This is a genomic window from Micromonospora sp. AKA38, assembly GCF_027925725.1.
Taxonomy (GTDB): domain Bacteria; phylum Actinomycetota; class Actinomycetes; order Mycobacteriales; family Micromonosporaceae; genus Micromonospora.
The window spans coordinates 1-56,957 of record NZ_BNEI01000007.1; the positions used below are offsets into that span (position 1 = coordinate 1).

Consider the following 56,957-nt stretch of genomic DNA (forward strand, 5'->3'; position numbering starts at 1 on the left):
AGCCGCGCACCAGCCACCAGGCCGGGCGCAGCGAGCGCAGGAAGTCCGCCACCCGGGTGTGCCCGAGCAGCGGGCCGAGTTGACGGTCGAGCAGGCGTAACTGGGTGGTGGCCCGGTCCCGCGCGGCGGCCAGCCGACGCAGGCGGGCCGGTCGGCCGCCCGGCTCCGCGCCGGCTGCGGTCCGCAGTTCCAGCGCGTACGCCTCCGGTGCGCCGAGCCGGTCGACGAGCGTGCCGTCACCCTCGGCTGCCACCTCGGCGAGGTGCTCCGGAAGGTCCTCGGTCAACTCGTCGCGGAGCGTCGGCGGCAGGTCGGCGAGCGCGGCCCGCACCCGGTCGACGTAGTCCGTGATCTCCTGCCCAGTGACGGTCATGCCGCCATCCCCCGATCGTCGAGCAGTGCGTCCATGGTGGTGGCGAACGAGCGCCAGGTCTTGCCGGAGCGGGTGAGCTGGTCCCGCCCGGCGGCGTTCAGCGCGTAGTACTTGCGGTGCGGCCCGGATTCGCTGGGCACCACGTAGGTGGTCAACAGGCCGCCCGCGAAGAGCCGGCGCAACGTGCCGTAGACCGAGGCGTCGCCGACCTCGGTGAGGCCGGCCTCGCGCAGCCGGCGGAGGATGTCGTAGCCGTAGCCGTCTTCGTCCTTGAGCACGGCGAGCACGGCCAGGTCGAGGACACCCTTGAGAAGCTGCGTCGTATCCACGCTCCGCACAGTAGTGCGCAATGCACAGTACCGTCAACGACGACGCACTCCCCCGCTTCGTTGATCAAGGAGTTTGCGTCGGGACTCGCCGCGAACGCCGACGCGAACTCCTTGATCAACCAAGCGGAGGGCGGGCGGCCCACCCGACGAAGCGGTCGAACAGCTCCTGGGGATCCGGGTTGAGTTTCAGCAGGTCGGCGGCGGCCTCGAAGAGGCAGCTCGCCAGGTGGACCGAGAGGGCGACCCGGTCACGCCGGTAGTCCGTCAACAGCAACAGGCGGGCCGGCTGGCACGGCCAGGGGCCGGCGCACACCCGGCAGAGCCAGCGCGGCCGCATCGGCACGTGCGGCCGCATCGCCCGACGACCGCGATCGGGTACGGGATAGCCATTCGACGCACTCATCCCCCGATCGCGTCGCTTCATCATTGACGCTGTCAATAGCCTCCGCAGTTGTCGCCGTATGCGGACCACGCCGCTGCCATCGTCAACACGTGGAGCTGGTGGGCGTGTCGGAGATCCGGGCGATGCTCGGCAACGTGTCACGCCAGCGTGCGTCCGTGATCGCCAATCAACGCAACTTCCCCGAGCCGATCGCCGTGCTGGCGATGGGCAAGGTGTGGCGGAAGTCGGACGTCGAGAAGTGGGTGCGAGAGCACCGCCCGGACCTGCCGACCGACTGATCCGTCGACCAAGGAGTTGCGCGCTAGGCGAGGCTCCAGGCGATGCCGTCGAGGATGTCGTGCTCCGAGGCGACCACCGAGGACATGCCGGCCCGCTCCATGATCACGCGCAGCACCAGCGCGCCGGCGCCGATCACGTCCGCCCGGCCCGGGTGCATCACCGGCTCGGCCAGCCGCTGCTCCCGGGTGGCCCCGAGCAGGTAGGCGGTCACCTCGGCGACCCGCGCGTACGGGACCCGGGCGTGGTGGATGCGACTCGGGTCGTACTCCCGGAGCCCTTCGGCCAGGGCGACCACGGTGGTGACCGAACCGGCGAGCCCGACCAGCGTGACGGCCTCCCGGCCGGGGACGGCGGCCAGCGCCCGGTCCACCGCCGCCGCGATGTCCGCCTCGGCGGCGGCGATCTCGGCCGGCGAGGGCGGATCGCCGTGCAGGTGCCGCTCGGTCATCCGGACGCAGCCGATGTCCACCGAGATCGCCCCGCGCACGCCGTCGGCGCGGGTGCCGACCACGAACTCGGTCGAGCCACCGCCGATGTCGACCACCAGGTACGGCGGTTCGGCGTCGGCGGGCAGCCCGCGCACCGCGCCGGTGAACGACAGCCGGGCCTCCTCGTCGCCGGTCACCACCTCCGGCGGTACGCCGAGCGTCCGCTCGACCATCGCGCGGAAGTCGTCGGCGTTGGAGGCGTCGCGCGACGCCGAGGTGGCGCACATGCGCACCCGCTCGACGCCGGTCTTCTCGATCTCCGCCGCGTAGTCGGCGAGCGCCACCCGGGTCCGCTCGATCGCCTCGGGCGCCAGTGTGCCCGTCCGGTCGACGCCCTGCCCCAGCCGCACGATCTCCATCCGCCGGCTGACGTCGGTCAGCGGCGCCGCCGCCCCGGCGGAGGGATCCGGCAGGTCCGCGATCAGCAGTCGGATCGAGTTGGTCCCGCAGTCGATGGCCCCCACGCGCACGCTCACGGCGCCCACCCTACGGCAGCCCGACGCGACTCAGAGGCGCAGCAGCATGCGGGTGTTGCCCAGGGTGTTGGGTTTGACCCGTTCCAGGTCGAGGAACTCGGCCACACCCTCGTCGTAGGAGCGCAGGAGCTGCTCGTAGACCAACTGCGGCACCGGGGCGCCGTCGATCTCGTGGAAGCCGAAGCCGCCGAAGAAGCCGGTCTCGAACGTGAGCACGAAGATCCGGGCGATGCCCAGCTCGCGGGCCGCGTCGATCAGCTCACCGACGATCCGGTGGCCGATCCGGTGCCCCCGGCAGGACGGGTCGACCGCGACCGTGCGGATCTCGGCCAGGTCCTCCCACATGACGTGCAGCGCGCCGCAGCCGACCACCGTGCCGTCCGGCGTCACCGCCACCCGGAACTCCTGCACGTCCTCGTAGAGCGTCACGGTGGCCTTGCTGAGCAGCCGCCGGTCGTCGGTGTACGTGTCCACCAGCCGGCGGATGCCGCGCACGTCGGCGGTGCGGGCCCGGCGGACCGTGACCTGGTCGACGGTGGTCATCTCACTCCCCGGCGGGCACGTCCACGCAGGGGCCGGCGGCCCACCACTTGTCCACCAGCGCCAGCGTCTCGTCGCCGAACGGGTTCACCCCGGGGCCGGCGGCCAACGCGTGGCCGAGATGCACGTGCAGGCACTTCACCCGCCCGGGCATCCCGCCGGCCGAGATGCCGGCGATCTCCGGCACCTCGCCGATCGCGTCGCGGCGGGCCAGGTAGTCCTCGTGCGCGGCCCGGTAACGGGCGGCCAGCTCCGGGTCCTCGGCGAGCCGGTCGGCCATCTCCTTCATCAGCCCGGCCGACTCCAGCCGGCTGCACGCGGCGGTGGCCCGCGGGCAGGTCAGGTAGAACAGCGTCGGGAACGGCGTGCCGTCAGCCAGCCGGGGCGTCGTCTCCACCACGTCGGGCAGGCCGCACGGGCACCGGTGGGCCACCGCCCGGGTGCCGCGCGGTGTGCGTCCGAGCTGCGCGGCGACCGCGGCCAGGTCGGCCTCGGTGGCCGGTCGGCGTTCCGGCGGGGGTACGGAGTCCGCCGCCGGCTCCTGCGGTGGTACGACGCTCACGGGTTGTGCCTCTCGAAGAAACAGCTCACTTGTCGGGGCGCTCGGCGTTCGCCGCCTGCACGCTCGACCACAGCGTGTCGTACCAGGGGTCGGGCGGTCTCGGCGCCCCCGGCTTCGCGCCCTTGCCGGCGTCCTTGGCGGCCCCGTCCGGGTCGGAGAGCACCACCAGCAGCGTCTCCCCCGGCTTGCCCATGAAGAACCGTTCCCGGGCCTGCGTCTTGACGTACTCCGGGTCCTTCCACTTGGCCGCCTCGGCGGTGAGCCGGTCGATCTCCGCCCGCTGCCCCGCCTGGGACGCCTCCATCCGCTCGATGTCGGTCTGCTGGTCCAGGTAGACCCGGACCGGGTAGGTGTACGCCAGGGCGAGCGCGATCAGCACCGCGAACAGCACGGTGGCGCGCCCGGTGAAGCGCCGGGGTTGGGGTGCGGTGAGCCGCTTGACCGTGCCGCCGGCCGCGGTACGCCGGGCCGCGCCCGGACGGTTCGCGGAGCGTACGCCCTCGGTGACGCGGGACGCGCCGGGTGACCGGCCGGCGGCGCGCGCCTCCGCGCGGACGCCGTCGCGGGCCGTGGACCGGGTTCGGCCCCCGCCCGCCCGGCCGGCCTGACCCGGCCGACGGGCGGGCCGCTGGCCACCCGGTGTGCGGCGCTGCTGCATCGTCACACCCCTCCCCCGGAGCGTCGACCTCAGGCCGAACGGTAACGCGGGAACGCGCCGGCGCCGGCGTACCGCGCCGCGTCGGCCAGCTCCTCCTCGATCCGCAGGAGCTGGTTGTACTTGGCGACCCGGTCGGAGCGGGCCGGCGCGCCGGTCTTGATCTGACCGCAGCCGGTGGCGACCGCCAGGTCGGCGATGGTGGTGTCCTCGGTCTCGCCGGAGCGGTGGCTCATCATGCACCGGAAGCCGGCCCGGTGGGCCAGGTCCACGGCGTCCAGCGTCTCGGTGAGCGAGCCGATCTGGTTGACCTTGACCAGCACCGCGTTGGCGGCCCGCTCGGCGATGCCCCGGGCGATGCGCTGCGGGTTGGTCACGAACAGGTCGTCACCGACGATCTGGATCCGGTCGCCCAGCGCGGCGGTGAGCGTGGCCCAGCCGCTCCAGTCGTCCTCGGCGAGCGGGTCCTCGATGGAGACGATCGGGTAGTCGCCGGCGAGCTTGGTGTAGTAGTTGCTCATCTCCTCGGCGCTCTTGGTGCTGCCCTCGAACGTGTAGGAGCCGTTGTCGAAGAACTCGGTGGCGGCCACGTCGAGCGCGAAGACGATGTCGGTGCCGAGCCGGTAGCCGGCCTTCTCCACCGCCTCGGCGATCAGGTCCAGCGCGGCGGCGTTGGTGGGCAGGTTCGGGGCGAAGCCGCCCTCGTCGCCGAGGCCGGTCGACAGGCCCTTCTTCTTCAGCACCGACTTCAGCGCGTGGTAGACCTCGGCGCCGGAGCGGACCGCGTCCCGGAACGTCGGCGCGCCGATCGGCGCGATCATGAACTCCTGGACGTCGACGTTCGAGTCGGCGTGCGCGCCACCGTTGAGGATGTTCATCATCGGCACCGGGAGCAGGTGCGCGTTGGGGCCGCCCAGGTAGCGGAAGAGGCTCAGCTCGGCGCTGCCGGCGGCGGCCTTCGCCACGGCCAGGGAGACGCCGAGGATGGCGTTCGCGCCCAGCTCGCCCTTGTTGTCCGAGCCGTCGATGTCGATCATCTTCTGGTCGATCAGCCGCTGCTCGCTGGCCTCGTAGCCGATGAGCTGGTCGACGATCCGGTCCTCGATGTTCGCGACCGCCTTCTCGACACCCTTGCCCAGGTAGCGGTCCTTGTCGCCGTCGCGCAGCTCGACCGCCTCGAAGGCGCCGGTGGAGGCGCCGGACGGCACCGCGGCGCGGGCGATCGTGCCGTCGTCGAGCCCGACCTCGACCTCGACCGTCGGGTTGCCCCGCGAGTCCAGGATCTCCCGGGCGACAATTCCCTCGATGGTTGCCACTGAGTCGCTCCTCGTTTGTGTGTTCCGGTCCGGTGTGGGCCGCGACGGTGCGGCTGAGGCAGGTGTTGAACGCAGCGTATCGGTCCCCGCTCTCCGGTACGGCGCTCGGGGCGCACCCCGGGGCAGCGAATGAGACGGACATTCCCGGTTTACCGGTCGTCAACCGGCAACGGGTTTGCGATAGGTTGCGTCGATCGACAAGGCTGGGCATCATGCCTGCCGCTTCGACGACCCTCCGCGTGCTCGCCGCCTCGGTCATCGCGTCGCTCTCGGTCACCGGCTGTCAGGCCCTGGACGACGCGGACGTCGCGCTCGGCCGGGCCGACCTGGTCAACGACCTCGCCGCGCGGATGGACCGGGCGCTGGAGCGGACCTGGGCCGCGGAATACCAGCTCACCGGCGGCGGGACCGCCTCGATCGCGCAGACCGCGAAGCCGCTCCGCTCCACCTACGCCTGGCCCGGCGGCAAGATCACGGTGACCCAGGAGGCGGTGACCCGGTGCGCGAGCACCACCGCCCGCACCTCCTGCACCATGTCCCCGCCGGTGCTGACCGCCGGCAAGCCGTCGGTGATCGTCTACGACGAGGCGCGCAAGCAGGGGCTGGTCACCCCGCCGGCGGTGATCCGGCTGCTCACCGCCGCCGCGCTGGAGCCCCAGGCGGTCATCAAACAGACCGACACCACGCTGGCCGGGCACCACGCCACCTGCATCGACGTCACCGACGCCGGGGAACGCTTCACCGCCTGCGTCACCACCGAGGGGGTGCTCGGCAGCTTCACCGGCACACTCGACGGCAAACCGGCCGAGCTCACCATGAGCCGCTACACCGAGACGGTCGAGGCCGGCGCGTTCGCGGTGCCGGCCGGCGCCGGTGTGGTGGACCGCCGCCCGAAGGCGTCCTGACCCGGCCGCCGGGGCGGCGGTCGATCCGACGCAACCGGGTCGCCGCCCGGCCGTGACCCGGCCGGGCGGCGCGTTCCGTCACGGCACCGTCCACCGCTGGTCGGCGCTACCCAGGCAGGTCCAGATGATCACCTTGGTTCCGTCGCCCGAGTTGTTGTTCGGCACGGCGAGGCACTTGTCGGCGTTCGGGTTGCGCAGCGCACCGTTGGCGGCGGTGACCCAGGTCTGCGCCGCCCTGCCCGTGCAGGGTGCGATCTGCACGGCGGTGCCGTCCGCGGTGCCGCTGCCCCGCACCTCCAGGCACTTGCCCAGGGCGGTCAGCGCGACGCCACTCTGGGTCCAGACCTGGCCCTGGCTCGTGCCGCAGGTCATGAGCTGCATCTGGGTGTCGTCGACCGGCGCGGCGCCGGGGATGTCCAGGCACTTGCCGGCCAGCCCCTTGACCTGACCGGTGCCGCCGCCACCGACGCCACGCTGGATCCAGGACTGGTCCGCCGGGGTGCCGCAGTTGTAGAGCACCACGTCGTTCGGCGCCCACGACGGGGCGACCAGGCACTGCCCGTTGCGCCGATTCTGGAGCTGGCTCTGCAACGCTGCGGTTGTGATCCGCCACTGCTGGTCGGGGAAGTTGCCGCAGGGGTAGGAGACGATGTTGCCCCCGCCCCAGGTGGGCGCCACCAGGCACTCGCCGTTGTTGGCGTTCTTGAGCTGGAAGTAGCCGCTGTCGACCGGGATCATCGTCCACAACTGGTCGGCGTACGGGGTGTCGCAGCTCCAGTACGACGCGGCGTGGTCCGTCCGGGCGGACGGGACCGCGAGACACTTCCCGTTGTTCGCGTTGGCGATCTGCAGCGCCCGGCCGGCCTGCCAGTCCGGTGCCCCGGCGATCGACGTGCCGACCCAGCTCACCACGTCGTCGGTGCGGGTCTCGGTCGACCCCTGCCGGGTCTCGGTCTCCGCCAGGCAGCCGCTCTGCCACGACGTGCTGTGCAACCCGACCAGCTCCGGCCCGCCGGCCGTCTGCCGCAACGCCGGGCCGCCCGAGTCGCCCTTGCAGGTGCTCGTCTGCTGCGGGTTCTGCCCCAGGATCTGCGTGGTCGCCGCGCCCACCGACTGCACCGTGAACGGTGCCACGTGGAGCTTTTCCGGCACCCACTCGGTGGCGGTGCGGCCGAACCCGGCCACCTGGAGCGTCTCGCCGACGGTCGGCACGGTCGCGCCGAGCTTCACCGGGGTGACGTCGGTGACCGCCGCGGCGAGCCGGGCCAACACCAGGTTGCGCTCCGGATGCGGCACCAGTTCGGTCACCGCCCGGCTCTGCCCGGCAGTCGTGCTCAGGTCGATCCGGCCGACCGTCACCGACGTGGCCCGCGGCGGCGGCCCGGCGGTCACCGGCTGCCCGCCCTCGGCGAAGCACAAACTCGCCGTGGCCACCCAGTGCGGGTCGACAAGCACGCCGGAGCAGGCCCGCACCCCGACGTCCACCTTGGCGACGAAGCCGTACGACGCGTCCGCCGGGGTGCCCCCGCTGACCGCCGACGCCGGCATCGGCAGCAGGACTCCCGCGCCGAGCAGGCCGGCGAGCGCGACCAGCCGCGAGGACCGGCCCCGCGTCGTCACCCGATCGGCACGCGCCCTCGACCCGGTCGGATGTCTCCTGTTGACATGCCTCACCACTACCCCCGTTCCCGCGGCTGCCCGCCGCGACTGCCGGCCATCAGCGGCCACGGCCGACCCTAGAGGACGACGGCGGTGAATATGGCCCCGTAACCGGCGGGCTGAGGTGTCAGATGTCGAGCAGGGTGCGCAGGTGACGCGGCGGCGGGCAGTCGTGCGACAGCATCGCGTCGTGCCAGTCGCGCGCCGGCACGCCGTCCGGCCGGGCGGCGGCGATGTCCGCCATCTCGCTGTAGCCGACGAAGTAGGTGGAGAGCTGGGTGGAGGTCAGCAACGCCCGCCGCCACTTGCCGGCCGCCTCGCCCTCCTCCTGGAAGCCGCGCCCGGTCATCAACGCCATCGCCTCGGCCTCGGGCAGGTCGTCGCAGTGCACGAGCTGGTCGAGCAGCGCGTTGATGGTCATCCGGAGCTGCATCTTGAGCTGCTGCAACCGCACCGGCAGCCCGCCGAAGCCGAGCCCGGCCATCAGTTCCTCGGTGTAGACCGCCCAGCCCTCGATGAACACGCCGGACTCGGTGAGCGCGCGCACCCGGGTCGGGCCGGCGTACCGGCGGGCGTGCGCGAGCTGGAGGAAGTGACCGGGCATCGCCTCGTGCACGGTCAGGTTGCGGATCATGTGGTCGTTGTACTCCCGGTAGAACGACTCGACCCGCTGCGCCGGCCAGTCCGCCGGGGTGGGCGCGATGCAGTAGAACGTCGGCACGTCGGCCGTCTCCAGCGGGCCCGGCGAGTCGCAGTAGGCCACCGCGACGCCGCGCGCGAACTCCGGCATCTCCTGGATCACGCACGGGTCCTCGACGAGGCTGACCAGATCGTGGTGGCGGACGAAGTCGGTGGCCTCGTCGACCGTGCCGGAGGCGAGGTCGACGATGGTGGCGTCGTCCGGGTGCTCGGCGGCCAGCAGGTCCAGCGCGCGGCGTACCGTCTCGTCGTCGGCCGGACCGCCGACCAGCTCGACGGCCGCCGCGCGGATCTCGTCGGTGACCCGGTCGAGGTTGGCCCACGCGCGGCGCTGCACCTCGGCGGCGCCCAGCTCGGTGTCGAGCGTGTGCCACAGCCGCGCCTCCCAGCGCCGCCGGCCCAGCCGGGGGTCGCGCCCCGGCCCGGCGTCGGCCGCCAGCCCGGCCCGCAGCCACGCCACGAACTCGTCGAGCGCGGCGATCGCCGCGGTGGCGGCCGGCCCCACCCGGTCGCGCAGCGCCGGCGCCTGGGCGAGCAGCGCCGGCACCTCGTCGCGGACCAGCGCCGCCGCGCCGGTGAACTGCCCGACCGCCGTCTCGGCGTGGACCCGCGGCATGTCCCGCAGCGTCGCGCGCGCGGTCGCCAGCGCATCCGGTACGGCCCAGAGGCGCCCGGCCAGGTGGGTCAGCCGCTCCTCGACCGGGGCGTACGGCCGGGCCAGCAACGCGTGCAGCAGCGGACCCGGGTTGTGCCGCAGTGGGTCCCACTCGTGGCTGCGGATCTCGGAGTCCTCGAACAGCCCGCGGTCGACCAGGGCGCTGAGCAGCGCGTGGTCGACGCTCTCGTCGGTGTCGAGCACGTCGGGGTCGATCTCGGAGAGCGCGTCGGCCGCGTCCCGGAGCATCGCCCGGTCGGCGGCGAGCGCGTCGGCGGAGAGATCGGGCAGGCGGTCGTCGTAGCGGTGGTCCCCGACCGAGGTCGCCAACCCGGGCCGCCCCTCCAGCACGGCCTCGACGATCCGCTCCGCGAGCACCCCAAACGCTTCCATCCCCGAACCCTACCGATCACCCCCGACGCCCATCCCCCGCGATCTTGCAGTTGCGGCCCCTCCGATGCCGGATTCAGCCGATTTGTCGGGGCGGAAAGTGCAAGATCGGCGGCGGGGTCACCGGCGTTCGGCGGCGCGGACCGCGTCGGCGTACGCCAGGGTGGCGCGGCGGAGCGCGGCCTCCGGGTCGATGCCGGCCTGCCGGGCGGCGGCGACGGTGGCCAGCAGGCTCGCGCCGAGCCGCGCCTCCGCGTCCACCTGGGACTCCGCCAGCGGGGGCGGCACGGCCAGCCCCACCCGGCCGGCGCGGTCCAGGATCTTCGCGGCCAGGGCCAGCGCGGGCTGGCTCAGCGCGATGCCGTCCAGCACCGAGTCACGGGTCTTCTCGGCCCGTTTGATCCGCTCCCAGTTCGCCTCGATCTCCTCGATCGAGCCGGCCTGCTCGCCGGAGAACACGTGCGGGTTGCGCCGCACCATCTTGTCGACCAGGCCGCCGGCCACGTCGTCGACGGTCCAGCTCGCCCCCTCCGGCAGGTCCTCCGCGAGCCGGGCGTGCAGCAGCACCTGGAGCAGCACGTCGCCCAGCTCCTCGCGCAACGCGTCGGTGTCGCCGTCGCCGATCGCGTCGTACGCCTCGTAGCACTCCTCCAGCAGGAACGGGGCCAGGCTGCGGTGCGTCTGCGCCCGCTTCCACGGATCACCGCCCGGGGAGGCCAGCCGGTCCATCACCTCGACCGCGTCCAGCAGCCGGGCACCCGGCGGATCCCACGAGCCGTACATCAGCTCCAACTCGGCCAGGCCGGGCTGCCGGGCCAGCCGCAGCCCCAGCTCGCGGGCGAGCGCCTCGTCGCCGGCCGGGCCGGCCAGCCAGACCGCGCCGCCCTCGGTGGCGGCGGCGTCCAGCAGCGCCTGCGTCGCGCCCTCGGTCACCACGCGCACCTCGGCGCCGGCCGTCCGGACCGCCCGGGTCAGCTCGCTCTCCGCGCCGGTGAGGACCGGCGCGGAGCGTACGGCGTCCCAGGCGGCCGACGTCAGCAGACCGGCCGGCAGCCGGGGCGAGGTGACCAGCAGGACGATGCGCGTGGTCATGCGCCGGGCGCCGCCGACGGGTCGATCACCGGCACCGACTCACCGGTCTCCGGCTCCGGGGTGGAGACGTCGGTGACCGACGAGCCCGGCTCGCCCAGCGGCACGGCCACCGCCGGCACGTCGCCCTTGAAGCTGAGCAGCGGGAACGCCAGCGGGCGGTAGCGCGGGTTGACCGAGACGTCGTACCCGCCGATGGCGTCCGCGAGCACCTTACGGGTGGCCAGCGCGGAGCGGAGCTGCTGCCCGTCGAGCTGGCTGGCCGCGTCGGCGTCCTTCACGTCCGGCGGGATGGCGCCGGCGGCCCGGCCCGCCGCGATCACGGTGGCCAGGTCCTCGGCCGTGGGGGCGGCCGGCTCGCCGGCCGGCAGGCCGGACATGCAGGTGTAGAACTCGGCGACCTTCTTCGCGTACGTCGCGTCGGCGGGCAGCCCGGTCTGCTGCGCCACCTGCTCCGGCGTCACCTGGCCCTGCGGCTGGTAGCCCTTGTCGGCGGCGAGTTCCCGGCACACGTCCGACAGCACGAGGGTGGCGACCACCTGGTCCCGGGCCGGCAGCAACGCGTCGGCCTGACCGGCGGTGGCCGGCTGGCTGGCCAGGCCGTCCCGGACCTCGTCGAGGATCGAGGTGACCCGATCCTCGGTGACGCGGGTGTCGCCGACGTAGGCGGCGACCCCGGGCTCGGTACGGCAACCGGAGAGGGCGACGAGGCCGACCGCCACGCTGGCGACGGCGACAAGACGGCGAGCACGCATGACGGTCACTCTCTCACGCCCCGTATCCGGCTGTGACGCCGCCCACCTCACCGCGCCCCCACCCCGGCCGGCTGTGCCGCCGCCGGTTCCCCCAACACGTCCTTGAGGAGCTGCGCGCACCACTCCAACAGGGCCTGGTCGCGCAGCGGCTCGCCACCGATCCGCCTGGTGCTCGGCCGGGGCACGCTGACCTGGTCGAGCGCCTGCTTGTAGACCGAGTCGGGGTGATAGCGCTTGAGCCGCATCTGCTTCGAGTCGGGCAGCGGCAGCGGGCCGAACCGGATGTGCTTGCCCTGCATCGACACGTCGGTCAGGCCGTAGCGGCGGGCCAGCAGCCGGAAGTTCGCCACCGCGACCAGGTTCTGCACCGGGGCGGGCGGCTCGCCGTACCGGTCGGTCATCTCGGCCACCACCTCGCGCAGCCGCTCGGCGTCGCGGGCCTCGGCGAGCTTGCGGTACATCTCCAGCCGCAGCCGTTCCACGCCGACGTAGTCGTGCGGCAGGTGCGCGTCGATCGGCAGGTCGATCTTGACGTCCACCTCCTCCTCGGCGTGCTCACCCTTGAACGCGGACACCGCCTCGCCGACCATCCGTACGTACAGGTCGAAGCCGACGCCCTCGATGTGGCCGGACTGCTCGCCGCCGAGCAGGTTGCCGGCGCCCCGGATCTCCAGGTCCTTCATCGCCACGTACATGCCGGCGCCCAGTTCGGTGTGCTGCGCGATGGTGGCCAGCCGCTCGTGCGCGTTCTCGGTGAGCGGCTTCTCCGGCGGGTAGAGGAAGTACGCGTACGCGCGCTCCCTCCCCCGGCCGACCCGGCCGCGGATCTGGTGGAGCTGGGCCAGGCCGAGCAGGTCGGCGCGCTCGACGATCAACGTGTTGGCGTTCGGGATGTCGATGCCGGACTCCACGATCGTGGTGCAGACCAGGACGTCGAACTCCTTCTCCCAGAAGCCGACCATCACCTTCTCCAGCGCCTCCTCGCCCATCTGGCCGTGCGCCACCGCGACCCGGGCCTCGGGCACCAGCTCGCGGATCCGGCGGGCCGCCCTGTCGATCGACTCGACGCGGTTGTGCAGGTAGAACACCTGCCCGTCGCGGAGCAGCTCACGGTGGACGGACGCGGCCACCTGCCGGTCGTCGTACGCCCCGACGAACGTGAGCACCGGGTGCCGCTCCTCCGGCGGGGTGGCGATGGTGGACATCTCCCGGATGCCGGTGATCGCCATCTCCAGCGTCCGCGGGATCGGGGTGGCCGACATGGCGAGCACGTCGACCGAGGCGCGCAGCGTCTTCAGGTGCTCCTTGTGCTCGACGCCGAAGCGCTGCTCCTCGTCGATGATCACCAGGCCGAGTTGCTTGAACCGGGTGGCCGCCTGGAGCAGCCGGTGGGTGCCGATGACGATGTCGACGGTGCCCTCGGCGACCATCTCCAGCGTCCGCTCGGACTCCTTCGGGGTCTGGAACCGGGAGAGCTGCCGGATGTTCACCGGGAACTGGCTCATCCGCTCGGCGAACGTGTTGTAGTGCTGCTGCACCAGCAGCGTGGTGGGCACCAGCACGGCCACCTGCTTGCCGTCCTGCACCGCCTTGAACGCCGCGCGGACCGCGATCTCGGTCTTGCCGTAGCCGACGTCGCCGCAGATCAGCCGGTCCATCGGGACGGTCTGCTCCATGTCCCGCTTGACCTCCTCGATGGCGGCCATCTGGTCCGGCGTCTCCTGCCAGGGGAACGCGTCCTCCAGCTCCCGCTGCCACGGCGTGTCCGGCCCGAAGTTGTGCCCCTTGGACGCCTTCCGGGCCGCGTAGAGCTGGATGAGCTGGGCGGCGATCTCGCGGACCGCCTTGCGGGCCCGGGCCTTGGACTTCTGCCAGTCCGAGCCACCCATCTTGTGCAGCGTGGGCTGCTCGCCGCCGACGTAGCGGGAGAGCTGGTCGAGCTGGTCGGTGGGGACGAAGAGGCGGTCGCCGGGCTGGCCGCGCTTGCTCGCCGCGTACTCGATGACCAGGTATTCCCGGCTGGCGCCGTTGACGGTGCGCTGCACCAGCTCGACGTAGCGGCCGATGCCGTGCTGCTCGTGCACCACGAAGTCGCCGGCCCGCAGTTCGAGGGGGTCGATGGTGTTGCGCCGCCGACTGGGCATCTTGCGCATGTCGCGGGTGGAGGTGCCCCGGCCGCCGGTGACGTCGTTGCCGGTCAGCAGCACGAACCTGGACGCCTCGTCGACGAAGCCGGCGGTCAGGCAGCCGCAGGAGACCAGCAGCTCACCCGGGACGGGCGCGGCCGGCACCTCCTCCACCAGCCGGGCGCCGAGCCCGGCGTCGCGGAGCACCTCGACGGCCCGCTGGGCGGGGCCGTGCCCCTCGAACACCAGCGCGATCGACCAGCCCTCGCCGGCCCAGCGCTTCAGGTCGTCGACCACCCGGGCGGTCTCGCCGTGGTAGAGCGGAGCCGGCTGGGCGGCCAGGCTCACCGCGATGGCGTCGTCGGGCGTGACGTCGACCTCGGCCGGCGCGTCCTCCCAGGGCTGCCGGGCCGGCGCGGCCTCTTCGACCATAATTCGGCCTCCGCGCCGGTAGCCGGCGCTCCGGACCGAATGAGGGTCGGCCTCCACCAGACCGAACGGCGCGAGCGTCCACCAGGGCTGGCGCAGGGCGCGGGCCTGCGTGCGTACCTCGGCCAGGGTCTTGAAGGCGGCGGCGCCGAGGTCGACCGGGGCCTGGCCGCCGACGGCGGCCGCGGCCCAGCTCGCCTGGAGGAACTCCTCCGAGGTACGGACCAGGTCGTGCGCCCGGGTGCGGATGCGCTCCGGGTCGCAGAGCAGCACGTGGGTGCCGGCCGGCATGCAGTCGACGAGCAGTTCCAGCGCGTCGTCGCCGATCAGCGCCGGCGCGAGCGACTCCATCCCCTCGACCGGGATGCCCTCGGCCAGCTTGTCGAGGATCTCGGCCAGCTCGGGGTGCTCGGCGGCGAGCGCGGCGGCCCGCTGCCGGACCTCCGGGGTGAGCAGCAGCTCACGGCAGGGCGGCGCCCAGAGCTGCGCCACGCCCTCGATGGTGCGCTGGTCGGCGACCGCGAAGGTGCGGATCTCCTCCACCTCGTCGCCCCAGAACTCGACCCGGGACGGGTGCTCGTCGGTGGGCGGGAAGACGTCCAGGATGCCGCCGCGCACGGCGAACTCGCCGCGCTTGGTGACCAGGTCGACCCGGGCGTACGCCATGTCGGTGAGCCGGCGGGCGACCTCCTCCAGGTCGGCCTCCTCGCCGGCGGCGAGCTGCACCGGCTCCAGGTCGCCGAGGCCCTTGAGCTGCGGCTGGAGCAGCGACCGGACCGGCGCGACGACCACCCGCAGCGGCCCGGTACGCCCGTGCGCGTCGGCCGAGTCGGGGTGCGCCAGCCGGCGCAGCACGGCCAGCCGCCGGCCGACCGTGTCGGAGCGGGGCGAGAGCCGCTCGTGCGGCAGCGTCTCCCAGGACGGGAAGACCGCCACCTGCTCCGGCGGCAGCAGGCTGCCCAGCGCCGAGACCAGGTCGTCGGCCTCCCGGGTGGTGGCGGTGACCGCGAGCACCGGCCGCCCGGCCCCCTGCTCGTCGGCGGCCACCGCCGCGACCGCGAAGGGGCGCAGCGCGGCGGGTGCGGTGAGGTCGAGACCGTCGACCTGCGCGGCACCGGAGCGCGCCAGGTCACGCGCCCGGGCCAGCCCGGGGTCGGCCAGGGCGGCGGCGAAGAGTCCGGTGAGCATCAGTGATCACTTCCAGCGCTTGACACGACGACGACCCCGCGTCCAGCCGGACGGGGGGTGCACCCGTCGAGCCTATCCCTCTCCCGTCCCCCACACCCCCCACCCACACGTCCCGCCGCCCCCCCACGCGCCCCCTCACCCCCCACCCCGCCGCGCGCAGATTCGCGGAAAGAGGGCCTTCGGGGTGCGGACAAGCACGCTTTCCGTGGCTCTGCCGCGCTTCTTGACGGGGTGGAGGGGGCGTGGTGCGGTGGGCGGATGGGTGAGTATCGGGCGGTCTTCGACGCCGAGGTGGTCTTCGCGAACGGGGGCGGCCTGCGCACCGACGGGTTCCGGCTGGACGTGCCCGACCCCGGGATCACCGACGACGAGCTGGCCGCGTTGCTGGTCCGGCACCTGGGGCTGCTCATGGTCGGCGAGGTGCGGATCACCAACCGGACCGTGGTCGAGGAGCCGCACAAGGGTGGGCGCGGCACCACCGTCCCGGCCACCGACGGGCGGCGGCTGGTCGAGCTGAGCCACGAGATCACCGACGGCCTGGTCACGCTGCCCGGCTGGCCGGGGCCACGGATCACCGACTGGCTCACCCGGGAGACCTCCCGCCAGCGGTACGCCCCGGGCGTCGAGTTCCACGTCGGGCGCATCGACATGATCGCCAACACCGGCACGTACGTCGACACGCCGTCGCACCGCTTCGCGGACGGCCCCGACCTGGCCGGGGTGCCCCTGGACCGGCTGGCCGACCTGCCCGGTCTGGTGGTCCGTGTGCCCGCCGGGGTCCGCGCGGTGGACCGCCTGCTGCTCGCCCCGTACGAGGTGGCCGGGCGGGCGGTGCTGCTGCACACCGGCTGGGACACGCACTTCGGCACCGACCGGTACGCCACCGAGGACGCGCCGTTCCTGACCGGCGACGGCGCTTCCTGGCTGGTCGAGGCCGGCGCGACACTCGTCGGAATCGACTCGATCAACATCGACGACATGACGCCGGCGGCGGCCGGCGAGCGCCCGGCGCACAGCGCGCTGCTGGCCGCCGGCATCCCGATCGTGGAGCACCTGACCGGTCTGTCCGAGCTGCCGCCCACCGGTTTCCGGTTCACCGCCGCCCCACCGAGGGTGGCCGGCATGGGCACGTTCCCGGTCCGCGCCTTCGCCACCACCAAACCCTGACCCGGACCACGCACCTCCCGAGCACCGATGCGGCGGGTGGAACGCCATGGCTGTCAAACGAGAGCCGAGACAGCCATGGCGTTCCACCGAGCGGCCAGGCGACAGGTGGCGGCGCGAGGACTGGTCGACGGCGCACCCGGCGCCGGCGTGTTCGTGCGGGGTCAGTAGCGCACGGCGATCCGCCGCTCGACGGCGTCGACCAGGATCTCGCCGCCGTACGGGATGATCAACTGCGGGTCGGTGTGACCGAGGTCGACGTCGAAGACCACCACCGGGTCGTCGACGTAGGGGCCGATCGCCCGCAGGACCGCCGTCCGCTGCGCCTCGCCCCACGCGGCCCGCTCCGCGACGGACAGCGGCCGGCCGAAGTCCCACGCCTTGGGGCGGCCGACCACGATCGCCGGGAAGCCGGCCAGCAGGCCGCGCTCGCCCAGGTTCCGCACGATCCGGAAGACCTCCTGCGCCGACGGCATCTCCTCCGAGGTCTCCAGCAGCAGCACCGAGCCGGCCAGCTCGGCGGCGGACGGCACCCGGTCGGCCGCCGCCAGCCAGTGCAGGATCTCCAGGTTGCCGCCCCAGGTCCGCCCGCGTACCACCCGGGCCGGGCCGTGCCAGCGCCAGCCCGCGCCGGGCAGCATCGGCGGCTCCTCGGTCAGCGTCGTCGGGTCCTGCCAGTCGAGCGGCTCGTCGCCCCACTCGGCGGCCGGCGTCAGGTCGTACCAGTCGGAGGTGAACAGCGCCGCGCGCAGCGAGTCGAACGTCAGCGGGTGCGGGCGGCCGGGCCGGCCGAGGTGCACCAGCACCGAGCCGCCGTGGTAGGCCACCATCCCCAGCCGGTACAGGTGGTTGAGCACGTTCGTGTTGTCGGAGTAGCCGAGGTACGGCTTCGGGTTGGCGCGCAGCACGTCGTCGTCGAGAAAGGGGGTGACCGTGATCAGGTCGTCCCCGCCGACGGTGGCCAGCACCGCGGTGATGGTCGGGTCGGCGAACGCGGCGGTCAGGTCGCGGGCCCGGTCGCGCGGGTCGGCGCCCATCACGCGGGTGGTCGGATACTCCACCGGCACCAGGTGCAGCTCCTCGCGGAGCCGGCGCAGGCCCAGCTCGTACACGTGGGGGAAGAGACCCGGCAGGCCGGCGGAGGGTGAGACGACCGCGACCCGGTCGCCCGGCTGCGGCTTGGTGGGGTAACGCGGCGTCGTCATGATCCGAACGCTATCGGCAGGCACCAGCGAATTCCGCCCGGCGAAACCGCAAAATTGGGGCACATGCCGGCAATAGGCTGGGCGCGTGGACGACGAGCCGGAGCTGCGGACCCGGGACTGGCTGCCGCGCACCGCGGCGCTGGTGCTCGGCACCCTGGCGCTGGCCAGCGCGTTCATCGCGGCCTACGTCGGCGCGCTGCACAAGCCGGAACCACGCGACCTGCCGGTCGCCGTGGTGACCTCCGACCAGCAGGCGCAGGCCGTGATGACCGCCGTCCGCGCCCGCACGAACACCATCAAACCCGTCGGGTACGACAGCCAGGCCCGCGCCGTCGACGGCCTCAACGACCGATCGGTGTACGCGGTGCTCAGCTCCGCCCCGGGCGGCCTGACCCTGGCCACCGCCAGCGCCGGCGCGCCGGCCGCCACCGAGCTGGTCACCGACGTGTTCACCCAGGCCGCCCGGCAGGCCGGGGTGCCGTTGCAGGTCACCGACGAGGTGCCGGTGTCCGACGGCGACCCGCGCGGCCTGGTCCCGTTCTACCTGGCGGTCGGCGTGGTGCTCGGCGGCTACCTGGCCTCCACCGCGCTGGGCATCTCGCTCGGCACCAGCCCGCGCGGGCTGCGCCAGGCCGGGCTGCGGATCGCCACGCTCGCGGTGCACTCCATCCTGCTCGGCAGCATCGGGGCGGTGCTGGTCGGGCCGGTGCTGGACGTGTTCGACCACGACGTGGGCACCATCGCGGTGGTCGGCGCGCTGGCCGCGTTCGCGGCCGGGATGGTGGCGGCGGCCGTGCAGGCGTGGCTCGGCCTGCTCGGCACCGGGCTGGTGATTCTGCTGCTGGTGGTGCTCGGCAACCCGGGCTCCGGCGGCATCTACGCGCCCGAGTTCCTGCCCGCGTTCCTGCGCGGGATGCACCGCTGGAACGTGCCCGGGCTCGCCACCGACCTGTTCAAGTCGGCCGTCTACTTCGACTGGCGCGGTGGCGGCTGGGCGTTGACCGGGCTGCTGGTCTGGGTGGTCGTCGGGCTGGTCGGGCTGCTCACCGCCACGGTGTTCCGGGCCCGTCGGCGGGCCGCGCGGACCGGCCCGGGACGGCACACCGCCGTCGACCGGTGACCGGCCGGCACGTCCCAGAGTGCAGATCATCACGCCGTCCCTCTCCTCCGTCCGGGGCCCGCGCGGATACCATCCAGGGGAGTCGGACAGCGCTGTCCTTCGTCCTCGCGTAAGGAGCGCACCCGTGACCGACCAGCACGACCACGACGGCCCCGACGCCGCTCTCCGGGCCGACATCCGCCGCCTCGGCACGTTGCTCGGGCAGACCGTGGCCCGCCAGGAGGGCCGCCCGCTGCTCGACCTGGTCGAGGAGATCCGCGCCCAGGTCCGCTCCGACGCGCCGGCCGCCGCGCAACGCCTCGCCGGGCTCGACGTCACCACCGGCACGAAGCTGGCCCGCGCCTTCTCCACCTACTTCCACCTGGCGAACATCACCGAGCAGGTGCACCGCGCCCGCGACCTGCGCCGGCGCCGCGCCACCCACGGCGGCTGGCTGGACCAGGCGGCCAAGATGATCGCCGAGCGTGGCGTGCCGGCCGAGGAGATCGCCGCCGCGGCCCGCCGGCTCGCCGTCCGCCCGGTGTTCACCGCGCACCCCACCGAGGCGGCCCGCCGATCCATCCTGTCCAAGCTGCGTGCGGTCGCCGACGAGCTGGACGCCGAGACCGCCAACGCCATCCTCTACGGCGCCAGCGACGAGGGCCCGGCCAACCGCCGCCTCGCCGAGCTGCTCGACCTGATGTGGCAGACCGACGAGCTGCGGCTGGACCGGCCGGACCCGACCGACGAGGCCCGCAACGCCATCTACTACCTGCGCGACCTGCACGCCGAGGCCGCCCCGCAGGTCCTCGACGACCTCGCCGACACGCTGCGCACGCTCGGTGTGGAGACGTCGCCGACGGCCCGCCCGTTGACGTTCGGCACCTGGATCGGCGGCGACCGCGACGGCAACCCGTTCGTCACCCCGACGGTCACCCGCGAGGTGCTGCGCATCCAGCACGAGCACGGCATCGAGGCCACCGAGAAGGCGATGGACGAGCTGATCAGCGAGGTCAGCGTCTCCCGCCGGCTGCGCGCGGTCTCGCTCGACCTCTCCGCCAGCCTGGCGAAGGACCTGGACGCGCTGCCCGAGGTGGCGCCCCGGTTCCGCCGGGTCAACGCCGAGGAGCCCTACCGCCTCAAGGCCCGCTGCGTGAAGGCGAAGCTGGCCAACACCCGGGAGCGGCTGCGCGCCGGCACCGGCCACGTGCCGGGCCGCGACTACCGGGGCGCGACCGAGCTGATCGCCGACCTGGAGCTGCTGCGCGCCTCGCTGGCCCGCAACTCCGGCCAGCTCACCGCCGTCGGGCGGCTGGCCTCCACCATCCGTACGGTCTCCGCGTTCGGGCTGCACCTGGCCACCATGGACATCCGGGAGCACGCCGAGAAGCACCACGAGGTGCTGGCGCAGCTCTACGAGACGGTCGGCGAGGTCTCCGACTACCCGTCGCTGACCCGGCTGGAGCGCACCAAGCTGCTCGCCGACGAGCTGACCGGCCGCCGGCCGCTCTCCACCCAGGACAGCCCGCTCACCGAGTCGGCCCGCAAGACGTTCGACGTGTTCTCCGCGATCCGCGAGGCGCAGGACCGGTTCGGTCCCGAGGTCATCGAGTCGTACATCATCTCCATGACGCTGGGCGTGGACGACGTGCTCGCCGCGGTGGTGCTGGCCCGCGAGGCCGGCCTGGTCGACGTGCAGAGCGGGCGGGCCCGGATCGGCATCGTGCCGCTGCTGGAGACGCCGGCCGAGCTGAACACCGGCGGCGAGCTGCTCGACGAGCTGCTGTCGCTGCCGGCCTACCGGGCGCTGGTGGCGGCCCGGGGCGACGTGCAGGAGGTGATGCTGGGCTACTCCGACTCCAACAAGGAGGCGGGCATCACCACCAGCCAGTGGTCCATCCACCGGGCCCAGCGCGCGCTGCGCGACGTGGCCGCCCGGCACGGCGTACACCTGCGGTTGTTCCACGGTCGGGGCGGCACGGTCGGTCGGGGCGGCGGCCCCACCCACGAGGCGATCCTGGCCCAGCCGTACGGCACGCTGGACGGCGCGATCAAGGTGACCGAGCAGGGTGAGGTCATCTCCGACAAGTACACGCTGCCGGCGCTGGCCCGGGAGAACCTGGAACTGACCGTGGCGGCCGTGCTCCAGGCCACGCTGCTGCACACCGCGCCCCGGCAGCCGGCCGAGATGCTGGAGCGCTGGGACGCGGCGATGGACGTGGTGTCGGACTCGGCGTTCCGGTCGTACCGCTCCCTGGTCGAGGACCCGGACCTGCCGGCCTACTTCTGGGCCTCCACGCCGACCGAGCTGCTCGGCGCGTTGAACATCGGCTCCCGCCCGGCGAAGCGCCCGAACACCGGCGCGGGCCTGTCCGGCCTGCGGGCCATCCCGTGGGTGTTCGGCTGGACGCAGACCCGGCAGATCGTGCCGGGCTGGTTCGGCGTCGGCTCCGGGCTGGCCGCCGCGCGCACGGCCGGGCTGGCCGACGTGCTCGCCGAGATGAACAGGAACTGGCACTTCTTCCGCACGTTCCTGTCGAACGTCGAGATGATGCTGACCAAGACCGACCTGACCATCGCCCGCCGCTACGTGGAGACGCTGGTCCCGAAGAAGCTGCACCCGATCTTCGCCAAGATCGAGGAGGAGTACGAGCTGACCAAGCAGGAGGTGCTGGCGGTCACCGGCTCGCCGGCCCTGCTGGAGAACTCGCCGGTGCTCCAGCGCACGCTCGCGGTGCGGGACACCTACCTGGAGCCGCTGCACCACCTCCAGGTGGCGCTGCTGCGGCAGTACCGCGAGTCCGGCGCCGCCGGGCGTGCGGTGGCGACCGCGCCGGGCGGGCGGCGCGCCCCGAACGACGGTACGGCGCTGGAGCGGGCGCTGCTGACCACCGTCAACGGCATCGCCGCCGGCATGCGCAACACCGGCTGAGAGGTAAGGAGGGGCCCCCGCTTAACGCATTCCGCATAGGCGGGGGCCCCTCTTAACGCCAACGGTTCGGGTTACCAGTCGCCGCCGCCGAAATCGCCGCCGCCGAAGTCCCCGCCGAAATCGCCGCCGCCGAAGTCGCCCTGGCCGGCGAAGTCGCCCTGGCCGCCGAGGTCGCCGCCGCCTGGGTCGCCGTAGTCCTGGCCGTCGCCGAACCCCTCCTGGTAGCCGGCCTCGTAGCCGTAGCCCGGGTCGGCGAACGCGGGCGAGAAGAGCGCGTCCGCGATCAGCATGCCGCCGAGCACACCGGCGCCCGCGCCCAGCGCGGTCTTCCACCACGGCGTGGAATACCAGCCGGCCGGCACCGGCCGGCCCTGCATGTGACCGCCCGGGTAGTAGTAGGGCGTGTGGCTGCCCGGCTGCGGACCGGCGCGGAACGTCTGGCCCTGCACGTTGACCTCGCGCTCCTTGGTGAGCTGGCCGACCCCGCGGGCGGCGGCCAGCGGCGGCAGCTCCGGGCCCGGGTCGATGCCCATCGCCGTACGCGCCGCCCGGATGTACGCCAGCCCCTCCAGCGCGGTCTCCCGGGCCAACGCGAACTGGTGCGGCGTGCGCGCCTGTTCGAGCTGCGAGCCGGCGGCGTTGTAGCGCTCACCGGCGTCGGCCAGCGCCTGGCGCACTGCCGGCGCGTCGCCGTGCAGGTTCATCAGCTGGCCGCCGAGCCGCTCGTACCAGCGCTGCGCCTCGGCCCGCGCGTCCGCCATCTCGTTGGCCCGCCGGGACCTGCTCCCCCACCGCCAGAACACGAACGCACCTCCGAGCATCAGGACCAGGAACAGCCACAGGGCACCTTCCATGACCTCGAACGTACCCAGCTCGCGCACGTCGTACCCGTTTGGCAAGCTCTCCGGCATGAGCTTCTCGACGCTGGCCGTGGTGGTGCTCTGCCTCGCCGCCGGCGGCGCGGTGGGCTGGCTCGCGGCGCGGGCCCGGTCGGCGGCCGACGTGGCCCGGCTGGAGGCGACGCTGGCGGCCACCCGGGAGGGTGAGGGGCGGCTGGAGCAGTCGATGCGCGCGCTCAGCTACGAGGCGACCGCGCAGTCGCAGGAGGCGGTGGCGCGGGCGGTCGCGCCGCTGCACGACTCGCTGCGCCGCTACGAGCAACGCGTCGCCGAGCTGGAGCACGACCGGGTCGACGCCTACGCCGAGCTGCGCGAGCAGGTGCGCGCGATGAGCACGGTCTCCGGTGAGCTGCGCACCGAGACCAAGCAGCTCGTCGCCGCGCTGCGCGCGCCGCAGGTGCGGGGACGCTGGGGCGAGCACCAGCTCCGGCGGATCGTCGAGGCGGCCGGCATGCTGGAGCACTGCGACTTCAGCGAGCAGGTCACCGCCGCCACCGAGCACCAGGGGGTGCGTCCCGACCTGGTGGTGCGGCTGCACGGCGGGCGCACGGTGGTGGTCGACGCCAAGGCGCCGTTCGACGCCTACCTGACCGCGATGGAGGCGCGCGACGAACGCGGGCGGGACACCCAGCTCGACGCGCACGCGCGGCACCTGCGGGCACACGTGGACGGCCTGGCCGCCAAGTCCTACTGGACCGCGTTCGACCAGACGCCCGAGTTCGTGGTGCTGTTCGTGCCGGCCGACCCGTTCCTGGACGTGGCGTTGCAGCGTGATCCCTCGCTGTTGGAGCACGCGTTCGCCCGCAACGTGGTGCTGGCCACGCCGGCCACGCTGGTGGCGCTGCTGCGTACGGTCGCCTACTCCTGGCGGCAGGAGGCGTTGGCGCGCAACGCGGCCACCGTCCACTCGCTGGCCCGTGAGCTGTACGGGCGGCTGTCCACGCTGGGCGACCACGTCGGCAAGCTGGGCAGCTCGCTGAGCGGGGCGGTGACGGCGTACAACCGGGCGGTCGGTTCGCTGGAGGCCCGGGTGCTGGTCAGCGCGCGCAAGCTGGCCGAGCTGGGCGTCTCGGGCGACGAGCTGGCCGCCCCGGCGCAGGTCGAGCTGGCGCCCCGGCAGCCGCAGGCGCCGGAGTTGCTGAACGGGCCGTCCACATCGGCCGAACGGTCGGCGGGCATCGACGTCTAACACGGTCGGTATGACGATGACGGCCGATCCTTGTCACGGAGTGGTCACAAACCCATTCCCGGTAGTGACACGACTCGACACGCCACGAAGGATCTGCGTCACACGCGCCCTGTCCCCTGAAGGGCCCTGTTCTCTGGAGGAAGAGAACGTGAGTCAACCCCGCAATCGGAGCCGGCGCCCCTCCGCCGCGCTCTTCGCCTCGGTCCTCGCGGCCGGGGCCATGACCGTCGGGGGTGGCGCCGCGACCGCGAGCGCGGCCCCCGCCGCCCCCCGACCGTCGCAGCCGACCGCCGCGAAGGCCCTGGGCGCCCACGACGCCAAGCTGCTCGACGTGGCCGAGGCGAAGCACGCGCCGACCGTCACGATGATCATCGCGGCGAAGAAGGGCTCGGCCAAGAAGGTCGTCGACGGGCTGACCGGCCTCGGCGCCACCGTGAGCCAGCGGTACGACCAGGTCGGCTACGTGCTGGCCAAGGTTCCCACCGCCAAGGCGCTCAAGGCCGCCACGCTGCCCGGCGTCGCCGCCGCCGACCTCGACGAGACCATCACGCTCCCCGACCCGACGCCGGAGGCCGCGCCGAACGGCGCCAAGGCCGCCGAGCAGGGTGAGACGTTGGCCGGCCCCGGCGGGGACACCGGCGCGGTCAACCCGTACATGCCGACCAACGAGACCGGCGCGGAGGCGTTCAAGGCCGCCCACCCGGAGTGGGACGGCCGCGGCGTCACCATCGGCATCATGGACTCGGGCGTCGACCTGAACCAGCCGGCCCTCCAGCAGACCACCACCGGCGAGCGCAAGATCGTCGACTGGGTCACCGCGACCGACCCGCTCGAGGACGCGTCCTGGCGCCCGATGACCACCGAGGTCACCGGCCCGACGTTCAGCAACTCGCTGGGCACCTGGACGGCGCCGGCCGGCACCTACAAGTTCAACGTGTTCCGCGAGAACATCACCGCCGGCAGCGACGCGCGGGGCGACGTCAACCGGGACGGGGACACCACCGACGCCTGGGGCATCCTCTACAACCCGGCCAACGGTGACATCCGCGTCGACGTGAACCAGAACAACGACTTCACCGACGACACGGTGATGCGGCCGTACAAGGAGAAGTTCCAGGTCGGCCAGTTCGGCACCGACAACCCGGCCACCGACGTGCGGGAGCAGATCCCGTTCGTGGTCGAGTACCGGCGCAACGTCGACACCACCCCGGTCGGGGGCCCCGGCCTGGTCGACTACGTCAACATCGGCATCGTCGAGAGCACCCACGGCACGCACGTCGCGGGCATCACCGCCGCCAACGACATGTTGGGCAACAGCGCCTTCGACGGCGCCGCGCCGGGCGCCAAGCTGGTCTCCGCCCGCGCCTGCTCGTGGGGCGGCGGCTGCACCGCCGCGGCGCTCACCACCGGCATGGTCGACCTGGTGGTCAACCGCAGGGTCGACGTGGTGAACATGTCGATCGGTGGCCTGCCGGCGCTGAACGACGGCTCGAACGCGCGCGCCGTGCTCTACAACGACCTGATCAACACCTACGGTGTGCAGCTGTTCATCTCGGCCGGCAACTCCGGTCCGGGCCTGAACACGGTCGGCGACCCGTCGGTCGCCACCGATGTGGTCAGCGTCGCGGCGAGCGTCAGCAAGGACACCTGGCTGGCCAACTACGGCTCGGTGGTCCGCAAGGACAACTGGCTGTTCAACTTCTCCTCCCGCGGCCCGCGTGAGGACGGCGGCTTCAAGCCGAACATCACCGCTCCCGGTTCGGCCATCTCCACCGCGCCGACCTGGCAGGCGGGCAACCCGGTGCCGGAGGCGGGCTACCCGCTGCCCCCGGGCTACCAGATGCTGAACGGCACCTCGATGGCCGCTCCGCAGACCGCCGGCGCCGCCGCGCTGCTGCTGTCGGCCGCGAAGGCGACCGGCACCGGCGTCACCCCGGCCGCGCTGCGCCGGGCCGTCTACACCTCGGCCAAGCCGATCGCGGGCGTCCCGACGTACGCGCAGGGCTACGGCATGGTCGACGTGCCGGGCGCGTGGAACCTGCTCGCCCAGGGCGTGCCGACCCGCACCTACACCTCCGAGGCCGCGGTCTGCACCGAGCTGTCGCCGAACCTGACCCGCTACGACCGGGCCTCCGGCACGTTCGTGCCGAGCCCGAACGTGGGCACCGGCGTCTACAACCGCTGCGCCGCCGACCGGGGCGGGCAGAAGGCCAAGGAGAGCCGCTACTACGAGGTCAAGCTGACCCGCACCAGCGGCCCGAACAAGGGCGTCAAGCACCTGGTCGACTTCCGTGGCAACGACGGCACCTGGACCGCCCCCAAGGAGGTCTGGCTGCCGCTGAACTCGACCGTCACGGTCAAGGTGAAGGCCAAGCCGATGACCGTCGGCGCGCACGGCGCGATCATGACCGTCGACGACCCGGCCACCTCGGTCGTCGACTTCGAGGTCGCCACCGTTGTGGTCGCCTCGAACGCGGTGACCGGCCCGGCGTACTCGTTCTCGGCCACCGGCTCGGTCGAGCGGAACAGCTTCACGTCGTACTTCGTGACGGTTCCGCAGGGCGCGGGCGCGCTCCAGGTCAACCTGTCCGGCATCGCGACCGGCTCGCAGACCCGGTTCATCGCCATCAACCCGTACGGCGTGCCGGTCGAGAGCACCGCGAGCACCGCCTGCTACACCAACTTCTCCGACGCCGCCGCCTGCAAGCCGCAGGAGCGCGACTACCAGAACCCGATCCCGGGTGTCTGGGAGATCGAGGTGGAGTCGCGGCGTACGTCGCCAGCGCTTGACAACCCGTTCACGCTCCAGGCGCGTGTGCAGGGCGTGCAGGTGGAGCCCGCCGTGGTCGAACTGCCGTCGGTGACCGCCGGCACGCCGGCCCCGGTGAGCTGGAACCTGACCAACACGTTCGGCCCGGTCCAGGTGACCGGCGTCGGCGGCCCGCTGTCCAGCGTGCGTGCCGAGCGGCCGACCATCACCGAGGGCGCGACCCAGGAGTACACGGTGGACATCCCGGCCGGGACCACCTCGTTCTCCGCCCGGATCGGCAACACCGCCGACCTCGGCGCCGACCTGGACCTGTACATCTTCCGGGGCACCACCGAGGTGGGCCGGTCGGCCGACGGCGACTCGGAGGAGGCCGTCACGCTGACCAACCCGGTGGCCGCCACCTACCGGGTGGTCATCGAGGGCTACGCGGTCGCCGCGGGCGGCACGGCGTACGACTACCGTGACTCGTTCGCGTCCCCGGCGCTGGGCTCGCTCTCCGCGCCGGCCACGCCGCTGTCCCTGGCCAACGGCGCCACCGCCACCCTCACCGGTGCGGTGACCGCGCTCGCCACCCCGGCCGCCGGCCGGGAGCTGTTCGGTGACATGGCCGTCACCACCACCGAGGGCGCGGTCGTCGGCCGCGGTTCGGTGCAGATCCACGCGGTCAACTAGCCGCTGGTACGACGGGAGCCCCGTCCCCCGGTCCGGGGGGCGGGGCTCCTGCGTGCCTCCGGTGGCCCCGAACGGTTCGCCGTGGGCCCGGGGTGCGTCAGGCGGGGCGGGCCGACTCGACGACGAACGGGGTGCCCTGCTGGCAGGTGGTCATCATGCCCGGCTCGGGACGGCCGGTGACCTCCACCTTGGCGCCGGCCTTGAGCAGGTCGCGCGGGCCGCCGACCAGCAGGTGGTCGTCGAGCAGCAGGCAGTTCGGCTCGACGCCGGCGCGGATGGTGCCGCTGATCGTGGTGCCGCCGACGCCCGGCGGCGTGGACGGGCCGCCCTTCCAGGTCGGGTCGGGGCGGCTCGGGCCGGTGCTGGGTGCGGGGTCGGGCTGGCTGGTCACCGGGGCGGCTCCCGTCGGACTCGGGCTGGGGCTGGCGGGCTCGTCGCCCGGGCCGGCGCAGGCGGTCAGCGCGGCACCGGCGATCAGGGCTACGAGCACCGTCCGAGGAGTCTTCATGGTCGGTTGGACGCGTCGGGTGCCGGATCCGTTCCCGGTCAGCCGCGCGCCGCGGCGGCCTTCATGTCGCGCTTGAGCTCCTGCGGCAGCGAGAAGGTCAGCCGCTCGTCGGCGGTGGTGATCTCCTCGACGTCGGCGAAGCCGCGCTCGGCCAGGTGCGCGAGCACGTCCTGGACCAGGTCGTCCGGCACGCTCGCGCCGGAGGTCAGCCCCACGGTGCGGGCCCCGGCCAGCCAGGCGTCGTCGATCTCGTGGGCGAAGTCGACCAGGTGACCGGCGCGGGCGCCGGCGTCGAGCGCGACCTCGACCAGGCGGACCGAGTTCGAGGAGTTACGCGAGCCGACCACGATCACCACGTCGCACTCGGGGGCGATCTCCTTGACCACGTGCTGGCGGTTGGAGGTGGCGTAGCAGATGTCGTCGCTGGGCGGCGACTGGAGCAGCGGCAGGCGCTGCTTGAGCCGGGCCACGGTCTCCAGCGTCTCGTCGACCGAGAGCGTGGTCTGGGAGAGCCAGACCACCTTCTCCGGGTCACGCACGGTGACCTGGTCGACGCTGTCCGGCCCGTCGACGAGCTGGATGTGGGCGGGGGCCTCACCGGCGGTGCCGATGACCTCCTCGTGCCCCTCGTGACCGATGAGCAGAATGTCGTAGTCCTGCTGGGCGAACCGCCGGGCCTCGTGGTGCACCTTGGTGACCAGCGGGCAGGTGGCGTCGATCGCCTTCAGCGAGCGCTCCTTGGCCTGCTCGTAGACCTCGGGGGCGACACCGTGGGCGGAGAAGATGACGGTGGCGCCCTCCGGCACCTCCTCGTTCTCCTCCACGAAGATCGCGCCCTGGGCCTCCAGCGTGCGCACCACGTGCTTGTTGTGCACGATCTGCTTGCGGACGTAGATCGGCGCGCCGTAGAGCTTCAACGCCTCCTCGACGGTCTGCACCGCCCGGTCCACGCCCGCGCAGTAGCCGCGGGGCTTGGCCAGGAGCACGCGCTTGCCGGTCCGGGGAGTCGTCTCAGCGTCAGTCACCCGACCATGGTACGTGCGCCCGCCGCGCCCTCGCCCGGCCTGTCGGCCCCGGGCCGTAGGGTGGGCGGGGTGAGCGCGGGTGAGGTGGGTCGGGGCACACCCCCGGAGCGGAGCACGCCTCCGGAGCGGAGCACCTCCGAGGAGCCGTGGCCGGTCCGGGTGGTCAGCCAGAAGGTCGGCGCCTGGATCGCCCGGCTCGGCTGGGTCTGGGTCGACGGCCAGGTGGCGCAGATCAGCCGCCGGCCCGGCGCCGCCACCGTGTTCCTCACCCTGCGTGACCCGTCGGCCGATCTCAGCCTGACCGTCACCACCAACCGCGACGTGCTCGACGCGGGCGCGCCGGAGCTGCGCGAGGGCGCCCGGGTGGTGCTGCACGCCAAGCCCGAGTTCTACGCCGCGCGGGGCACGCTGAGCCTGCGCGCCGACGAGATCCGCCAGGTCGGCCTCGGCGAGCTGCTGGCCCGGCTGGAGAAGCTCAAGAAGCTGCTGGCCGCCGAGGGGCTGTTCGACAGGTCCCGCAAGCGACGGCTCCCGTTCCTGCCCGGCCGGGTCGGCCTGATCACCGGGCGGGCCTCGGCGGCCGAGCGCGACGTGCTGACCAACGCCCGCCGCCGCTGGCCGGCGGTCGACTTCCGCACCGTCAACGTGGCGGTACAGGGGTCCGCCGCGGTGCCCGACATCGTCGGCGCGCTCAAGGTGCTCGACGCCGACCCGACGGTCGACGTGATCGTCATCGCCCGGGGCGGCGGGGGCATCGAGGACCTGCTGCCCTTCTCCGACGAGGCGCTGTGCCGGGCGGTCTTCGCCTGCCGCACGCCGGTGGTCAGCGCGATCGGCCACGAGACCGACGCGCCGCTGCTCGACTACGTCGCCGACGTCCGGGCCTCCACGCCCACCGACGCGGCGAAACGGATCGTGCCCGACCTGACCGAGGAGGTCCGCCTCATCGGGCAGGCCCGGTCCCGGCTGGAGCGGGCCGTACGCCATCTCGTCGACCGTGAGCAGCACCGGGTCGACCTGCTCCGCTCCCGTCCGGTGCTGGCCCGACCGCAGGTGATGGTCGACCAGCGCGCCGTCGAGGTCACCGCGCTGCGGGACCGCGCCGGCCGGTGCCTGACGCACCGGCTGGGCGCCGCCGACGACGACCTGCGGCACACGCTGGCCCGGCTGCGTGCGCTCTCCCCGGCGGCGACGCTCGACCGCGGCTACGCCATCGTCCAGCGCGCCGACGGCCACGTGGTCCGCGCGGCGTCCGAGGTGGCCAAGGGCGATCCACTGCGGGTACGCCTCGCCGAGGGCGAGCTGACCGCCACCGTCGACGGCTGATGAGATGGGACCGATGACTGAGAAGACCAAGGACGAGCAGCTCAGCTACGAGCAGGCGCGCGCCGAGCTGGCCTCGGTGGTGGAACGGCTGGAGGCGGGCGGCACCTCGCTGGAGGAGTCGCTGGCCCTGTGGGAGCGCGGCGAGCAGCTCGCCGGTGTCTGCCAGCGCTGGCTGGACGGCGCGCGGGCCCGCATCGACGCCGCCCGGCAGCGCGCCGGGGAGTGAGCCCCGGAAGCGGTACGCCGCAGCGGCGTCGGGATGCCACTGCGGCGTACCGGCGACGAGCCGGACGACCTCCGGTCAGTTGAACAGGTTGTACAGCTCCGGCGGCGCCTCGACGACCTGGTCGGCCGGGGGCTTCTGGGCCGCGGCGGCGGCGCCGTAGTCGCTGTAGGTGATCTTGACGTCCTGCGCGGCGCTCTGGCCGGCGGCCGGGATCTTGAGCACCAGCTCGCTGAGCCGGCCCTGCGGGTCGACCTTGGCGGTGAACGGCACCGACTGGGCCTGCGCCCCGAGCGCGGTGATCACGGCCGGGTCGAGCGAGCCCGCCTCGGCGGCCTTCGACACGTCGACGGTGCCCTCGTACGCGCCGTCGCCGCTCTGCCGTACGTCGGTGATGCCCTGGGTGAGCACGGCGCTGCCGGCCGGGTCGATCTTCTCGAAGTCGAAGCCCAGCGCCCGGTTGCCCTTGATCCGGCTTTGGTCGAGGTGCTGGTACTTGCCGGTGTTGAGGTTCTTCACGCCGGGGATCTGGGTGGCGGCGGTGCCGCCCAGCTCCAGCTTGACCCAGCTGTCCGGCTTGGCGTGGATGAGGTCCAGCTTCATCATCAGGTCCGACGACGGGTCACCGATCGTCATCCGCATCTCGGCGCTCTGGCTGGGCTGGTGCACCTGCCCCTCGGCGGTGGAGCCGGCACCGGTCATGGCGAACCGGAAGTTGCCCTCCCGGATCGCGTTGGTGGAGTCGAGCAGCGCCTGCTTGGCCGCGCTGCCGGACGCCGTGGCGCTGGGGGCGACGCTGCCGGAGGCGCCGGCGCTCGGGGTCGCGGAGGCGTCGGACGTGCCGTTGCCGTTGCAGGCCGCCAGGCCGGGAATGAGCAGCGCCGCGGCGAACGCGGTGGCGCTGAAGCGTCGTATCTTCACGTCAACCTCTCCAGGTGGGTCGTCCGGGATCGTGTCCCTTCTGTTCCCTGAAGCGGCCTTCGGCAATCCCGGTCACCCGACCGGGGGGCGTCAGCGCAGCGAGGTGGCGAGTCGGCGCAGCTCCGTCTCCCCCGCGTCACCGACCACGATCACCGTGCGGTTCGGTTCCAGCAGGACGAGCGCCTGCTCGTTGCCGCGGGCGGTGTACCGCTGCCAGCTCAGCCCGTCCGGCAGGTCGGCCGGGCCCTGCGGCTGGCCGTCGCTCAGCTCGGCCGGCAGCAGCTTCTCCGCCGGGATGTTGCTCTCCACGAGCTGCGCGCCCCGACCCTCCGGGGTCAGGTACCCGATGCGCAGCGTCGCGCCGTCCGTCTCGGTCCGGAAGCGGGCGTTCACCGTACGCCAGTCGTCGCCCAGCCCGGTCGGCGCGGCGACCGGGAAGGCGTTGGCCGCGCGGGCCTGCTCCAGCGCGGGCGCCGGGTCGACGGTGACCGGCGAGTCGCCGCCGAGAAAGCCCCGGTAGAACGCGATCAGCAGCGCGATCGGCACCAGCAGGATCAGCAGCGACAGCACCATGTCCTTCGGGGACCGCTCGGAGCGGGCCTTCTCTTTCCCCGGGGGCGGGGCGGGACGCTCACCGGCGTCGGCGTCGGCGGGCGGCGCGGACGTCGACGGCTCGACGAGCGCGGGCGTCCCGTCCGGCGGGGTGGCGCCGGGCCGCACCGGCGGCTGGCCGTCGGGCGGCGTGGCGTCGGACGGTACGCGGTCGGCAGGCTGTGCGGGTTCCACCCGGCCATTGTCGCAGCCCGACGGGGAAGGTGATCCTGGCCTCCTCCGCCCCGCCGGGGCGGCGAACCTGAGATCGTGTGAGGATCAGCGACAAAACCGGCGGCACCCCCGCCGGTCCACCCCGCAACGTCGCGAGGAGGAGGCCGCCATGACAACCACCGGTACGCGGACGCCCCAGGATCTCGACCGCAATCTCGCCCTCGATCTGGTCCGGGTCACCGAGGCCGCGGCCATGGCCGCCGGCCGTTGGGTCGGCCGGGGCGACAAGGAGGGCGGTGACGGCGCCGCCGTCGACGCCATGCGCAAGCTGATCAACTCGATCCCGATGCGGGGCGTCGTGGTGATCGGCGAGGGCGAGAAGGACAACGCCCCGATGCTCTTCAACGGCGAGGAGGTCGGCGACGGGACCGGCCCCGAGGTGGACGTGGCGGTCGACCCGATCGACGGCACCACGCTGATGAGCAAGGGCATGCCGAACGCGCTCGCCGTGCTGGCGGTGGCCGAGCGCGGCGCGATGTTCGACCCGAGCGCGGTCTTCTACATGGAGAAACTGGCGGTCGGCCCGATGTACGCCGACGTGGTCGACATCAACGCCGGGGTCGCCGAGAACATCCGCCGGATCGCGAAGGTCAAGGGCACCGACACCAGTGAGGTGACGGTCTGCGTGTTGGACCGGTCGCGCCACGACGACCTGGTGAAGCAGATCCGGCGCTCCGGCGCCGGCATCCGGCTCATCTCCGACGGCGACATCGCCGGCGCCATCGCGGCGGCGCGCGGCGAGTCGGACGTCGACGTGCTGATGGGCATCGGCGGCACTCCCGAGGGCATCACCGCGGCCTGCGCGCTGAAGTGCATGGGCGGCATGATGCAGGCCAAGCTCTGGCCGAAGGACGACCAGGAGCGGGAGAAGGCGCTGGCCGCCGGGCACGACCTGGACCGGGTGCTGTTCACCGACGATCTGGTCACCGGCGACAACTGCTTCTTCGTGGCCACCGGTGTCACCTCCGGCGACCTGCTGCGCGGCGTGCGCTACCGGGCCGGTGGGGCGTACACCCAGTCGATCGTGATGCGCTCCAAGAGCGGCACGATCCGGGTCATCGACTCGTACCACCGGCTGGAGAAGCTGGCTCTCTACTCGGCTGTCGACTTCGACGGGCGCCCGTTGGCCGAGCAGGAGTGACCACGACCGGGACACCGACGCCAGCGCCGACGCTGTCGACCGGCCGGCGGATCGCCGGGGTGGGGCTGGCCACCGGCGCCGGCGTCCTGGTGGCGCTCCAGTCCCGGATCAACGGCGAGTTGGGCGTACGGCTGGCCGACGGGATCGCCGCCGCGGTGGTCTCGTTCGGCCTGGGCCTGGTGATCCTGCTGGTGCTGGTCCCCGCCACCGGAGGGGGCCGGCGAGGGCTGGCCGCGCTGCGCGGCGCGCTGCGCGCCGGCACGCTGCGGCCGTGGCAGTGCCTGGGCGGCGTGTGCGGCGCGTTCCTGGTGGCGACGCAGGGGCTGACCATCGGCGCGCTCGGCGTGGCCGTCTTCACCGTCGCGGTGGTGGCCGGGCAGTCCGGCAGCAGCCTGCTGGTGGACCGCGCCGGCATCGGCCCGACCGGCCGGCAGGCGGTCACCCCGAACCGGCTGATCGGCGCGGTGCTCACCGTGCTGGCCGTACTGCTGGCGGTGGGCGACCGGTTGGGCGACCCGGGCGCGCTGGCGCTGGCCCTGCTGCCGCTGGCCGCCGGCGTGGGCATCGCCTGGCAGCAGGCGGTGAACGGCCGGGTCCGCGCGGCGGCGGACAGCGCGGTGACCGCCACGCTCGTCAACTTCGCGGTCGGCACGGTGGCGCTGCTCGCCACGTTCGCGGTGGAGGTGGCGGTGCGGGGTCGGCCGACCGGCGGCTTCCCGAGCGAGCCGTGGCTCTATGTCGGCGGCCCGATCGGCATCGTGTTCATCGCGCTGGCCGCCGCGCTGGTCCGGTTCACCGGGGTGCTGCTGCTCGGCCTGGCCACCATCGCCGGGCAGATCGTCGGCGCGGTGCTGCTGGACGTGGTGCTGCCGACCGCCGCCTCCCACCCCGGCCCCAACACCCTCCTGGGCGCCGCCCTGACCCTGGTAGCCGTCCTCATCGCCGCCGGGGGTAAGGCGGGGCCCCCTGTTAACGCCTCCGGTAGGGGCGGGGCCCCCGCTTGACCAGCGCGTCAACAGGGGGCCCGGCCTAACGCGGCGCCGGGGCGCGCAGGCCGGCAACCATCTCGTCGACGATCCGGTCCAGCGGGGTCGGCTCGACGCCGAGCGTGGCGGTGGCCGCGGACGAGTCCAGCACGAACGGGCCGGCGAACTGGTGTGCGGTCTCGCGCAGTTCCCGGGCGAACGGGTTGGCCACGCCGGCCGCCCAGAGCACCGGGTAGGGCAGCCGGGTCAGCCGCGGCGCGGGCGCGCCGGCCCGGGCCGCCGTCCGCCGGGCCAACTCCCGCATGGTGGCCGCCGGCGGGCTGGGCACGTGCCAGGCCCGGCCCCAGGCCCGCGCGTCGGTCGCGACGGCGACCAGGGTACGGGCGACGTCCGGGACGTACGTCCAGGTGTGTGGCGCGTCCCAGTCGACCGGCAGGAACACCCGCTGCCCGGCGAGCACCCGGGGCAGCACCATCATGGCCAGCGAGGTGCCGCCGAGGCCGATGTAGTCGGAGCCGCGTACCTCGGTGACCCGGGCGTGACCGGCGCGGTGCGCGGCCAGGGCGTCGGCCCACATCCGGTTGCGGACCCGGCCCTTGGTGCCGGTGGCCGCGAGCGGGGTCGCCTCGGTCATCGGCGCGTCGACCGGGCCGTACCCGTAGAGGTTGCCGACGGTGGCGAGCACGGCTCCGCTGCGCCCGGCGGCGGTGAGCAGCGCGGCGGCCAGCGGCGGCCAGTCCGTGGCCCACCTGTGGTACGCCGGGTTGGCGCAGTTGTGCAGCGCGACCGCGCCCTCGGTCAGCGCGGTGAGCCGGTCGGCGTCACCGGCGTCGGCGGCGATCCGCTCGACCGCCGGGTGTTCCGGGCCGGTGCCGCGCCGGGTCACCACGCGCACCCGCTCGCCGCGCTCGGCGAGCAGTCGGGCGGTGGCGGTGCCGACGGGTCCGGCACCGACGATCACGTGCAGGGCCATGACAGGTCCACCTTTTCTGAAGCAGTAGTCCGAATGGAGAGCACCGCTCTCGAAAAAGAGCATGACTCACAGAGCGACGGCCGTCAAGAGCAGTGCTCTCTGTTTTGATTGCCGCTCTCGCTCGTGGCACAGTGGGCGCATGGTCGCTCCCTCGCTCCGCGCCCGGGTCCGCGCCGGGATGATCGAAGAGATCAAGGCGGTCGCCCGCCGTCACCTGGCCACCGACGGCGCGGACCTCTCGCTGCGCGCCGTCGCCCGGGACCTCGGCATGGCCTCCTCCGCGATCTACCGCTACTTCCCCAGCCGCGACGACCTGCTCACCGCGCTGATCCTGGAGGCGTACGACGCGCTCGGCGACGCGGTGGAGACGGCCGACGCCGACGCCGACCACGACGACCTGCGCGGTCGCTGGCTCGCCGCCAGCCGCGCGGCGCGCGCCTGGGCGCTCGCCCACCCCGCCGAGTACGCGCTGCTCTACGGCAGCCCGGTGCCCGGCTACGCGGCCCCGGACGACACGGTCGCGCCCGCCCAACGGCCCCCGATGACGCTGCTCGGCATCCTGCGCGACGGGATGGCCGCCGGCCGGCTCGCGCCGCCGGACGAGGAGCTGCCCGAGCCGCTGCGCGGCGACGTGGCCGAACTGACCGCGCTGACCGGGGTGCCGTTGCCACCCGCGCTGATGGTCCGGGCGATGGCCGGCTGGACCCAGCTCTTCGGGCTGATCAGCTTCGAGCTGTTCGGCCGGATCAACCGGGCGCTGCCGCACCGGGACGAGTACTTCGACCACCAGATCGCTCTGACGGCCGACCTGGTCGGCCTGCCCTGACGGCGCCCCTGCAGGGTGTTGAGAAGGGGCCCTACCTCTACCGCAGGCGTTAGGAAGGGGCCCCTCCTTACGTGCCGTCGGAGGAGTGGCCGGGGAAGAGGTGCGCCGTCGGGTCGATGGCGACCGCGGCGTTGTTGACGGCGGTGGCCGCCTCGCCGAAGCCGGTGGCGATGAGCCGGACCTTGCCCGGGTACTCGGTGATGTCCCCGGCCGCGAACACCCGGGGCAGATTGGTGGCCATGGCGCTGTCGACCACGATGTGCCGCCGGTCCAGGGCCAGCCCCCACTCGGTCAGCGGTCCCAGGTCGGCGGTGAAGCCGAGCGCGGCGACCACGGTGTCCACCGGGAGCGTCTCCACCGCGCCGCCGCGTACGGTCAGCTCGGCGCCGGTGACGTGCTCCTCGCCGTACAGCCGGCTCACCTCGGCGTTGACCACCACCCGCACCGGCAGCGCGCGGACCCGCTCGACGGTGGCGGCGTGCGCGCGGAAACGGTCCCGCCGGTGCGCCAGCGTCACCGACCGGGCCAGCGGCGCGAGCGTGACCGCCCAGTCGAAAGCCGAGTCGCCGCCGCCCACGATGAGCACGTGCCGGTCGGTCAGCTCGACCGGCTGCGGCACGAAGTAGACGATCCCGGCGCCGGTGAAGCTCTCCGCGACCGGCAGCGGCCGGGGCGTGAAGCTGCCCAGCCCTCCGGTCACCACCACCGCGCCGCAGCGGAGCTGCTCACCGCCGGCCAGCCCGAGCACCGGCCGGCCGTCGAGGTAGGACAGCTTCTCCGCGCGTACGCCGAGCAGGTAGTCGGGGTGGTACGGCGCGGCCTGGGCGAGCAGGTTCGCGATCAGCTCCCGGCCCTTGACGGCGGGGAAGCCGGCGACGTCGAGGATCAACTTCTCCGGGTACATCGCGGTGACCTGACCACCCGGCTCGGGCAGCGCGTCGATCACGGCGACGGAGAGCCCCCGGAACCCGGCGTAGTAGGCGGCGAAGAGCCCGGCCGGGCCGGCCCCGATCACCGCGAGATCGACTTCGCGCATGGCGTACCGTCACTTTCGGCCAGGGATCAACCCGTGCTGCCGACGGTAGGCGGGCCGGTGACCTGGGGCAAGGACGCCCCGCCGGTCGATCGATCGCGTCGTCAGGGCAGCCGGAGCGGCGGCGACCCGAGCGGGTCCGGCGTGCCGGTGTCCGCGCGACGGCGGAACAGGATCGCGGCGACCACGCCGCCGAGCAGCCCGAACAGGTGCCCCTGCCAGGAGATCCGCTCGTCGGTGGGGAGGATGCCCAGCAACTGCCAGCCGTAGAGCAGGCCGACAAGCAGCACCACCGCGAAGTTCCACCAGCTCCGCTCCACCACGCCCCGGGTGAGCAGGATGCCGAGGTAGCCGAAGATCACCCCGCTCGCGCCGACCACCACCGAGCTGGGCGAGCCGGTGAACCACACGCCCAGCCCGCTGACCAGGATGATCACCGCGGTGGACCAGAGGAACCGGCGGGTGCCGGCGGCCAGCACGAACGTGCCGAGCAGGATCAGCGGGATGCTGTTGCTGTAGAGGTGGTTCCAGCCGGCGTGCAGGAACGGCGAGAAGAAGACGCCGTCCAGGCCCTGGATGCGGTGCGGGATGATGCCGGCGGTGAGGTCGAGGTTGAGCCGCAGCCCGACGTCGAGCGCCTCGATGAGGAACAGCACCGGCACCACCGCGCACATGGCGACGAACGCCCGGCCGAGCGACGCGTAGAACGCGTCGGTGCCGAACCGGTGGGGGTCTCCGCCGCGCGGGCTGTCCTGCCAGGTCACCTGTCAACAGCTATCAGCAAATGCGGCGGACCGCCACTCGGGCGGACAGACGACGGCGGCGGGACACCCGGATCACCGGGCCTCCCGCCGCCGTTCGACTCGATCAGTACCAGCCCTCGCTCTGCGACTGCTGCCAGGCGCCGCACGGGGTGTCGTACCGGCCCTTGATGTAGCCGAGGCCCCAGGTGATCTGGGTGGCCGGGTTGGTCCGCCAGTCGTCGGCGACCGAGCCCATCTTGCTGCCGGGCACCGCCTGCGGGATCCCGTACGCGCCGGAGCTGCTGTTGGACGCCTTCGGGTTCCAGCCGCTCTCCTTCGTCCAGAGCTTGTCCAGACAGGGGAACTGGTCGATGCCGAAACCCTTGTCCAGCATGACCGCACAGCCGACCTTGCGGTTGCCGCTGTACTCCGCGCAGGACGCCGGAATCGGCCCGTCGTACGGCTTGGCCTTCGCCTCGGCCTCCGCCTTCGCCTTGGCCTCCGCCTCGGCGCGCTCCTTCTTGCGGTTCGCGGCGGCCCGCTCGGCGGCCTTGGCCCGCTCGGCGGCCTCCTTCGCCGCCGCCTTGGCCCGCAGCTTGGCCTGGTACTCGGCGGCGCGCTGCTTGGACGACTGCAGGCGATGGTCGGCCTGCCGTTCGCGCTGGTAGAGGTATTCGGTCCGGTCGACCTCGAGGCCGACCTGCGCGGTCAGGCCCTGCTGCTGGGTCTGACGATCTTCGCCCAGGTAGAAACCGCCGGCGACGCCCACGGAGAGCAGCGCGACAGCGGCCGTACGGGCGCCGAACCGGCTCCAGAGCCGACTCACGAAGTTTCCCTTCGTCGGAGGCAGGGACACGGCACCACGCGTGGCCGCACGGCCGCGCCCGGGTGCCGCGAGCGCCCCGACCCACCGGTCTCCGCCGGCGCACCGGCCCCCGTGGCTCCCGCCGTCGTGGCGGGGAATGCTCGACGAGGTGCCGGGTGCGAATGGGACTCCAGGCACTGGAGTTGTCGGTGACGCTCGATGGACACCATCGCGCACGGTGAGGCGGGTGGGAAACCGCAGGAGGCAAAAGTGATCTGCACCACACTTCAAATAGGGACGAAGTGGGGCATAACGACCAGTCAGCTCGGGATGTCCTCCAGCAGGTCGGTGACCATCGCGGCGATCGGCGAACGCTCCGACCGGCTGAGGGTGACGTGCGCGAAAAGGGGATGGCCCTTCAGCGCCTCGATCACCGCGGTCACGCCGTCGTGCCGCCCCACCCGCAGGTTGTCGCGCTGCGCCACGTCGTGCGTCAGCACCACCCGCGAACCCTGACCGATCCGGGACAGCACGGTGAGCAGGACCCCCCGCTCCAACGACTGCGCCTCGTCGACGATGACGAACGCGTCGTGCAGGCTCCGGCCCCGGATGTGCGTCAGCGGCAGCACCTCCAGCAGGCCGCGCGAGGTGACCTCCTCCAGCACGTTCTCGTGCACCACCGCGCCCAGCGTGTCGAAGACGGCCTGCGCCCAGGGCGACATCTTCTCCGACTCCGAGCCGGGCAGGTAGCCCAGCTCCTGGCCGCCGACCGCGTACAACGGGCGGAAGACGATCACCTTCTTGTGCCGGCGGCGCTCCATCACCGCCTCCAGGCCGGCGCAGAGCGCCAGCGCCGACTTGCCGGTGCCGGCCCGGCCACCCATCGACACGATGCCGATCGACTCGTCCAGCAGCAGGTCGAGCGCGATCCGCTGCTCCGCCGAGCGCCCGTGCAGACCGAACGCCTCCCGGTCACCGCGGACCAGCCGTACCGTCTTGTCGGGCAGCACCCGGCCCAGCGCCGAGCCCCGCGACGAGTGCAGCACCAGGCCGGTGTGACAGGGCAGGCCCGCGGCGGCGTCGACGTCGAGCGCCTCGCCCGCGTACAGCCGGCCGATCTCGTCGTCGGGAAGCTCCAGCTCGGCCATCCCGGTCCAGGTCGGGTCGCTGGCCTGACCGTGCCGGTACTCGTCCGCGCGCAGGCCGACCGAGGCCGCCTTCACCCGCAGCGGCATGTCCTTGCTGACCAGGGTCACGTCGCGGCCCTCGGCGGCCAGGTTGAGCGCCACCGAGAGGATCCGGGCGTCGTTCGACTCGTTACGGAAACCGGGCGGCAGCACGCCGTCGTCGGTGTGGTTCAGCTCCACCCGCAGCGTGCCGCCGGAGTCGTTGGCGGGCACCGGACGGTCCAGCCGGCCGTGCCGCACCCGCAGCTCGTCCAGCATGCGCAGCGACTGGCGGGCGAACCAGCCCAGCTCGGGGTGGTGCCGCTTGCCCTCCAGTTCCGAGATGACCACCAGCGGCAGCACCACCTCGTGCTCGGCGAAGCGGTGGAACGCCGCGGGGTCGGAGAGGAGGACCGAGGTGTCCAGGACGAAGGCCGGGCCGGATGGTCGGGGCTCCTCGGTGCCGGCGGTGGCGGCGGCGCTCCGCCGGCTGCGCGTGGTCCGGCGGGTCGTGGCGGTCGCGGCCGGGGTCGGCTCGGCTCCGGCGGGGGTACGGCGAGTGGTCACAGGCCTGCTCCGCGGATGGGCACCCGGCCACCCGAGTTCCGCCTCTTCCGGTGCCCGGCGGACACGGGGTCGGATGCGGGCCCCGTGCGCGAGGTCGCAGGTCCGGGCTGTCCGGCTGGCCCGGGAAAACCCCGTGCCATGCCTAGACGCTAATCGCCGTGGGCCCGCTCGGCTAGAGCCCTGGGTGGATCACCGGTGAACACGCCGGAACCGGCCGGGATGCATGCCCCCTGCGCGCATCCCGGCCGGGGCCGGAGCCGCCGGCGTCGCTCCGCCACGACGGCGGGCGGGCACGGCGCGTACCGGACGCGGGCCTCAGCCCGGCCGCCGCACCAACGCCCCGGCTCGGGGGCCGGCGGCGGTCGCGCCGAACGACGACCCGGTGTACGTGGTGCCGGCGCGGGCGACGGCTCCGCCGAGCCGAGCGGTCGCGGTGACCCGGACGGCCGGCGACCCGGTCCGTACGCCCGGCGCGTCGGGGCGGGCGGTGACCGCGGCGGGCACGGCGGTGCCGGCGAACGGCGCGCCGGTACGCCCGACCGAGGTCACCACCGTCGGGGCGGGCGCGGCCAGCGCCGAGGCGATGACGGCCTGCGCCTCCCGACGCCGACGGTTCCAGGCGCCCCGGTCACCGTCGAAGTAGCCCTGCCGGTAGCCGAACCGGTAGCCGATCCGATAGCTGAGCTGGCCGTGCAGCCGGCCGGCTGCGTAGCAGGTGGAGCCGAGCACCAGGACGAGGACGACGGCGAGAAAAGGGCTCACCGGGCCACCTCCGCCGCCCGGCTCATCGCTCGTCCGCCCCGGGCAGCGGATCGACCACCAGTAACCGCTCCAGATCGGCGGTGCTGACCTCCTCGACCAACTCCACACTGATCCGGCAGCCGTCGAGGATCACCTCGGCCACCGAGGCCCGGCGGATCTCGCCACCGGAGTCGTAGACCCGCACGCTCAACTCGGGGCAGCCGAGGTGGGTCCGCCAGGCGTCCCACTCCTCCCGGTCGCCGACGTTGAGCGAGAGGTAGCGGCAGCCCCGGGCGAGGTAGAGGCGCCAGGGCGCGCTCAACCCGGCGGAGACGCCGTCCGCGATCAGTCCGAAGGCCTGGGCGCGGGTCGCGAGTTCGGTCACGACGCCCCCTCCGCACCGGCGGAGTGACGCATGTGAGCACTTGTCGTCTCAAGCACGTGACACAACGTAAGTTGTCTCATGGGCGTGACAGTATCAGCTTTTCGTCCGCTTGCCGCCGTACCGGTGTCTATCTATCCTGCCCGGGTGACACCCCTCAACAGCGGTTCTGGAGCGTTGATCGGCAGCCACCCACCGGCGTCACGTCGGCGTGACACCAGCGCGCCGAGCCACCCCGGCGCGAGCGACTGGTCGTACCGTCACGGGGTGAGCGAGACGGCCAATGCACGGAAGATCTCCTTTGCCACCTTCGTCCGCCGCGCGCTGGACGACGCCCGCGCCATGCGCGCGTGGAGCGGCACCGAGGTCTCCCGGCGCACCGGCGTCTCCCGCCAGACCATCAACCGCTGGGTGCGCGGCGACTGGGCGAGCGACCCCGAGGCCGAGCGGGTGGTCGCGTTCTGCGAGGGGCTCGGGCTCGATCCGACCACCGCGTTCACCGCGCTCGGCTGGGACCGGACGACCGGCCCCCGCGCCGCCCCCACGCCGCCCCCGATGGACCCGGACGTCGAGGCGCTGCTGCGCCGACTTGTCGACCCGAACGTCTCCGACGCGGAGAAGTTCCACATCCGGGAAACCATTCGTTACCTCGCATATCGCCCGACACTGCCAGCGAATGTCCGAAATAGGGGTAAACAGGCCGGGTAGTTCTCAGATGGCGAAAGAACGGAAAGGCAGTACCGATCGTTTCGCCTCGGGGCCGGATCGGACCGGCTAGCGTCCACGTTTGTACTGCTAAGGGCTCGTCGTCGGCGGGGGGACGGGACACAGCCGAACCCAGCCCTGCGGGACAGAAGGAGGGGTCTGTCCATGACCCTGAAATGGTTGGCAGTCGTGGTCGCGGTGGTGTCGGTGACATCGTGCGTGACCGGCAACGTGGTGGTCGGCGTGCTGGACGGCGGGCAGCTTCCCCTGGTCGTCAATCTCCTCGCGCTCACCACCACCGGCACGGCGGTGATCCTCGCCGTCGTGGCCGAGTTGCACGACCGGCTCAACGACCGGGTCAGCGCGCTCACCGAGTTCCTGGTGGCGCGACTCAACGAGATCGAGGCGCACACCGGCGACCGGAACACCGGCTTCGTGGAGGGGTACCTGCTCAGCCACGGGCAGGAGGCGGCCGTGGTGCCGTTCGGGCGCCGAGGACGGGGAGCCGCCGAACGCTGAACTCCCGCGTCGTCCCGACGTCACATCTCGGCCACGAATACGCCGCCCGGCGCGGGGTACGCTGTCGCGCGTGCCGCCGTTGAATCTGGGCAACCAGCAGCCGAAGACCCCGTTGGACGCCGAGCACGCCTGGCGGGCCACCGCCGCGCGTGCGGGTGACGTGGTGCTCTTCTTCGACTTCGACGGCACACTGGCGCCGGTCGACGACGATCCCACCGCGGTCCGCCCCGCGCCGAAGGTGCTCGCCGCGCTGGAGGCGCTCGCCCCGCGCGTACGCCGGATCGCGATCGTCTCCGCGCGCCCGGTGGAGTTCCTCCGCGACCATCTCGGCGGCCTCACCGGCGTCGACCTGTACGGGCTCTACGGCCTGGAGCACAGCCACTCGGGCGGCGAGACGGTCACCGAGCCGGCCGCGTTGCCCTGGGTGCCGACCATGGCCGAGCTGGCCGAGCAGGCCCAGGCCGAGCTGCCGCCCGGCGCGCTCGTCGAGTTCAAGCGGCTCTCCGTCGCGCTGCACTGGCGCACCGCGCCGCAGCTCGGCGACCTGGTGCAGGAGTGGGGCCGGGCCCAGGCCGAGCGGCTGGGCCTACGTTGTCAGGCCGGCCGCATGGTGCTGGAGCTGAAGCCGCCCGTGGACCGGGACAAGGGCATGGTCATCGGTGAGACGGTCCGCGACGCCGGCGGGGCGTGGTATTTCGGCGACGACGTCTCCGACATCAAGGCGTTCGCCGCGCTGCGCGCCCGCGCCTCCACCGATCCCGACTTCCTCGGCGTGTGCGTGGCGGTCGCCAACCCGGAGACCGGTCACGAGGTCGCCGACGCCGCCGACCTGACGCTCGACTCCCCCGCCGCCCTGGGCGACTTCCTCACCGCCGCCCTCCCCCACCTGGCCCCCTGAACCCCTGACCCCGCGCCCGCGGGGTGGTGAGGGCGGGCGACGTCAGGCGCCGTAGCGGCGTTGCCGGGTGGCGTACGAGCGCAGGGCGCGGAGGAAGTCGACCTTGCGGAAGTCGGGCCAGTTCAGCTCGCAGAAGTAGAACTCCGAGTGCGCGCTCTGCCAGAGCATGAAGCCGGAGAGCCGCTGCTCCCCGCTGGTCCGGATGATCAGATCCGGGTCCGGCAGGCCCTTGGTGTAGAGGTGCTCGGAGATGTGGTCGACGTCGAGCGTGGTGGCCAACTCCTCGATCGTCCCGCCGCGCGACGCGTGCTCCAGCAGCAACGAGCGGACCGCGTCGGCGATCTCGCGCCGGCCGCCGTACCCGACGGCGATGTTGACCTGGGCGCCGCCGTCGCGGTCCCGGGTGCGCTCCTCGGCGGCCTTCAACGCGGCCGCGTGCTGCGCCGGCAGCACGTCGAGCGCGCCCACCATGCGCAGCCGCCAGGGATTGCCCTGCTCGGCCAGCTCGGTGGTGAGATCCTCGATGATCTGGAGCAGCGGGTCCAGCTCGGCGGCCGGCCGGGAGAGGTTGTCGGTGGAGAGCAGCCAGAGCGTGACGTGCCCGACGCCGGCCGCGTCGCACCAGCGGAGCAGCTCCTTGATTCGCTCGGCGCCCATCCGGTGACCGTCGTTCGGATCGACGAAGCCCATCTCCCGCGCCCATCTGCGGTTGCCGTCGCACATCACGCCGACATGGGCGGGCACCGGCTTGCCCGCGAGCTTCGCGGTCAGCCGGCGCTCGTACACGGAGTAGAGGAGTTTCCGCAGAGTCATCACTTGCAGGGTAGCGACCCACGGGAAAGATCAGTGCCGCGGTGGCGCATCGCGGGACGGCGGGTCGCCTCCGGCCCGGCACGCCGACGCCGGCGTGTCACTCCCCGGTCCGGCGCGACCCCGGCGCGTCACCCCCGGGCCCGGCGTTGGCGCGACGCGTCACCCCCGGGCCCGGCGTTGGCGTGGCGCGGCGGCGGCGATCGCGCCCAGTGTGCGGGCGTCCAGGCGGCCGTCGCCGAGCCCCAGCTCCACCACCGTCCGGTAGACCCGCTCGTCCCGGCCGGCCGCGCCGACCACCGCGTCCACCACCCACTGCCGCCGGGCCAGCCAGGCCGCCGCCGAGCTGTGCCGCAGATGGGTGCCGAGCCGGGCGCGCAGTGCCGCCGCGTACCGCCGGGCCGCCTCGGCGGGCGCGCCGGCCGCCGCCGCCCCGGCCAGCGCGCCGGAGCGCAACGCGTAGAAGATGCCCTCGCCGGTGAACGGGTTGATCAACGACAACGCGTCGCCGGCCAGCACCACCCGGCCCCGGCCCGGCGCCGGCCGGTGGGTGGAGAGCGGCAGGTGGTGCGCCCGCAGGTCGGTCACCGTGGCCGGGTCGGTGCCGGGCAGCAGCGCGGCCATCCGGTCCAGCAGGTGCGCGCGGGTCAGCGGCTCGCCGCGCAGCACCTCCCCGTACCCGACGTTCGCCCGCCCGTCGCCGATCGGAAACACCCACGCGTACGCGGGCCAGCGCGCCGCCGAGGTCACGATGAGCTGCTCGGGTGGGCCGGGCGGCGCCGGCGCGTAGCCGCGGATGGCGAGCGCGAGGTGCCGGTCCGGGTTCACCGGGTGCCCGAGCGCCCGGCGCAGCACCGAGCCGGCGCCGTCCGCGCCGACCACCGCGCGGGCGGTCAACTCCCCGTCGAGCACCACCCGGTCGACGCCGACCTCCACCCGGCGTACCGTGTGCCGCCGCAGCTCGGCCCCCGCCCCGACCGCCGCCCGGACCAGTCGCGCGTCGAACACCCGCCGGGGCACCGTGTACGCGGGCCGGGGCAGCGCGCGGGCCACCGCGCCGCCACCGGGGCCGACCAGGCGCAGCGCCGGCAGCGGCGGATATCCGTCGACCGCGCCGGTCACGCCCAGCTCGGCGAGCACGTCCAGCGCGTGCGCGGCGATCCCGTCCCCGCATGCCTTGTCCCGCGGGAAGTCGTGCCGGTCGAGCAGCAGCACCCGCGTCGCCCCGGCCCGCCGCGCGGCGAGCGCCGCCGCCGCCCCGGCCGGACCCGCCCCCACCACCACCACGTCCCACACCGCGTCACCACCCACCCCCCAATCCTCCCCCGCCCACCTTCCCCCAACCCCCCACCGCGCCGCCCCACCCCACCCTGACCCCGTTGATCAAGAGGTTTGCGTCGGAAAGCGGCTCGAAGTTGACGCAAACTCCTTGATCAACGGGGTCAGGGTGGGGGTGGGGTGGGTGGGGTGGGTGGGTCAGGGGGTGGGGGTGGCTCGGTGGAGGGAGTAGAGGGTGAGGGCGGCGGCGGTGAGGAGGGGGGCGCCGTCTCGGATCAGGCCGTCGGAGCCGAGCAGCCACCAGCAGAGCGGGAGGTCGAGCGCGAGCACGCCGAACGTCACCACCACCAGCGCCCGCCGGGCCCAGCCCTTGCCGCGCAGCAGGAACACGGTGCAGAACAGCACCGCGTAGCTGGCCGCGATGCCGGCGCCGATCCAGAACAGCACCGCGGGTACGGCGGCGACCCCGCCGTCCAGCAGTGACCCGGTCGCCACCAGCGCCGGCACCAGCATCAACGGGCTGTAGGTGAACGCGGCGACCCGGGCGGTCAGCAGCCACCCGTTCGCCTGTGGGCGCTTCGGCGTCACCTCGCGCCAGGCGATCGTCCCGCCCTCGACGACCAGGCCCTTGCGGTGCCGGACCAAGTGCGCCCGGACCGCGTCGGAGCGGTAGAGCAGCACCACCACGGCGACGCAGAGCGCGGTGAGCGCCGCGAAACCGAGCAGGCCGGGCAGCGCCGGCACCCCCTGCCGGGGCACGATCAGGCGGCCCACCGCGAAGACGGTGGTCACGGCCAGGATCAACCCGAACGGGCGGGCCGCCACCCGTCCCCGGTTGACGTGCCCGATCAGGATCAGGAAACCCAGCGAGCGGAGCATCGCCCAACCGGTGCGCACCGCGAGGCCGAACTCCTGCTCCGGGGCGTACCAGTAGTTGAGCAGCTCGACCACGACGGTGGCTCCCGCGGTCACGGCGAGCAGCGTGGTCAGCGCCCGGACGGCGGACGGCCGCCGGACCTCGACAGGTTCGGCGGCCGTCCTCATGGCATCCGTTGTTGCCCGGCGCGGGCAACCGGCACACCTGTTACTTCTGCGGCTCCACGTCCAGCCGGGCGCGCAGCGCGTCCAGCTCGGCCCAGAGCACGCCGGGGAGCTTGTCACCGAACTTCTCGAACCACTCGGTGACCAGCGGCAGTTCCTTGCGCCACTCCTCCGGGTCGACCTTCAGGGCGATCCGGACGTCCTCCGGGGTCATGTCGAGGCCGTCGATGTCCAGCGCGTCCTGCGCCGGGACCATGCCGATCGGGGTCTCCACCGCGTCGGCGGTGCCCTCCAGGCGCCCGATGATCCACTTGAGGACGCGGGAGTTCTCGCCGAAGCCCGGCCAGAGGAAGCTGCCCTCGGCGTCCTTGCGGAACCAGTTGACGTAGTAGATCTTGGGCAGCTTGGCCTCGTCGCCGTCCGTGCCCTTGCCCATCTCGATCCAGTGCCGGAAGTAGTCACCGGCGTGGTAGCCGATGAACGGCAGCATGGCCATCGGGTCGCGGCGCACCACGCCGACCGCGCCGGACGCGGCGGCGGTGGTCTCCGAGGAGAGCGTGGCCCCCATGTAGACGCCGTGCACCCAGTCCCGCGCCTCGCTGACCAGCGGGACGGTGTCGCGCCGCCGGCCGCCGAACAGGATCGCGTCGATCGGCACGCCGTTCGGGTCGTAGTAGTCGTCGGCCAAGATCGGGCACTGCGTGATCGGGGTGCAGAACCGGCTGTTCGCGTGCGAGGAGAGGTTGTCGCTCTCCGGCGTCCAGTCGTTGCCCTTCCAGTCGATCAGGTGCGCCGGCGGCTCACCCATGCCCTCCCACCAGATGTCGCCGTCGTCGGTGAGCGCCACATTGGTGAAGACCGAGTTGCCGCGGTCCAGCGTCCGCATGGCGTTGGCGTTGGTCTTCCAGTCGGTGCCGGGCGCGACGCCGAACAGGCCGTACTCCGGGTTGATCGCGTAGAGGCGGCCGTCCGGGCCGAACCGCATCCAGGCGATGTCGTCACCGATGGTCTCGACCTTCCAGCCCGGGATGGTCGGCTCCAGCATGGCCAGGTTGGTCTTGCCGCAGGCCGACGGGAAGGCGCCGGCGATGTGGTAGACCTTGCCCTCCGGCGAGGTGATCTTGAGGATCAGCATGTGCTCGGCCAGCCAGCCCTCGTCGCGCCCCATCACGCTGGCGATCCGCAGCGAGTAGCACTTCTTGCCGAGCAGCGAGTTGCCGCCGTAACCGGAACCGAAGGACCAGATCTCCCGGGTCTCCGGGAAGTGCGAGATGTACTTGGTCTCGTTGCAGGGCCAGGCCACGTCCTGCTGGCCGGGCGCCAGCGGCGCGCCGATCGAGTGCAGCGCGTGCACGAAGTCGGCGTCGTCGCCCATCGCGTCCAGGATCGAGGACCCCATCCGGGTCATGATCCGCATCGAGGCGACCACGTACGGGCTGTCGGTGATCTCGACGCCGAACATGGGGTTCTCGGCCTCGACCGGGCCCATGCAGAACGGGATGACGTACATGGTGCGACCGCGCATGCTGCCGCGGTACAGCTCCGTCATCGTCCGCTTCATCTCGGCCGGCGCCATCCAGTTGTTGGTGGGGCCGGCGTCCGCCTCGTCGACGGAGCAGATGAAGGTGCGCTCCTCGACCCGGGCGACGTCCGTCGGGTCCGTCCGCGCGTAGAACGAGTTGGGCTTCTTCTCGGGGTTCAGCCGGATCAGGGTGCCGTTGGAGACGAGTTCGTCGGTGAGGCGACGCCACTCCTCGTCGGACCCGTCCACCCACACCACCCGCTCCGGGGTGGTCAGTTCCGCGACCTCTCGGACCCAGGCGAGCAGTTTGGGGTGGGACGTCGGGGCCTGATCGATACCCCGAACAACAGCCGGAGCAACCATGTCACATCTCCTTGTGGTCGACGCTGACCGATCTATGGGATGCACGAGTTCTGGCGGGTGAGGCGCCGCCGTCGTGGAAACCTGGGATTGGGCTCAGCGTAAACCGGGCTGCCTCCCCAGTCAGTGGGACTGGTTGTGAAGAACTGCACAAGGTACGCCCACGCTGCGGCTACACGATCTGATACCCGCTTTCGCGCGCAGTTTCACGCAAATCCTTCGGCGAACCTTCGACCGCCCGACCCGCGGATGCGGGATTACGTGATGCGCCGCATGCATTCGTACGGTCGGTTACGCTCCGCTCACAGACATTCGGAACGGACCACCGGACCGCCTCCCGGCGACCCGGTCGCGGCGGACGGCGGGGAAGTTGTCGCGGCCGACTCGCCGTTGCGGCGGGTCCCCCTTCCCCCCAACCGGTACTCTCGGCGGGTGGCCGCGACGATGACCGGGGACCAACCGGGGGCTCCGCCGACCCGTTCGGGTCCGCTCGGAGCGCTGCTCCACCGCTTCGGCCACCTCATCCACGAGCTGAGCAAGTTCGCCACCGTCGGCGGCTTCGCCTTCCTCGTCGACTTCGCGCTCTTCAACTACCTGTCGAGCGGGCGCGGCATGCCGCCGCTGGCGGCGAAGACCATCTCCACCGTGGTCGCCGCGACGGTCGCCTTCCTCGGCAACCGGTTCTGGACCTGGCGGCACCGCCAACGCTCCAACCCCGCCCGCGAGTACGCGCTGTTCTTCTTCTTCAACGGGGTGGGCCTCGGCATCGCGGTGGCCTGCCTGGCGATCAGCCGCTACGGCCTGGGCGCGATCTGGCCGGCGGTGTTCCAGACGCCCCTGGCCGACAACATCGCCAGCTTCATCGTCGGCACCGGCCTGGGTACGCTGTTCCGCTTCTGGTCGTACCGACGATTCGTCTTCGTCGAGGCGGGAACTCCCCCCGTTCCGGCACCGAGCCGAGATCGAGAGTCCGGGGCGTGACGCACCGCCCATCCCGACCCGCCGGGCCCAGCCGGCCCTGCCCACTGCCCTAAGGTGTTCCGCATGCCTGGAGTCCGTCTGCTGTCCGAGCGCTGGCAGAAGTTCATCCGCGAGGCGGCCAAGTTCGGCATCGTCGGCGGCATCAACACCGTCATCAATTACGCGGTGTTCAATGCGCTGGCACTCACGGTTTTCCGGGACGGCCAACTCAAGGCGACCGTGATCGCGACCGTCGTCGCCACTATCACGTCGTATCTGATGAATCGGCACTGGACGTACCGGGATCGACCGAAATCCGCCCTGCGGCGGGAATACGTCCTGTTCTTCCTGTTCAACGGCGCCGGTCTGGTCATCGAACTCGGCGTCCTGGCGTTGGCGAAGTACGGCCTCGGCGTACACGGCCTGCTGGCGTTGAACGTGGCGAAGACGGTCGGCGTCCTGCTGGCCACCCTGTTCCGCTTCTGGTCCTACCGCACGTTCGTGTTCCAGCCGGTGCCGAAGCACGCCGAGGAGACCTGGCACGCCGTGCCCCGCGACGAGTGGGACAACGTCGCGGAGATGGACCCGGTCGCCGAGCTGGCCGAATCGGTGAGCGAGTTGGAGGAGGAGGAGCCGCCCCCGGGCGCGAGCCGCCCGAGGAGCGACTACACACCGCCACAGGGGCGTACGGCTCCGGTCGACGCCGCGCTGGGCGGGGCGCTCCGCGCCGACCTGGACGCCGAACTGGCCGCCGAGTTCCCGTCCCGCCGCGCCCGCCGCTGAACGTGGGCGCCCGCCCTGGCGCGGCTCACGAGGGGTCGCGGAGCGGCTTCCCCTCGGCCATGTCGGCCAGCATCTCCCGCATCTCGCCGTCGCCCAGGCTGTGCTTGTCGTGGTGGGCCTCGACCAGCTCGTAGAGCTTCGTCTGCACCCGGTCCACGTGTGGCACGTCGTGCAGCACCGACTGGCCCCGCTCACCGGCCGACTCGATGGTCAACGTGCCGCAGCCGAGCATCCGCTCCACGAAACGCTGGTGCATGGCGTGGTCGTTGATCCGGGTCAGCGGCAGGTCCCGCCGGTTGCGGGAGAGCACGCCCTCCTGGAGCAGCACCCGCTCGTTGGTGAACAGGTAGTGCGTGCTGCGCCAGACCAGGAACGGCCACAGGCCCAGCCAGAGCACCAGCACCAGGCCGAGCCCGGCGAGGACGTACAGCGCGATGGCGCCGCCGTCGCCGTCGGGCAGCAGGATCCAGCCGGCGACCACCGCCGCGACGGTGAGCGCCAGCACCAGGAGCGGCCGGATCAGGGCCTTCCAGTGCGGGTGCAGGTGCAGCACGACGTGCTCGTCCTCGGTGAGCACGTCTTCGGGGAACGCCACTTCGAACCTCCTCGCGGAACCGGACGCGCTGACCGTAACCGGTCGGAGCACCCCGGCGGCATCGGCCGCGCGGGCCGCTGCCGCGCCGCACCGGCCGTAGCGCGTGACGCCGGTGGTGAGAAGGGGCCCCATCCATACCGGAGGCGTTAAGCGGGGGCCCCTCCTTTCACCGCAGGTGGAGGACGTCGCCGGCGGCCAGGCGGAGGGTATCGCCGGACGCGTCGACCAGGAGCTGGCCGTCGGGGTCGACGCCGGTCGCGGTGCCGTGCACCTCGCGCCCGTCCGGCAGCAGCACCCGCACCCGGCGGCCGATCGTGGCGCACCCGGCCTGGTACGCGTCGCGCAGCCCGCTGGCCTCCGCGTCGCCCCCGGCATCGCGCCAGCGCGCGTACCAGTCGGCGAGCGAGCGCAGCAGCGCCCGCAGCAGCGGATCGCGGTCGGTGGCGGTGGCGCCGGCGAGCTGGAGCGAGGTGGCCGGCAGCCCGGTCGGGTTCTCCGGCAGCTCGGCGGCGCGCAGCGTCACGTTGAGGCCGACGCCGACCACGATCGCGGGCGGCACGGCCCCGTCGCCGGGCACCGCCTCGGCCAGCACCCCGGCGCACTTCGCGCCGTCCACCAGCAGGTCGTTGGGCCACTTCAGCCGGGCGTCCAGCTCGGCCAGCAGGCGGACCGCCTCGGCCAGCGCGACGCCGGCCAGCAGCGGCAGCCAGCCGTACCCGGTGGCCGGCACCGGCGCCCAACCGCGCTCGGCGACCGCCTCCCCGGGCCGGAGCAGGACGCTTGTCGCGATGCCGGCGCGCGGCGGCGACTGCCAGACCCGGCCCCGCCGCCCCCGGCCGGCGGTCTGCCGCTCGGCGACCACCACCAGGCCCTCCGGTTCGCCGGCCCGCGCGGCGGCCACCACGTCCGCGTTGGTCGAGCCGGTCTCCACCAGCAGCTCCAACCGGCGCCAGGGCCCGTGCGGCGCGACCAGCGCCCGCCGCAGCCGGGCCGCCGACAGCGGCGGGCGGTCCAGATCGGTGTACGGCGAGCCGGGCATCCCGCCAGCCTACGGCCCTCCGGGTTCGCCGGTCGCCGGTAAGCGGTGAGGCGCACTGCACAACCTCACCCACCTGAACCATCGTTATATTCCACGGGTGACTACCGAGACCGGGACCACCATCCACACGACCGCCGGCAAGCTGGCGGACCTGGAGCGACGGCTCGACGAGGCGGTGCACGCCGGGTCGGCGCGCGCGGTCGAGAAGCAGCACGCGCGGGGCAAGAAGACCGCCCGTGAGCGGATCGGGCTGCTCCTCGACGAGGGCTCGTTCGTCGAGCTGGACGAGTTCGCCCGGCACCGCTCGACGAACTTCGGGCTGGAGCGCACCCGCCCGTACGGCGACGGCGTGGTGACCGGCTACGGCACCGTGGACGGCCGGCAGGTCTGCGTGTTCGCGCAGGACTTCACCGTCTTCGGCGGCTCCCTCGGCGAGGTCTTCGGGGAGAAGATCGTCAAGCTGATGGACCTGGCCATGAAGATCGGCTGCCCGGTCGTCGGCATCAACGACTCCGGTGGCGCGCGGATCCAGGAGGGCGTCGCCTCGCTCGGTCTCTACGGCGAGATCTTCTTCCGCAACGTGCGGGCCAGCGGTGTCATCCCGCAGATCTCCCTGATCATGGGTCCGTGCGCGGGCGGCGCGGTCTACTCCCCGGCGGTCACCGACTTCACCGTGATGGTCGACCAGACCTCGCACATGTTCATCACCGGCCCCGACGTGATCAAGACGGTCACCGGCGAGGACGTCGGCATGGAGGAGCTGGGCGGCGCCCGCACCCACAACGCCCGCAGCGGCAACGCGCACTACCTCGGCACCGACGAGGAGGACGCGATCGACTACGTGAAGGCGCTGCTGTCGTACCTGCCGTCGAACAACCTGGACGAGCCGGTGGTGTTCGACGCCCCGGCCGACCTGGCGGTCACCGATTCCGACCGGGAGCTGGACACGCTGATCCCGGACTCGGCCAACCAGCCGTACGACATGCACCGGGTCATCGAGCACGTGCTCGACGACGGCGAGTTCCTGGAGGTGCAGCCGCTGTACGCGCAGAACATGGTGGTCGGCTTCGGCCGCGTCGAGGGTCGCCCGGTGGGCGTGGTGGCGAACCAGCCGATGCAGTTCGCCGGCACGCTCGACATCGCCGCCTCGGAGAAGGCGGCCCGGTTCGTGCGCACCTGCGACGCGTTCAACGTGCCGGTGCTGACGTTCGTGGACGTGCCCGGCTTCCTGCCCGGCACCGGGCAGGAGTGGGACGGCATCATCCGGCGCGGCGCGAAGCTCATCTACGCGTACGCCGAGGCCACCGTCCCGAAGGTCACCGTGATCACCCGCAAGGCGTACGGCGGCGCGTACGACGTGATGGGCTCCAAGCACCTCGGCGCGGACCTCAACTTCGCCTGGCCGACCGCGCAGATCGCGGTGATGGGGGCCCAGGGCGCGGTGAACATCCTCTACCGCGCCGAGCTGGCGAACGCCGAGGACCCGGCCGCCGTCCGCGCCGAGAAGATCGCCGAGTACGAGGACACGCTGGCCAACCCGTACATCGCCGCCGAGCGCGGCTACGTCGACGGGGTGATCCCGCCGCACGAGACGCGGACCCAGATCGTCCGGGCGCTGCGGGTGCTGCGCACCAAGCGCGAGACGCTGCCGCCGAAGAAGCACGGCAACATCCCGCTGTAGGCGTAAGGAAGGGCCCCCTGTTAACGCCTCGCGTAGAGCGGGGGCCCCTTCTCAACACGCGGCCTGGTTCAGCAGCCGGGGTTGGCGGCGACGCACATCCGCGCGGCGGCGGCCCGGGCCACCTCCCGCATCTGCGCCTCGCGCACCTGGGCGTCGGGGAGGTCGGTACGCAGCGCCCCCGCCGGCACGAGGACGCTGACCAGGTCACCCACCCGGACGACCACCCGGCTCTCGAACACCGGCGGGTAGCCGGGCGGCTGACCCGTCGTCGCGTCGGGCAGCACCGTGGCGGTGTGTCGGAGCAGCACCGCCTGGTCGCCGGCGAACCCGCTCTCGGCGATCGTCCAGCGGTGCTCGACCCGCGCGTCGGTCCTTTCCCGATCGGTGTAGGCCTGGCCCGCCGCCTGCCACGCACCGCAGGCCCTCACCCGGTGTTCCAGGTCGCCGATGAACCGGCGGGCCGCGTCGGGCTCGATGCGGTAGAGATCCTGGGTGATCACCACTTCGGGAGTGGTCTGCGACTTTCCGGCCACGACCGCGGCCAGCATCGTCTGGGAACGGGAGTAACGCGAGCGCGGTTCCTCCGCCGGCAGACCCTGGGCCTTACCGCAGAGCTGGAGAAGGTCGTCGACCCGGGCGGGCTCGTCGAGACTCGAGTCGGCCAGACGCTCACCGGTCGGGACCGGCACGTCCCCCGGCGCCAGCATCGCCGCCACCGGAATCTCCGCGTACCCGGGGAGGGTGTCGGCCGCGGGCGGCGGCGGGCCGCCGGCGCGGTCCACCATCGTCGCGGCGAGCGCGGCGACCACCACCACCGACACGGCGGCCAACGCGGCGGTCCGGCGGCTGCGCCGCCGGGCCGTGGCCCGGATCTCCGCCGGCTCCGCCCACCGGACGGTCCGCAGGTCCCGGTGCAGCGCCTCCACGAGCGTGACGTCGTCAGGCATCTGCCGCCTCCTCTTCCAGATCCACGACGGCGAGCAGCCCGGCGAGCGCGCTCCGCCCTCTCGACAGCCGGGCCTTGACGGTGCCTACCGGCGCCTCGGTCTCCCGGGCCACCTCGGCGACCGGCATGCCGAGCAGGTAGTGCATCGCGATGGCGGTGCGTTGCGCCTCGGGCAGTCGGCGCAGCGCGGCCACCACATCCATCGTCTCGGTGCTCGGCGCCGGCACGTGCTCGTCCGCCCCGTGCCGCAGGTAGGCACGGGCCCGGCTGCGCAGGCTGCGCCACCGGCTCACCGCGATCCGGCTGGCCACCACCCGCACCCAGGACTCCGGGTCGTCGTACCCGCGCACGGTCGACCACCGCTGCCAGGCCCGGATGTACGCCTCCTGCACCGCGTCCTGCGCCTCGGCCAGGTCACCGGTGAGCACGTACACGAAGCCGAGCAGCCGTTGCCGACTGCCCCGGTAGAACTCGTCGAAGCCGTCGCTGTCGGGCACTGCCACCTCCCCGTGTTCGCCAGGGACACGCCTGGCGGCGCGGCTCGGGTTGCCCGCTCAGCCGACCAATTTCTCCAGTTCCCCACGGGGGAAGCCGCCGGCCGGGATCCGTTCGCGGACCGCCCGCCGGACGGCGGTCTGGACCGCGGCGTTGATCGGGGTGGGCACCCCGTGCAGGCGGCCGAGCAGCACGATCTCGCCGTTGAGGTGGTCGGCCTCGGCGGAGCCGGCGCCCCTGGCGAGGCTCTGCCAGGTGGAGCCGCCGGACCGCGTCTCGCCGTCGACCGGTCGGTGCGCCACCAGGTCACCGCGCGCGGCGGCCTCCTCCTCGCGGGTCGTGTGCGGGATACCGGCGGCGGCCAGCGCCGCCTCGCCCTCGGCGCGGACCCGGGCCGACAGCGGCTCGGGCACGTCGCGGCCGAACAGCGCCTGGAGGCTGTTGCCGAGGTTGGCCAGGAGCTTGCCGTACTTCCAGCGCATCACGTCGTCGCGGACCGGGGCGACGAACCCGGCGGCGGTCAGGTCGGCGGCGACGGCCCGCCCGGTGTCGTCGGCGCCGGTCGGGTAGCGCCCGAGGTGCAGCATCCCCGGGTGCGGGTGCCCGTTGGCGATCACCACGCCCGGTTCCAGGTGGGTGGCGGGCAGCCACACGCAGACCGGGTGCACCCGGGCGAAGAGCCGCAGCGCGGCGGGTTCGTTCGCCACCCCGTTCTGGGCCAGCACGACCGGGAGCCGCTCGCCCGCCGTGCCGCCGCCCGCCACCGGCGCGTCGGCCCAGGTGGTCAGCGCGGCGACGGTGTCCTGCGACTTCACGGTGAGGACCAGCACGGTGTCGGCCGGCAACGGTGGGCCGCCCGGCCCGGCCGCCGCCGGCAGCCGGCCGGACACCGTGCCGCGCGGCGTCCGCAGCGTCAACCCCCGCTCGCGCAGCGCGTCCAGGTGGGCGCCGCGGGCCACCAGCGTCACGTCGCGGCCGGCCTCGGCCAGCAGTACGCCGATGGTGCCGCCGACCGCGCCCGCTCCGATGATCACGTATCGCACCGGTCCGATTCTGCCTCGCCGGGCCGGGTACCGCCCGGAACGGTGGCGTGTCCCGGTGCGACGAGGCGTGCCGCGCCGCGGCGCGGGCACCGGACCGGCGGGTGCCGGAGCGCGGGGAGGGGTCAGCCGGTGAGGCCGGTGTCGGCGAGGATCGGGCCGGCCAGCAGCAGCGCGCCGGCGACCAACGCGCCGACGCTGACCAGCAGGAACACGGCCACCCAGAACAGCGGCGGGAACGGCGTGAGCCGGGCGAGCTGGTCGGCGTCCGACTCCGGCATCCGGCCGCGGCTGCGTTGGCGTCGCAGCTCGAACACCGGGCGTACGCCGCCGAACAGCAGGAACCAGACCGACGTCCAGGCGAACGCGGCCTGGACCTGGGGCGGGGTGTACCAGGACACGGCGAGCACCAGACCGCCGGTGACCAGCAGCGACAGCGCGCCGAACAGGTTGCGGATCAGCACCAGCATGGCCAGCAGCAGCGCCACCGCGACCCAGAGCAGCAGCGTGATCCGGTTGCCGGCCAGCAGCCACGCACCGGCCAGGCCGAGCAGCGAGGGGGCGACGTAGCCGGCGAGCAGCGTGAGGATCATGCCCGGTCCGGAGGGCCGGCCGGCGGAGAGCGTCAGCCCGGACGTGTCCGAGTGCAGCCGGATGCCGTGCAGCCGCCGGCCGGTGAGCAGCGCCACCAACGCGTGGCCGCCCTCGTGGGCGATGGTCACCGCGTTGCGGGCGATCCGCCACGGCAACCGGGTGGCGACCACCGCGAGCGCGACCACGGCGGTGAGCACCACCAGCAGCGGGGGCGGGTCCGGCTGGGCGCTCAGCAGCGTGTCCCAGAGCGTGGT

The 56,957-nt window shown here is 73.0% G+C and carries 54 protein-coding genes (1 of these 54 running past the window's edge); 18 read left to right on the forward strand and 36 right to left on the reverse strand.

Going from position 1 to position 56,957, the window contains the following annotated elements:
* The 3 genes from TPA0908_RS27165 to TPA0908_RS27175 all read right to left on the reverse strand — a co-directional run.
* Nucleotides 1-373: HAAS signaling domain-containing protein (locus TPA0908_RS27165; protein WP_458575199.1), on the reverse strand; the 373-nt coding region annotated here is incomplete at its 3' end.
* Nucleotides 370-702, reverse strand: coding sequence for a PadR family transcriptional regulator (locus TPA0908_RS27170; protein ID WP_281942754.1), 333 nt, complete (start codon nt 700-702; stop codon nt 370-372). The genes TPA0908_RS27165 and TPA0908_RS27170, both read right to left, overlap by 4 nt.
* A gap of 115 nt (nt 703-817) precedes the next feature.
* Nucleotides 818-1,057, reverse strand: a complete 240-nt coding sequence (locus TPA0908_RS27175; RefSeq protein ID WP_308447849.1) for a hypothetical protein — start codon at nt 1,055-1,057, stop codon at nt 818-820.
* 137 nt (nt 1,058-1,194) lie between these two features.
* On the opposite strand from TPA0908_RS27175, the gene TPA0908_RS27180 reads away from it, so the two are divergent.
* Entirely contained in the window at nt 1,195-1,383 is a 189-nt protein-coding gene (locus tag TPA0908_RS27180; RefSeq protein ID WP_281942757.1) for a hypothetical protein, read from the forward strand.
* Between the two features lie 23 nt (nt 1,384-1,406).
* Here the strand turns inward: TPA0908_RS27180 and TPA0908_RS27185 are convergent, their stop codons facing one another.
* From TPA0908_RS27185 to eno, 5 genes are read right to left on the reverse strand one after another with little or no spacing between them, the layout of a single operon-like run.
* Nucleotides 1,407-2,336, reverse strand: coding sequence for a Ppx/GppA phosphatase family protein (locus tag TPA0908_RS27185; protein ID WP_281943779.1), 930 nt, complete (start codon nt 2,334-2,336; stop codon nt 1,407-1,409).
* Nucleotides 2,337-2,378: 42 nt separating this feature from the next.
* Nucleotides 2,379-2,891, reverse strand: coding sequence for an amino-acid N-acetyltransferase (locus tag TPA0908_RS27190; RefSeq protein ID WP_281942759.1), 513 nt, complete (start codon nt 2,889-2,891; stop codon nt 2,379-2,381).
* A gap of 1 nt (nt 2,892) precedes the next feature.
* On the reverse strand, nt 2,893-3,450 hold the full coding sequence (locus tag TPA0908_RS27195; RefSeq protein ID WP_281942761.1) for a DUF501 domain-containing protein: 558 nt from the start codon (nt 3,448-3,450) through the stop codon (nt 2,893-2,895).
* A gap of 25 nt (nt 3,451-3,475) precedes the next feature.
* Nucleotides 3,476-4,108, reverse strand: coding sequence for an FtsB family cell division protein (locus tag TPA0908_RS27200; protein ID WP_281942762.1), 633 nt, complete (start codon nt 4,106-4,108; stop codon nt 3,476-3,478).
* Nucleotides 4,109-4,137: 29 nt separating this feature from the next.
* On the reverse strand, nt 4,138-5,421 hold the full coding sequence (gene eno, locus TPA0908_RS27205) for a phosphopyruvate hydratase (protein ID WP_107162353.1): 1,284 nt from the start codon (nt 5,419-5,421) through the stop codon (nt 4,138-4,140).
* Between the two features lie 212 nt (nt 5,422-5,633).
* On the opposite strand from eno, the gene TPA0908_RS27210 reads away from it, so the two are divergent.
* Nucleotides 5,634-6,326 (forward strand): hypothetical protein, encoded by a 693-nt coding sequence (locus TPA0908_RS27210; protein WP_107162352.1) that lies wholly within the window; start codon nt 5,634-5,636, stop codon nt 6,324-6,326.
* A gap of 78 nt (nt 6,327-6,404) precedes the next feature.
* Here TPA0908_RS27210 and TPA0908_RS27215 read toward each other — a convergent pair whose 3' ends face one another.
* The 5 genes from TPA0908_RS27215 to mfd form a co-directional block, all read right to left on the reverse strand.
* A complete protein-coding gene (locus tag TPA0908_RS27215; RefSeq protein WP_281942766.1) occupies nt 6,405-7,946 on the reverse strand; it encodes a ricin-type beta-trefoil lectin domain protein in 1,542 nt (513 codons plus the stop codon).
* A 166-nt stretch (nt 7,947-8,112) separates the two neighbouring features.
* Nucleotides 8,113-9,732, reverse strand: a complete 1,620-nt coding sequence (locus TPA0908_RS27220; protein WP_281942767.1) for a DUF885 domain-containing protein — start codon at nt 9,730-9,732, stop codon at nt 8,113-8,115.
* A 117-nt stretch (nt 9,733-9,849) separates the two neighbouring features.
* Nucleotides 9,850-10,821 carry a nucleoside triphosphate pyrophosphohydrolase gene (locus TPA0908_RS27225; protein WP_281942768.1) on the reverse strand — a complete coding sequence of 324 codons (972 nt, stop codon included), beginning with the start codon at nt 10,819-10,821 and terminating at the stop codon, nt 9,850-9,852.
* Nucleotides 10,818-11,573, reverse strand: coding sequence for a hypothetical protein (locus tag TPA0908_RS27230; RefSeq protein ID WP_281942770.1), 756 nt, complete (start codon nt 11,571-11,573; stop codon nt 10,818-10,820). The genes TPA0908_RS27225 and TPA0908_RS27230 overlap by 4 nt, the downstream gene beginning before the upstream one ends.
* 47 nt (nt 11,574-11,620) lie before the next feature.
* Nucleotides 11,621-15,316, reverse strand: coding sequence for a transcription-repair coupling factor (gene mfd / locus TPA0908_RS27235; protein ID WP_281942772.1), 3,696 nt, complete (start codon nt 15,314-15,316; stop codon nt 11,621-11,623).
* A gap of 258 nt (nt 15,317-15,574) precedes the next feature.
* On the opposite strand from mfd, the gene TPA0908_RS27240 reads away from it, so the two are divergent.
* Nucleotides 15,575-16,483: a cyclase family protein gene (locus TPA0908_RS27240; RefSeq protein ID WP_281942773.1), complete on the forward strand. Its 909-nt coding sequence runs from the start codon at nt 15,575-15,577 to the stop codon at nt 16,481-16,483.
* 161 nt (nt 16,484-16,644) lie between these two features.
* On the opposite strand, the gene TPA0908_RS27245 is transcribed toward TPA0908_RS27240, so the two are convergent.
* Entirely contained in the window at nt 16,645-17,685 is a 1,041-nt protein-coding gene (locus tag TPA0908_RS27245; RefSeq protein ID WP_281942774.1) for a S66 family peptidase, read from the reverse strand.
* 85 nt (nt 17,686-17,770) lie between these two features.
* Here TPA0908_RS27245 and TPA0908_RS27250 point away from each other — a divergent pair, with 85 nt between their 5' ends.
* Together TPA0908_RS27250 and ppc are read left to right on the forward strand one after the other, a co-directional pair.
* Nucleotides 17,771-18,805 carry a hypothetical protein gene (locus TPA0908_RS27250; protein ID WP_281942776.1) on the forward strand — a complete coding sequence of 345 codons (1,035 nt, stop codon included), beginning with the start codon at nt 17,771-17,773 and terminating at the stop codon, nt 18,803-18,805.
* A 124-nt stretch (nt 18,806-18,929) separates the two neighbouring features.
* Nucleotides 18,930-21,716 carry a phosphoenolpyruvate carboxylase gene (gene ppc, locus TPA0908_RS27255; protein WP_281942778.1) on the forward strand — a complete coding sequence of 929 codons (2,787 nt, stop codon included), beginning with the start codon at nt 18,930-18,932 and terminating at the stop codon, nt 21,714-21,716.
* A gap of 71 nt (nt 21,717-21,787) precedes the next feature.
* Here ppc and TPA0908_RS27260 read toward each other — a convergent pair whose 3' ends face one another.
* Nucleotides 21,788-22,570: a hypothetical protein gene (locus TPA0908_RS27260; protein WP_281942780.1), complete on the reverse strand. Its 783-nt coding sequence runs from the start codon at nt 22,568-22,570 to the stop codon at nt 21,788-21,790.
* Between the two features lie 55 nt (nt 22,571-22,625).
* On the opposite strand from TPA0908_RS27260, the gene rmuC reads away from it, so the two are divergent.
* Nucleotides 22,626-23,804 (forward strand): DNA recombination protein RmuC, encoded by a 1,179-nt coding sequence (gene rmuC / locus TPA0908_RS27265; protein WP_281942782.1) that lies wholly within the window; start codon nt 22,626-22,628, stop codon nt 23,802-23,804.
* Nucleotides 23,805-23,952: 148 nt separating this feature from the next.
* On the forward strand, nt 23,953-27,246 hold the full coding sequence (locus TPA0908_RS27270; protein WP_281942784.1) for a S8 family serine peptidase: 3,294 nt from the start codon (nt 23,953-23,955) through the stop codon (nt 27,244-27,246).
* Between the two features lie 97 nt (nt 27,247-27,343).
* On the opposite strand, the gene TPA0908_RS27275 is transcribed toward TPA0908_RS27270, so the two are convergent.
* Nucleotides 27,344-27,754, reverse strand: coding sequence for a hypothetical protein (locus tag TPA0908_RS27275; protein WP_281942786.1), 411 nt, complete (start codon nt 27,752-27,754; stop codon nt 27,344-27,346).
* Nucleotides 27,755-27,792: 38 nt separating this feature from the next.
* Nucleotides 27,793-28,779, reverse strand: coding sequence for a 4-hydroxy-3-methylbut-2-enyl diphosphate reductase (locus tag TPA0908_RS27280; RefSeq protein ID WP_281942788.1), 987 nt, complete (start codon nt 28,777-28,779; stop codon nt 27,793-27,795).
* A 69-nt stretch (nt 28,780-28,848) separates the two neighbouring features.
* Between TPA0908_RS27280 and xseA the strand changes: the two genes are divergently transcribed.
* A complete protein-coding gene (xseA, locus tag TPA0908_RS27285) occupies nt 28,849-30,105 on the forward strand; it encodes an exodeoxyribonuclease VII large subunit (protein WP_374709263.1) in 1,257 nt (418 codons plus the stop codon).
* A gap of 13 nt (nt 30,106-30,118) precedes the next feature.
* Nucleotides 30,119-30,331, forward strand: coding sequence for an exodeoxyribonuclease VII small subunit (locus tag TPA0908_RS27290; RefSeq protein ID WP_281942790.1), 213 nt, complete (start codon nt 30,119-30,121; stop codon nt 30,329-30,331).
* 75 nt (nt 30,332-30,406) lie between these two features.
* Here TPA0908_RS27290 and TPA0908_RS27295 read toward each other — a convergent pair whose 3' ends face one another.
* Both TPA0908_RS27295 and TPA0908_RS27300 read right to left on the reverse strand, forming a co-directional pair.
* Nucleotides 30,407-31,249: a hypothetical protein gene (locus tag TPA0908_RS27295; RefSeq protein WP_281942792.1), complete on the reverse strand. Its 843-nt coding sequence runs from the start codon at nt 31,247-31,249 to the stop codon at nt 30,407-30,409.
* Between the two features lie 90 nt (nt 31,250-31,339).
* A complete protein-coding gene (locus tag TPA0908_RS27300) occupies nt 31,340-32,035 on the reverse strand; it encodes a DUF4245 domain-containing protein (protein ID WP_281942794.1) in 696 nt (231 codons plus the stop codon).
* Between the two features lie 148 nt (nt 32,036-32,183).
* Here TPA0908_RS27300 and glpX point away from each other — a divergent pair, with 148 nt between their 5' ends.
* Both glpX and TPA0908_RS27310 read left to right on the forward strand, forming a co-directional pair.
* A complete protein-coding gene (gene glpX, locus TPA0908_RS27305; protein ID WP_107162337.1) occupies nt 32,184-33,215 on the forward strand; it encodes a class II fructose-bisphosphatase in 1,032 nt (343 codons plus the stop codon).
* Nucleotides 33,212-34,219, forward strand: a complete 1,008-nt coding sequence (locus tag TPA0908_RS27310; RefSeq protein ID WP_281942797.1) for a DMT family transporter — start codon at nt 33,212-33,214, stop codon at nt 34,217-34,219. The genes glpX and TPA0908_RS27310 overlap by 4 nt, the downstream gene beginning before the upstream one ends.
* 25 nt (nt 34,220-34,244) lie before the next feature.
* On the opposite strand, the gene TPA0908_RS27315 is transcribed toward TPA0908_RS27310, so the two are convergent.
* On the reverse strand, nt 34,245-35,174 hold the full coding sequence (locus TPA0908_RS27315) for an NAD-dependent epimerase/dehydratase family protein (protein WP_281942799.1): 930 nt from the start codon (nt 35,172-35,174) through the stop codon (nt 34,245-34,247).
* A gap of 139 nt (nt 35,175-35,313) precedes the next feature.
* On the opposite strand from TPA0908_RS27315, the gene TPA0908_RS27320 reads away from it, so the two are divergent.
* Entirely contained in the window at nt 35,314-36,000 is a 687-nt protein-coding gene (locus TPA0908_RS27320) for a TetR/AcrR family transcriptional regulator (RefSeq protein WP_281942801.1), read from the forward strand.
* A gap of 67 nt (nt 36,001-36,067) precedes the next feature.
* Here TPA0908_RS27320 and TPA0908_RS27325 read toward each other — a convergent pair whose 3' ends face one another.
* The 6 genes from TPA0908_RS27325 to TPA0908_RS27350 all read right to left on the reverse strand — a co-directional run bounded on the left by TPA0908_RS27325 (nt 36,068) and on the right by TPA0908_RS27350 (nt 41,440).
* A complete protein-coding gene (locus TPA0908_RS27325; protein WP_281942803.1) occupies nt 36,068-37,036 on the reverse strand; it encodes an NAD(P)/FAD-dependent oxidoreductase in 969 nt (322 codons plus the stop codon).
* 101 nt (nt 37,037-37,137) lie between these two features.
* Complete coding sequence (locus tag TPA0908_RS27330; RefSeq protein ID WP_281942805.1) at nt 37,138-37,797, reverse strand: rhomboid family intramembrane serine protease; 660 nt, start codon at nt 37,795-37,797, stop codon at nt 37,138-37,140.
* A gap of 103 nt (nt 37,798-37,900) precedes the next feature.
* The gene (locus TPA0908_RS27335) at nt 37,901-38,602 is read right to left on the reverse strand and encodes an aggregation-promoting factor C-terminal-like domain-containing protein (protein ID WP_281942807.1); all 702 of its coding nucleotides are present in this window, start codon (nt 38,600-38,602) and stop codon (nt 37,901-37,903) included.
* A gap of 299 nt (nt 38,603-38,901) precedes the next feature.
* On the reverse strand, nt 38,902-40,314 hold the full coding sequence (locus TPA0908_RS27340; protein WP_281942809.1) for a PhoH family protein: 1,413 nt from the start codon (nt 40,312-40,314) through the stop codon (nt 38,902-38,904).
* 315 nt (nt 40,315-40,629) lie between these two features.
* Nucleotides 40,630-41,076: a hypothetical protein gene (locus TPA0908_RS27345; protein WP_281942811.1), complete on the reverse strand. Its 447-nt coding sequence runs from the start codon at nt 41,074-41,076 to the stop codon at nt 40,630-40,632.
* A gap of 22 nt (nt 41,077-41,098) precedes the next feature.
* The gene (locus TPA0908_RS27350; RefSeq protein ID WP_107162328.1) at nt 41,099-41,440 is read right to left on the reverse strand and encodes a hypothetical protein; all 342 of its coding nucleotides are present in this window, start codon (nt 41,438-41,440) and stop codon (nt 41,099-41,101) included.
* A gap of 264 nt (nt 41,441-41,704) precedes the next feature.
* Between TPA0908_RS27350 and TPA0908_RS27355 the strand changes: the two genes are divergently transcribed.
* From TPA0908_RS27355 to otsB, 3 genes are all read left to right on the forward strand, one after another.
* Nucleotides 41,705-42,145 (forward strand): XRE family transcriptional regulator, encoded by a 441-nt coding sequence (locus TPA0908_RS27355; protein ID WP_281942814.1) that lies wholly within the window; start codon nt 41,705-41,707, stop codon nt 42,143-42,145.
* Between the two features lie 162 nt (nt 42,146-42,307).
* Nucleotides 42,308-42,661, forward strand: coding sequence for a hypothetical protein (locus TPA0908_RS27360; RefSeq protein ID WP_107162326.1), 354 nt, complete (start codon nt 42,308-42,310; stop codon nt 42,659-42,661).
* A gap of 70 nt (nt 42,662-42,731) precedes the next feature.
* Entirely contained in the window at nt 42,732-43,559 is an 828-nt protein-coding gene (gene otsB / locus TPA0908_RS27365; protein WP_281942816.1) for a trehalose-phosphatase, read from the forward strand.
* A gap of 42 nt (nt 43,560-43,601) precedes the next feature.
* On the opposite strand, the gene TPA0908_RS27370 is transcribed toward otsB, so the two are convergent.
* The 4 genes from TPA0908_RS27370 to TPA0908_RS27385 all read right to left on the reverse strand — a co-directional run bounded on the left by TPA0908_RS27370 (nt 43,602) and on the right by TPA0908_RS27385 (nt 48,573).
* Entirely contained in the window at nt 43,602-44,372 is a 771-nt protein-coding gene (locus TPA0908_RS27370) for an isoprenyl transferase (protein ID WP_281942819.1), read from the reverse strand.
* 159 nt (nt 44,373-44,531) lie between these two features.
* The gene (locus TPA0908_RS27375) at nt 44,532-45,680 is read right to left on the reverse strand and encodes a geranylgeranyl reductase family protein (protein ID WP_357291894.1); all 1,149 of its coding nucleotides are present in this window, start codon (nt 45,678-45,680) and stop codon (nt 44,532-44,534) included.
* A 165-nt stretch (nt 45,681-45,845) separates the two neighbouring features.
* On the reverse strand, nt 45,846-46,691 hold the full coding sequence (locus tag TPA0908_RS27380; protein WP_281942821.1) for a hypothetical protein: 846 nt from the start codon (nt 46,689-46,691) through the stop codon (nt 45,846-45,848).
* Between the two features lie 40 nt (nt 46,692-46,731).
* Nucleotides 46,732-48,573: a phosphoenolpyruvate carboxykinase (GTP) gene (locus TPA0908_RS27385; protein ID WP_281942823.1), complete on the reverse strand. Its 1,842-nt coding sequence runs from the start codon at nt 48,571-48,573 to the stop codon at nt 46,732-46,734.
* A gap of 135 nt (nt 48,574-48,708) precedes the next feature.
* Between TPA0908_RS27385 and TPA0908_RS31835 the strand changes: the two genes are divergently transcribed.
* The gene (locus TPA0908_RS31835) at nt 48,709-49,551 is read left to right on the forward strand and encodes a GtrA family protein (protein ID WP_374709264.1); all 843 of its coding nucleotides are present in this window, start codon (nt 48,709-48,711) and stop codon (nt 49,549-49,551) included.
* 63 nt (nt 49,552-49,614) lie between these two features.
* Nucleotides 49,615-50,313: a GtrA family protein gene (locus TPA0908_RS27395; RefSeq protein WP_281942827.1), complete on the forward strand. Its 699-nt coding sequence runs from the start codon at nt 49,615-49,617 to the stop codon at nt 50,311-50,313.
* Between the two features lie 25 nt (nt 50,314-50,338).
* Here TPA0908_RS27395 and TPA0908_RS27400 read toward each other — a convergent pair whose 3' ends face one another.
* Complete coding sequence (locus TPA0908_RS27400; RefSeq protein ID WP_281942829.1) at nt 50,339-50,908, reverse strand: PH domain-containing protein; 570 nt, start codon at nt 50,906-50,908, stop codon at nt 50,339-50,341.
* 166 nt (nt 50,909-51,074) lie between these two features.
* Nucleotides 51,075-51,947 carry a biotin--[acetyl-CoA-carboxylase] ligase gene (locus tag TPA0908_RS27405; RefSeq protein WP_281942831.1) on the reverse strand — a complete coding sequence of 291 codons (873 nt, stop codon included), beginning with the start codon at nt 51,945-51,947 and terminating at the stop codon, nt 51,075-51,077.
* 97 nt (nt 51,948-52,044) lie between these two features.
* On the opposite strand from TPA0908_RS27405, the gene TPA0908_RS27410 reads away from it, so the two are divergent.
* Nucleotides 52,045-53,628 carry an acyl-CoA carboxylase subunit beta gene (locus tag TPA0908_RS27410; RefSeq protein WP_281942833.1) on the forward strand — a complete coding sequence of 528 codons (1,584 nt, stop codon included), beginning with the start codon at nt 52,045-52,047 and terminating at the stop codon, nt 53,626-53,628.
* 68 nt (nt 53,629-53,696) lie between these two features.
* On the opposite strand, the gene TPA0908_RS27415 is transcribed toward TPA0908_RS27410, so the two are convergent.
* The 4 genes from TPA0908_RS27415 to TPA0908_RS27430 form a co-directional block, all read right to left on the reverse strand.
* Nucleotides 53,697-54,575, reverse strand: a complete 879-nt coding sequence (locus TPA0908_RS27415; RefSeq protein WP_281942835.1) for a hypothetical protein — start codon at nt 54,573-54,575, stop codon at nt 53,697-53,699.
* Nucleotides 54,568-55,071 carry a SigE family RNA polymerase sigma factor gene (locus TPA0908_RS27420; RefSeq protein WP_281942863.1) on the reverse strand — a complete coding sequence of 168 codons (504 nt, stop codon included), beginning with the start codon at nt 55,069-55,071 and terminating at the stop codon, nt 54,568-54,570. The genes TPA0908_RS27415 and TPA0908_RS27420 overlap by 8 nt, the downstream gene beginning before the upstream one ends.
* A 57-nt stretch (nt 55,072-55,128) precedes the next feature.
* The gene (locus TPA0908_RS27425; RefSeq protein ID WP_281942866.1) at nt 55,129-56,112 is read right to left on the reverse strand and encodes a ketopantoate reductase family protein; all 984 of its coding nucleotides are present in this window, start codon (nt 56,110-56,112) and stop codon (nt 55,129-55,131) included.
* A 122-nt stretch (nt 56,113-56,234) separates the two neighbouring features.
* On the reverse strand, nt 56,235-56,957 hold the 3' portion of the coding sequence (locus TPA0908_RS27430; RefSeq protein ID WP_281942867.1) for a M50 family metallopeptidase. Its footprint extends 21 nt past the window's final position; 723 of the gene's 744 nt are visible here — the last part of the coding sequence; its start codon lies beyond the right edge, outside the window; it ends in the stop codon at nt 56,235-56,237.

Bases quoted from the DNA above. Each gene is read 5' to 3' on its own strand.
- TPA0908_RS27175 (WP_308447849.1), bottom strand. From the start codon at position 1,057: ATGCGGCCGCACGTGCCGATGCGGCCGCGCTGGCTCTGCCGGGTGTGC.
- TPA0908_RS27190 (WP_281942759.1), bottom strand. From the start codon at position 2,891: ATGACCACCGTCGACCAGGTCACGGTCCGCCGGGCCCGCACCGCCGAC.
- TPA0908_RS27200 (WP_281942762.1), bottom strand. From the start codon at position 4,108: ATGCAGCAGCGCCGCACACCGGGTGGCCAGCGGCCCGCCCGTCGGCCG.
- TPA0908_RS27210 (WP_107162352.1), top strand. From the start codon at position 5,634: ATGCCTGCCGCTTCGACGACCCTCCGCGTGCTCGCCGCCTCGGTCATC.
- TPA0908_RS27220 (WP_281942767.1), bottom strand. From the start codon at position 9,732: ATGGAAGCGTTTGGGGTGCTCGCGGAGCGGATCGTCGAGGCCGTGCTG.
- TPA0908_RS27225 (WP_281942768.1), bottom strand. From the start codon at position 10,821: ATGACCACGCGCATCGTCCTGCTGGTCACCTCGCCCCGGCTGCCGGCC.
- TPA0908_RS27230 (WP_281942770.1), bottom strand. From the start codon at position 11,573: ATGCGTGCTCGCCGTCTTGTCGCCGTCGCCAGCGTGGCGGTCGGCCTC.
- mfd (WP_281942772.1), bottom strand. From the start codon at position 15,316: ATGCTCACCGGACTCTTCGCCGCCGCCCTGGCCGACCCCGGGCTGGCC.
- TPA0908_RS27240 (WP_281942773.1), top strand. From the start codon at position 15,575: ATGGGTGAGTATCGGGCGGTCTTCGACGCCGAGGTGGTCTTCGCGAAC.
- TPA0908_RS27245 (WP_281942774.1), bottom strand. From the start codon at position 17,685: ATGACGACGCCGCGTTACCCCACCAAGCCGCAGCCGGGCGACCGGGTC.
- TPA0908_RS27260 (WP_281942780.1), bottom strand. From the start codon at position 22,570: ATGGAAGGTGCCCTGTGGCTGTTCCTGGTCCTGATGCTCGGAGGTGCG.
- rmuC (WP_281942782.1), top strand. From the start codon at position 22,626: ATGAGCTTCTCGACGCTGGCCGTGGTGGTGCTCTGCCTCGCCGCCGGC.
- TPA0908_RS27275 (WP_281942786.1), bottom strand. From the start codon at position 27,754: ATGAAGACTCCTCGGACGGTGCTCGTAGCCCTGATCGCCGGTGCCGCG.
- TPA0908_RS27290 (WP_281942790.1), top strand. From the start codon at position 30,119: ATGACTGAGAAGACCAAGGACGAGCAGCTCAGCTACGAGCAGGCGCGC.
- glpX (WP_107162337.1), top strand. From the start codon at position 32,184: ATGACAACCACCGGTACGCGGACGCCCCAGGATCTCGACCGCAATCTC.
- TPA0908_RS27315 (WP_281942799.1), bottom strand. From the start codon at position 35,174: ATGGCCCTGCACGTGATCGTCGGTGCCGGACCCGTCGGCACCGCCACC.
- TPA0908_RS27320 (WP_281942801.1), top strand. From the start codon at position 35,314: ATGGTCGCTCCCTCGCTCCGCGCCCGGGTCCGCGCCGGGATGATCGAA.
- TPA0908_RS27325 (WP_281942803.1), bottom strand. From the start codon at position 37,036: ATGCGCGAAGTCGATCTCGCGGTGATCGGGGCCGGCCCGGCCGGGCTC.
- TPA0908_RS27360 (WP_107162326.1), top strand. From the start codon at position 42,308: ATGACCCTGAAATGGTTGGCAGTCGTGGTCGCGGTGGTGTCGGTGACA.
- TPA0908_RS27370 (WP_281942819.1), bottom strand. From the start codon at position 44,372: ATGACTCTGCGGAAACTCCTCTACTCCGTGTACGAGCGCCGGCTGACC.
- TPA0908_RS27380 (WP_281942821.1), bottom strand. From the start codon at position 46,691: ATGAGGACGGCCGCCGAACCTGTCGAGGTCCGGCGGCCGTCCGCCGTC.
- TPA0908_RS27385 (WP_281942823.1), bottom strand. From the start codon at position 48,573: ATGGTTGCTCCGGCTGTTGTTCGGGGTATCGATCAGGCCCCGACGTCC.
- TPA0908_RS27395 (WP_281942827.1), top strand. From the start codon at position 49,615: ATGCCTGGAGTCCGTCTGCTGTCCGAGCGCTGGCAGAAGTTCATCCGC.
- TPA0908_RS27405 (WP_281942831.1), bottom strand. From the start codon at position 51,947: ATGCCCGGCTCGCCGTACACCGATCTGGACCGCCCGCCGCTGTCGGCG.
- TPA0908_RS27415 (WP_281942835.1), bottom strand. From the start codon at position 54,575: ATGCCTGACGACGTCACGCTCGTGGAGGCGCTGCACCGGGACCTGCGG.